Source organism: Dysgonomonas hofstadii (genome assembly GCF_014196915.1).
Taxonomy (GTDB): domain Bacteria; phylum Bacteroidota; class Bacteroidia; order Bacteroidales; family Dysgonomonadaceae; genus Dysgonomonas; species Dysgonomonas hofstadii.
This window is the reverse complement of record NZ_JACIEP010000022.1, coordinates 1-57,671: the sequence shown is the minus strand read 5'-3', so window position 1 is coordinate 57,671 and position 57,671 is coordinate 1. Positions and strand designations below refer to the sequence as shown.

Here is a 57,671-nt window from a genome sequence, read left to right as displayed (position 1 = left end):
AATTGGTGGCTTCTTTATCTGCCACTTCCTAAAATAGCCAATGCTGGTTTCTATATTTTCACCATTGCAGTGGGATATATATTGCTATTGATGGCGGGTACATGGATGAGCCGCTTACTCAAAAACAACCTAATGGACGATCCATTCAATAATGAGAACGAATCGTTTATGCAGGAAACCAAGTTGATGGTAAACGATTATTCGATAAACCTGCCTACAAAGTTCTGGTACAAAAAGAAGCAATGGAAGGGTTGGATAAACGTAGTAAACCCGTTTCGTGCAGCTATTGTATTGGGTACTCCGGGTTCGGGTAAATCCTATGCCGTTGTAAATCAATTTATCAAACAGCAAATTGAAAAAGGTTATACAGGCTACATTTACGATTTCAAGTTTCCAGACCTTTCGACTATTGCCTATAACCACTTGTTAAACAATAGAGAAGGTTATGAGAAAGTACCGACTTTCTATGTGATAAACTTTGACGATCCGAGTCGTTCACATAGGTGCAACCCGATTAACCCTTCCTTCATGGATGACATCTCGGATGCCTATGAGAGTGCATACACGATAATGTTAAATTTGAATCGAACGTGGGTGCAAAAACAAGGTGACTTCTTTGTAGAATCTCCGATTATTCTTTTCGCAGCTATTATCTGGTATTTACGCATTTATAAGGATGGTAAATACTGTACTTTTCCTCATGCCATAGAATTTTTGAACAAGAGCTATGAAAATATTTTTCCAATTCTAACTTCATATCCAGACCTCGAAAACTACCTTTCTCCCTTTATGGATGCATGGAAATCTGGTGCGGCTGACCAGTTGCAGGGGCAGATAGCAAGTGCTAAAATACCACTTTCCCGTATGATTAGCCCACAATTATATTGGGTAATGTCGGGAGATGAATTTACATTAGATATCAACAATCCGGATGACCCTAAAATATTGGCTGTCGGTAACAATCCTGACCGACAAAATATCTACGGAGCAGCACTCGGATTGTATAACAGTCGTATTGTGAAACTAATAAATAAGAAAGGACAGCTCAAAAGTAGTGTTATCATTGACGAGTTGCCGACTATTTATTTCAAAGGGTTGGATAATTTGATAGCTACTGCCCGAAGCAACAAAGTTGCCGTGTTGCTTGGTTTTCAAGATTTTTCGCAGCTAAAGCGTGATTATGGAGACAAAGAGGCTACCGTAGTGATGAATACGGTAGGTAATATATTTTCGGGGCAGGTAGTCGGGGACACGGCAAAAACCTTGTCTGACCGTTTTGGTAAAGTATTGCAGAAGCGCCAGTCTATGACCATTAACCGCAACGATAAATCGACTTCCATTTCTACACAAATGGATAGCTTGATACCACCGTCCAAAATATCCAATCTTACACAGGGTATGTTTGTAGGTGCGATAGCTGATAATTTCGACGAGCGGATAGAGCAAAAAATTTTCCACTGTGAAATCGTAGTCGATAATGAGCGGGTAGCTGCCGAGACGAAGGCATACAAGAAGATACCTGTTATCACCAACTTTGTGGATGAAAATGGCGTAGATCGTATGAAGGAAATGATTAAGGAGAACTATGACCGCATCAAAGCCGAAGCCAAACAGATTGTAGTCGATGAACTACAACGAATAAAGGAAGATCCGGATCTTTGCTATTTGTTGCCGAAAGAAGAATAGAACCATAAGCACTAAATATAAAAACCGAATAATCTATAAACGTTATTCGGTTTTTATATTATTAGGCCGGAAGTTCTTACTTCGCAGCCTCGATAGATACTTTACGAAATTCTTTCAAAGCTTTTTCTATTGCTAAAGATGTTTTTCTTGCACGAGTTCCTGCCGCTTTGTTGCCGTTTTCTACTTGTTGAGAGGCATCTTTTTGGAAATCTGCAATTAGGGAGTTAATGTTTTCTACTAAATTTTTCATTGTTTTTTATTTTTTGATTCGCGGCAAAGATAATAATTATCATAAATCATCTTTGTTCTCTTTTTCTAAATCTGCTACTACCTGCTTTAAAATAGAATCAAATACATTGTTTAGTTCATCATTCAGAATTAACGAGTCTCCATTCCCGAATGCTATATTTTTACAAATATCTTTCAATATCTGCTGTTTGCCCTTTTCATTAGGTAGTTTTCCATTACGATAAGATATCCAATCCCAGATATCATCTTCAATCATAGACATGATATCTCCTTGAGCAAATTCGTCGAACTCAGAGTAGCTCAACTTACTCTGTCCCCAATCTCCAAAAAGGTCATTCTCTTCATCGTCACCATCCGACTGACTTCTACTCATCCCCAAAATCATTTGAGCAAATTCGGCAGCTTCAGGATATTTCTTGTTTTTAGACATTTTTTCAAGAAATTCCCAATCTTGTCTGGAGCGGGGATATTTCCCGGCAATCCGATCTATTTGATTTATGTGTTGCAGTTCATTTTTACGTTCCTGTGGCAAAGATGAACATTCCTTACAGATATGTTTTGCATGACCTTTCCCACTAAAAGCCTCATTTGGTTTAGATGCTCCACATATCCGACAATAGTGTCCTCGCTTTTTCTTTTTAGCCATAATGATATTCTAAAAATAACAATCACAAAGATACAGTTCTTTCCCTATTCAGATAATGAAACAGGTCGATAAATAAGAACCTTTCTAAAACCATCTATAGACAACCCCAGACACAAGCTGCCACCATTTTAAAACCTTGCAATCAGTCCATTAGTAAGATGTATTTTCGCTTTGCATTAATAGTAATGCAGAATAAAAACATCATTTATTATGGATCAAAACAAAGTAAAATCTGAAGAGCCGAAAGTCTTATTAACGCAAGGCGAAGATGGCAAACTCAAAGTCATCACAGGGGAGCAGGACGGTAAACTCAAAACCGTTGAACCCACTAAAGCGAATGCCGACCAGTTTTTGAAGGTTGATACCAACAGTAACTTTCTGGAAAATTTCTTCAAGAAGATGTCGGCACAGTTCAATCACCCATCGCACACAGGTGTTTATGCAGTCGGGATGTCAGCCGTAGATAAAATTGCTGCTTTTCTTGACAAACTTATCCGTATCGACCACACGGATAAAGCTCTCGATCCGTATCGCCTTAAATTTGATGGTAAGGTAAAGATACATATTGAGCTAACAGGTCAGTTTCAACCTCTAGATCTTAATAAACTCAATTGGAAAGAGACTGAGAAGTTGGGACTTTCAGGTGACAAATTACAGGATGCCCTTAAAGCGATGGTTTACGGACATAAATCTCCCGGATTGGTCGATATCAAACCAACTGTTGATGGCAATGAGTTTCCGATGCAGGCTCGTTTATCATTAGAACCACAGGCGGATGGCAGTATCAAGTTGGTAACCCATCCCAAGCAAGAACAGCCCGATTTTGACAAACCATTTATGGGAATAACCTTTTCGGAGCAAGATAAAGAGCAACTCCAAAAGACAGGGCACGGAGCACGAGTCTATGAACTTGAACCCGTAGGCAGAGGTGAGAAGATCCCCTCGCTTGTATCTCTCGACAAAATGACGAATCGACTCGAAGCCGTACCTCTCTCCGAAATCAATATCCCTCAAACCTTAAAAAATGCTACACTCTCTCCCGAACAGCAACAAGGATTGAAAGAAGGTAAAGCCGTATGGGTTGAGGGCATGGATAAAAAAGTAAAGCCGGGAGAAGAACCACAGAAGATAGATCGTTTTGTACAGTTCAATGCTGTCAATAAAAACTTCGACTTCAAGTTCAGCGACGAACAACGGCAACAGCATAAGGAACAGCGACAGGCTAAACAGAGTGAAGGACAAGCACAGGAAAAGCCATTACCCAAAGCCCGTAAAGTTGATGAGGTATGGATTTATTCTAAGCAAGGTGGCGTACAACTCAGTAAAGAAGAATTTACCAAGCTGTGTAACAAAGAACCAATCTTTGTTGAGGGCATGCAATCCCGTCCCAAACAACAACAAGCTGATGCCTCAGGTGCACAGAAAGTAGAAGCTACCGATCAGAAAGGACAGAAGTATAATGCATGGGTATGGGTTGACGAAAACAGAGATAAAGTTCGTCATACCTCTAAGCATCCCGATCAGGTACGAGCCATCGAAGCCAAGCAAGCTGCTAAGGATTCTCAGAAAGTGACTCCTGTTGCCGAAAGTAAGACACAAGTGGCTGTCAATAATGAGGGCAAGACCAACGAGGCAACCAAATATTCCAAAGAGCCGCTAAAGCAAGGTCAGATACAGCCCACCGCCAAGCAAGTCGAAAAGAAGGAGCAGCAACAGGAACAAAAACAATCTCCTGCTGCTCCAAAGAAAAGCAAAGGGCGAAAAATGTAGAAATATAAAATAATAAAAGGGTCTGCGACCCCAACCACTAAAAAATCAATGTTACAATGAAAATAATAATAGCAGAAAAACCTTCTGTGGCTAAAAGTATAGCAGCCATAGTCGGAGCAAACAATAAAAGAGAAGGCTATATAGAAGGTAACGGATATGCCGTTACATGGGCATTCGGACATTTGGTAGGACTCGCCATGCCAGAACATTATGGTATCACAGGATTTCAGAAAGAGAACCTGCCGATACTTCCCCAAGAATTTAAACTCTTGCCCCGACAAGTCAAAGAGGGTAAAGAATACAAAAACGATCCCAGTGTGATGAAGCAACTAAAGGTTATCCGCGAGTTATTCCATCGTGGAGAATCTATAATTGTGGCAACCGATGCCGGACGAGAAGGGGAACTCATATTCCGCTATATATACGAATATATAGGATGCACCCTTCCGTTTGAAAGACTTTGGATCAGTTCGCTAACAGACCGAGCTATCAAAGACGGCTTTAAAACGCTTCGCCCCGGAGCAGATTATGACAATTTGTATGCTTCTGCCAAAGCCCGCAGTACCGCTGATTGGCTCGTAGGGATCAATAGCAGTCAGGCTCTTTCTATCTCGGCAGGATACGGTGTTTGGTCACTTGGCAGGGTACAAACCCCGACACTGGCGATTATTTGTAGTCGTTATCTGGAAAATAAAGACTTCAAGCCACAGACCTATTTTCGTTTGAAATTACAAACAGAAAAAGAAGCTACTACTTTTACCGTTCATTCGGTAGATAAATTCGACACCCGAACCCATGCTGAAGAAGTTACGGCAAAGGTAAAAGCCGCAGGAGCTATACAGGTTACCGCCGTAGAACGCAAGGAGGTTAAGCAGGAACCACCCTTGCTGTACGACCTTACCACACTTCAGAAAGAAGCCAACAGCAAGCACGGTTTTTCGGCAGATAAGACGCTGACGATAGCACAAAGTCTGTATGAGACGAAGAAAATCTCCTATCCACGAACCGGTAGCCGTTATATTTCCGAGGATGTGCTGGAGGAAATACCGCACCTAATAGCAACACTTCGTTCGCACTCGCTTTTTAGGCCTTATATTGATAGCCGATTTGACACCAAACTCAATACCCGTTCGGTCAATGATGCCAAAGTGGCCGACCACCATGCACTGATTATCACAGAAGAATCGGCTACCAATCTATCTAAAGACGAACAACTCATCTATGACATGGTTGCCGGACGTATGCTCGAAGCCTTTGGCGAAACTTGCATCAAAGAGAACACCTCCGTATCACTTGATGTCGATGGCGTACACTTTTCCTGCAAAGGGAGCGTTACACTCGTCCCCGGCTGGAGGGCGGTATTTGATGGGAATGACGAGCCAAACGACGGAGAAGATGAGAACTCAACTCTCCCTGTTTTGGTCGAGGGAGACAATCTTCCGATTCATGATTGCGAGATTCAAGAGAAGCAAACCAAGCCGAAACCATTGCATACGGAAGCTAGTTTACTTAGTTCGATGGAATCCGCAGGCAAAGAGGTGGAAGATGAACAACAGCGTGAAGCAATGAAGGAGTGCGGTATCGGAACACCTGCCACCCGTGCATCTATTATCGAAACACTATTTTCCCGTGAGTACATCGTCCGAGAGAAAAAATCTCTTGTTCCGACCAATAAAGGATTGATAGTCTATCTGGCGGTCAAAGACAAGAAGATAGTCGATGTAGCGATGACAGGACAATGGGAGCAAGCCTTAAACAAAATAGCATCGGGCAATATGGATGCTGCGACGTTCCACAGAGGGATAGAGGTCTATACTTCACAAATCACCACAGAACTACTATCTACAGTTATTGAGCATACGGATAATCGCAATACCTGCCCTTGTCCCAAATGTAAAAATGGGCAAGTAGTATTTTATCAGAAGGTAGCCAAATGCAAAGATGAAAATTGTGGATTGACTGTATTTAGAACCATTGCTAAAAAAGAATTGACGGATGGACAGTTAACCGATCTTCTGATGAATGGGAAGACTGCTCTAATCAAAGGTTTCGTTAGTTCTAAGACCGGAAGCACCTTTGATGCCATCGTAAAATTTGATGCAGATTATAAAACTGTATTTGAGTTCTCGCCACGCAAAGGTGACGGCAAGAAGAAACGATCTTAAGTAAAGTTATAGATCCAATTTCATATTGTAATTGTAATAACAGCCCTTCTTCAGTTGAATTTCACCTTCATCTAATTTTTGGAATCCTAAGCGATTATAAAAAGTGACGTTTTCCGGAAGTTGGGTTGTTAAACCAACAATATGGCATATCCGATTTATAGATCTCAATTGTTGTAAGCAATCGTCAATCATATAAGAACCAATTCCATATCCTTGATAGTTAGCTTTTATAGCAACCATCGACAAATAATAATATTCATTGGTTCCGATAGCATTTGTTAGAAGCTGTTTATTGAGAGAATCCATCTTAAGCATCGTGCGTAAAGCAGCGAATCCAAAATTCATAATAAATCGGGGTAATCCGATCTTGAAATAATCACGAAATTCAGATTTTACTCCATTGGGAGGTAATAAGCTAAATACTCCTATTATTTCCCTTGAATTTTTCATTCTAACGACTTTTGTCACAGATTGTCTTTTGTTTATCAGGTATAGATTGGTTTTGAATAACCAGAACAATCCGTCTCGCAATCTATCCTTATTTACAAAGATTGAAGTATAGGCCAGATTCGATTCAAAAGCATCTACTAAAATAGCAGCGACCTCTTCATATTCAGATTCTTTCAATTTATCTATTCGGACATCAGGTAAGGACATGACAATTGCTTATTGATATTACGGTTCAATTAATCAGACAAATTTAAATATAAGTGATTGGATACACAATGAGACCAAGAAAGAAGCGACCATTGAAATAATAATTTCACTATATTTGCCACTGAAAGGTCTTTGTTCTACGATTCGGAATAGTCGTTTAACATTGATTTTTTAGTGGTGGCATCCAGAGCTAAGCTCCGGATGCCTTTTTCTTTCCCAAACTATAAGCTAAAGAAAGTGCTTTGTGGTATATCATTAGGTCTAAGCCTATTGGTATATCTACTCTCATAAAAGCAATAACAAAAGGGTCTTCGACCCCACTAAAAATCAATGATATGACAACAAAACCAAAGACGACAGTCACAGATCTGTCTTATTTCCGACTATCCCTATTATCCTACCTACGTGATACACACCCCGACAAAGCCATTGACCATGAATTTATTGCTGTACGTGGCGATGCCGCAGCAGAAATGTATAGCCAAGCTATAAAAGAAGGTCATACCCACGACGAAGCAGAAGTAATCTCTTCACAAGTCCTCTATGAAGACTTGCATTTCTCCACCTACCGAACCCTTGTAACTATCCTCTGGGATGAATTTTCAGAAGAAGTAAACCCTTCACAAGCCGAAGGCATAGCAATGGAGCTAGTATCCCGCCTTGCGGATACGATTCAGAAATACACCTTGTCTGATGATTTTGCCGATACACCAGAGTACAATCAGTTTTACACGGAACTGACAGGCGAAATACAAATCCTGCTCGAAAATGGCTTATAATAAGAAAGCCCATCTTCGGGACAATATCGAGGCAATAAGCATTGCTTTTGCTCTTGATAAAGAGAAAAGGCAGGCTACCGATGATGAAAAAATAAAATTGGCAGCCTATTCCGGTTTCGGAGGGATAAAAGCCGTGTTGAATCCCGCCGCCAAACAAGAAGATATACAATATTGGAAAGCCTCGGAGCATGATTTGTTCCCTCTGGTAACCGAATTGCACCAAGTGTTACGGAATGGAGCGAAAGATGATGCTGAATACAAACGCTATGTAAGCTCCCTTAAAAATTCGGTGCTGACCGCTTTCTATACCCCCAAGCCCGTTATTGATGCTTTGGCACTCGCTCTGAATAACAGTGGTATCAAACCTCAACGTTTTCTTGAACCGAGTGCTGGAGCCGGAGCGTTTATATCCTCGTTCAAAGAAACTGTTCCTGATGCAAAAGTAACAGCTTTTGAAAAAGACCTGCTGACAGGTAAGATTCTCTCGCACCTTCACCCACAAGATAACATACGGATTGAAGGCTATGAGAAGATGGAAGGACGATACTCACAGCATTATGATGTAATTGCTTCCAACATTCCTTTCGGGGATGTTGCTGTATTTGATCCTTTGCTCTACAAACATGAGATACCCGCAGTAAGTCAATCGACAAAGGCAATCCATAATTATTTTTTCACCAAAAGTGTGATGGCTGCCCGTGAGGGAGGATTGATAGCTTTTATTACTTCGCAAGGAGTTCTTAATTCGGAGCAGAACAAACCGATCCGTGAACATCTGATGAATAGTTGCAATGTTGTTTCCGCCATCCGATTACCCAATAACCTGTTTACAGAGGAAGCAGGAACAGAAGTCGGCAGCGATCTGATTATCCTGCAACGTAAGAATACAACTATTTTACCGAGCCAACGACAACAGGATTTTATCGAATCCCGTAAACTATCCAACGGCATATCCGTAAACAATTTGTTCAAAGACTTCGATAGGGTGATACAGACCGATGTAAAAGTCGGTACAGATCCTTATGGAAAACCTGCAATGGAATTTACTCATTCGGGAGGAACGGAAGCTATTGCCGCCACATTGTATCGGATGCTGAATGAAGATTTTACTCAACATTTAGATGTACAGCATTATCAAAGCCATGCACAGAGTACATCAGAACAATTGCAATCACAGGTAGCTCCCACTGTGGAAATGAGGCAGACACCCAATTTAGATGAAACTCGTTTTTCCGATGACCTTAATCCATTTTGGCAAGAAGTAGAGGATTTTCTGACACAGCCGACAGTACAACAATCCGAAACAACAAAACAAATCCAAGAACCAAAAAGCATACAGGAAATATCTGTTTCGGATATGGTGAAATTAAGTCATAAATCGGCTTATGAACCTATTGAAGAAGATTTAGTCCTTTTCCATCCTTTTGGTGAAGCCAGAAACCGCAAAGCATGGGCAGAACTCTCCGAGCAGGGGAGAAAAGCAGTTGTAGAGCCACGCATTGACCAGCCAAAAGAAGAAACGAAAGCTGTACCAACAACAGAAGAAAAAGATACAATTATCAGGGATAAAGCCAGCGGATTGTTTGTAAATACGAATACCGGAGAAGTTATAGAACAAAGGGAAGTACCGCCACCTGATATGCAGCAACAGCCGATTGTTACCTTGTACGACTTGTTTGGTTTTTCAGCCGAAGAACGTTCACAGATTAAACAGCCTAAGCGTTCCCGTCGCCGTATGCCTATACCACAACCTAAAGCCAGCCAGCAAAAGGGAGTACAACCTAAAAGTCCAGCAACAAGTACACCAACTGAAACACCCGAACAACGTGCAGAACGTTTAGACAAGGAAAAGGCGGAACGATTGAAACCTATTCCGATGCCAATACCCGAAAATGGATTGCCAAAACATTATAAGGATGGTTCATTGGTGAGTGATGCGGATAACCGTATCGGTTACCTGCGGGATATGGACGGACACCAACCTATGTTTCATCCTTTGGATTTATCACCGAATCAACAAAAACGGGCATCGCTATATATTGAGATACGCGATACTTACAACCATCTGTACAATAACGAAGCCGATACACTGAAAGAAAATCCCGCATTACGGCAGATGCTCAATCGCTTGTATGATGATTTTACACAAAAATTCGGAAATCTGAACGATGCAAAGAATCTCGACCTCATCAAGATGGATGCCGCAGGAAGGGAAATACTTTCGCTAGAACGTTACCGAGAGGGTAAAGCAATTAAGGCAGATATCTTTGAACGTCCCGTAGCCTTTAATCCCGATGAGATTTCTAAAGTAGATAACGCATACGAAGCTCTTGTATCCAGTCTCAATAAATACGGAGCGGTCAATTTGGATTATATGGTTTCTCTAACGACGAATACACAAGAGGGAATACTTGATGAACTGAAAGGTAAGATCTATTTCAATCCTCTTGTGGGAGGCTATGAAGTAGCGGACAAATTTATATCGGGCAATGTTATCTCTAAAGCAGATGAGGTGCAGAATTTTATTGACCGCAATCCAGACCACGAAGCTGCCAAAGAATCCCTGACCGTTTTACAGGAAGCCATACCCAAGCCGATAGCCTTCGACGATTTGGATTTCAACTTTGGTGAACGCTGGATACCTTCGGGCATCTATGCTGCTTTTGCTTCACACCTCTTTGAAACGGACGTCAATATACATTATGCACAGAGCCGAGATGAGTTTAGTATAAATTCTAACACTAAAAATGCCAAGATTAGCGATCAGTATGCTGTCAAAAGCGAAAGCCGCACCTTTGACGGTATTGCCCTGATGCGTCATGCTTTGCACGACACCACTCCCGATATGACAAAAACGGTCAGAGTCGATGGCAAGGAGACGAAAGTACGCGACGGAGAAGCGATACAGCTTGCCAATACCAAGATAGATGAGATGCGTAACGGCTTTTCGGAATGGCTCAGAGAACAAACACCCGAATTTAAAGACAGACTTGCCGATATGTATAACCGCACGTTCAACTGTTTTGTACGTCCCGAATATGATGGATCACACCAGACTTTTCCCGGACTCGACCTGAAAGGTTTAGGTATTCCCGATTTATACAAGAGCCAGAAAGATGCCATCTGGATGCTTAAACTGAATGGTGGTGGCATAATCGACCATGAGGTGGGCGGCGGTAAAACACTGATTATGTGTTGTGGTGCAATGGAGATGAAGCGACTCGGATTAGTGAATAAACCGCTTATTACAGGGCTGAAAGCCAATGTTCACGAAATCGCCCAAACCTTTTGTACGGCATACCCTGATGCCAAGGTACTCTATCCGGGCAAGGAGGATTTTACACCGCAGAACCGCAATCGTATTTTCAACGAAATGAAAAACAACAATTGGGATGCGGTGATTTTAACACATGAACAGTTCGGTATGATACCACAATCTCCGGAGATACAGCGGGACATCTTACAAGCTGAACTCGACAGTGTGGAGGAAAATCTCGAAGTGCTGCGTTCACAGGGTAAGGAGGTATCAAGAGGGATGCTGAAAGGTTGTGAGAAACGCAAAAGCAATCTTGAAGCTAAATTGGAAGGGGTAGCCCACCAGATCGAAAATCGCAAGGATAATATGTCAGATTTTCGGATGATCGGCATAGACCATTTGTTCGTAGATGAATCTCACAAATTTAAAAATCTGACTTTTACTACCCGCCATGACCGTGTGGCAGGCTTGGGAAATACCGAAGGTTCACAACGGGCACTCAATATGCTTTTTGCCCTGCGTACCATACAAGAACGTACAGGCAAGGACTTAGGAGCTACTTATTCGTCGGGAACAACGATCTCTAATTCATTGACCGAACTGTATCTGTTATTCAAATATTTGCGTCCCAAAGAACTGGAAAGACAGGGTATCAATACCTTTGATGCTTGGGCAGCTATCTTTGCCAAGAAAACCAAAGATTACGAGTTTTCGGTTACCAATCAGATTGTACAGAAAGAACGTTTCCGTTATTTTATCAAAGTGCCGGAACTGGCTTCTTTCTATTCCGAAATAACCGACTATCGCACTGCACAGGATATTGGCATAGATCGTCCCGAAAAAAACGAGATTTTACACAATATACCACCCACACCCGACCAGCAGGAGTTTATCGGTAAGCTGATGGAGTTTGCCAAAACAGGCGATGCCACTTTGTTGGGACGTACACCACTATCGGAACGGGAAGAAAAAGCAAAAATGCTGATAGCGACTGATTATGCACGTAAAATGTCACTTGATATGCGGATGATAGACCCCGATAAGTATGGCGACCATATAGACAACAAAGCCAGCCATTGTGCCGCTTCGATAGCGGACTATTACCAAAAATACAATGCCCAGAAAGGGACACAGTTTGTATTCTCGGATTTGGGAACCTATAAGCCGGGGCAATGGAGCCCATACACCGAGATTAAACGCAAATTGGTGGAGGACTACGGTATCCCTGCATCCGAAGTGAGATTTATTCAGGAAGCTACCAGCGAGAGGGCACGAAAAGCGATGATTAAGGATATGAACGAGGGTAAAATCCGTGTTATGTTCGGTTCTACCGAGATGTTAGGAACAGGCGTGAACGCTCAAAAACGGGCGGTAGCTATTCATCATTTGGACGCACCTTGGGTGCGACACGAAGTCGCGTAAATGATTGTTTGAAGTTCTGCCAAAGAGTTGGAGAACGCTTAAACCTGCTGTTCCGTCAGCAGTAGCCTACAACCAGATGCACCAAATAGTGATATAATGTATCAAGCTGGTTGGACAATGTACTCCTCCCGAAAGGGGCAGACAGAAGCGTGAGTGGAAATCAATGGCTGTTAGTATCATACAGTCGGGAGGCTAGGCTGAGTAGTATGGTTAGCATAAGCGAACTGTTGTGTAAACATCGTAAAGTCGTAAGGGAGCGTAAGATACTATTTCAAGCTCCACCCAAAATGGGATGCAGCCAGTTAATCCCCTCCATGGTGGGATTACACGGATATAAGGGCTGTCGGTGGATGAGACGGGACCTAACCTACTCGTAAGTCATTGTACGTGGAACGTGGTAAGCCTGTATTTCTCCTGTCATAATGACAGGTAAGCGAGCCGTAAGGTAAGCCGAATGGAATGCAGGTATAAGATTGCAGAAAAAGCGAATGCTTCCCTTGTAATGAGGGAGATACGGTTTGAGCCCTGCTTATGGATTGAGTGGGACGACATTATCCGACACGAAAGTGGGCAAACTTCTGCGTTAGGTAATTCTTTACAATTAACTTTTAGAACTTTTGAAAGAGGAAAAGCAAATGAACGACATTAAAACATCGTGTGCACCTGCTGATAATCAGCAATCATCTTGGGACAGTCTTGACTGGCCCAGATGTGAGCTGGCTATAAAGAAGCTTCAAGCACGAATTGTAAAGGCTCAAAAAGAGGGTAGATATGGCAGGGTGAAAGCTTTGCAATGGACGCTTACTCACTCGTTCTACGCCAAAGCGTTGGCGGTAAGAAGAGTAACTTCGAATAGCGGCAGTAAAACCGCAGGGGTTGACCTTGTAACATGGGAAGACTCTCAAACAAAGTTTCAGGCAATTGGAACGCTCAAAAGACGTGGCTACCAGCCACAACCTCTAAGACGGATTCATATTAAGAAAAGCAATGGTAAACTTCGACCGTTGGGAATACCGACAATGAGAGACCGAGCCATGCAAGCCCTTTACCTGATGGCGTTAGAGCCTGTGGCAGAAACTACGGCTGATACCCGTTCGTACGGATTCCGGAAGGAACGCTGTACGATGGATGCTGTCGGGCAATGCCATAATGTACTACGCAAAGGATATTCTCCCGAATGGATTCTGGAGGGAGATATTAAAGGATGCTTCGACCATATCAGTCATGAATGGCTGCTGAACAATATCCCTATGGATAAAGTGATGCTTCGTAAGTGGCTGGGATGTGGCTTTGTCTTTAATAAACAGTTATTTCCGACAGAAGAAGGGACACCGCAAGGCGGTATCATATCGCCAACTTTGGCGAATATGGCTCTGGATGGACTACAGAAGATTCTCTCTGACAGGTATAAACGAAAAACAATCAAAGGCGAACGTTATTCACCAATGGTGAATCTGATTCGTTATGCTGATGACTTTATTATCACGTCAGAAAACAGAGAGGTATTGGAAACGGAAATCAAACCATTGGTTGCTGAATTTCTCGCTGAAAGAGGATTAACCCTGTCGGAGGAGAAAACGATGATAACCAATATCAACGATGGCTTCGATTTTCTCGGATTCAATATCAGGAAGTTCAAGAATCAAATATTGACAAAACCATCCAAGCCTGCACAAAAACGTTTTCTCGCAAAAGTCAGAACGACCATCAAGAGTAACAAGGCGTGCAAGCAGGAGTCACTGATACGGCTATTGAATCCGATGATAACAGGTTGGGGCAACTATTACCGACACGGGGCTACCAGAGATGCGTTCCACTGGGCTGACCATCAAATGTTCAACGCATTATGGCAATGGGCTAAACGCAGGCACTCAAAAAAGGGTAAACGCTGGATAGCCGACAAATATTGGCATGTTGCAAAAGGAAACGGATGGCACTTCACATCATACTTTAAGAAGCCAAATGGAAAGCAGGATAGTCTGACATTGAAAAATCTGTCGAATATCCATTTTATCCAATATACACAAATTAAAGGGGATGCTAATCCTTTTGACCCTGAGTATGATAAATACTTCGACCAAAGGGAAACCCAAAAAATGCTTGTTACGCTGAAAGGGAGGAATTCCTTGCTTTACCTATGGAAAAAGCAAGACAGGAAATGCCCTCTATGCGGTATGCCGATTGACCGTGTTTCGCCGTGGAATGTAACTGAAAAGGTTGTAAATGGCAAGATACAGAGGTCTTTGGTGCACGATAAATGTTACAAACAATTTAGAAAACAACAAAATTAGAAGTTATGAGCCGGTTTCAATATACAAATAGAAACTTAGAATTGCTTGAGCCGTATGAGTGGAAACGCTCACGTACGGTTCTTAGGGGGGAAAGCGGCAGTAATGTCGCTGACCTACCCGATCGGCCAAGCGATCTGGAGCAGCGCGACGGAAGGGCAATACGAAAGGGCAACGAAATAGCCAAACTATATGCTGATAATAAGGTAGATGTAAAGATTTATGCTGTTGAAAAATCATTGGATGCCTATAAATTTGGATTACTTCACAACAAGCAGTTATTTATCAAACAGCTTAAAAATAACAATTTGGGTACTCGTACCATTGACGAGGGCAGTATGGATGAAAAAAGCGGCATGAATTTCTCTGAATATGTAGCTATCCTTTCGGGAAACACCGAATTATTGGAGAAAGCTAGAATAGAAAAGAAGATCGCTGCTTTGGATAGTGAAAAGCAGGCTTTCGTTCGGGGCAAATCTTCGAGCCGCTACAAATTAGAGAACATCATGCAGACCGTAGAATCTAATAAGGGTTATATTGATCGCATCTCTAAAGATGTGGAAGCGTTCAATAGTCGAGTGCAGGTTGCTCCTGATGGCTCGCGGCTGAATCCTATAAATTTGGATGGGTTTCAAGCCACAGACCCAATTGCCATTGGGAAGAAGTTGAACCAAATTTCGGATAGGGCACGCACACATGGGGCACACGAGAAAATCGGTTCGCTATATGGTTTTGATTTGTTGGTAAAATCCGAAACTACGAACAAAGATGGTTTTGATCTGATACAAAACCGATTTTTTATACGTGGCGAGGGACAGATACTTTATAACTACAATTACGGGAGTTTGGCGGCCGACCCCAAAACTGCTTCACTGAATTTCTTAAATGCACTCGACAGTATGCCCAAACTTTTGGAGAAGTACCAAGCAGACACCGATAAACGGATGCAGGATGTACCCGTTCTCAGGCAAGTAGTCGAAAGCGTGTGGTCGAAAGAGAATGATCTAAAGGACTTGAAAACGGAGCTCACAGCTTTGGAGCGTAAGATAGAGTTATCATTGAAGCCCATCGAGCAAAGTGAGGGACAAGAAAATGTTTCTGAAAAAGATCAGGTTCAATCTCAAAATAACCCAAAATCAACAGTAATTCAAGATGCCCCTTTGCCAAATACTTTGCAAGGAGTGAAAGAAGCTATGGGAGACAGGTTCGTGATTGCATCGGTGGGTAGTAGTCCGCTACCAAAAGAAGAAAAAAAAGGCATGAAGCTCTAAATGAAGATGACCGTAGAAGAATAATTCTGCGGTCATCTTATATTTATTCTTTTTCTACCATATCCTCATCTATATTGTCTCTAAAATGATCACGAATAAATTTCTCTACGTTTTTCTCTGTGTAAAATATCTTGTGATGGATGGTTATATAGGTCAGTTCCCCAGCCGAACGGTAACGCTGTAATGTCCGTTTGCTTACGTTCAGCATTTGGCACAGGTCTTGATTGTCTAAAAGCCGTTCGCCGTTCAGTACGTTATGTCGTCCGCTCATTATATCCATAAATTTATCCAATCGGTCGAAACGTCCCATAAATTGTTCGAACCACGCCTGCATAAAATCTTTTAGGTTGTTATCGTCGTTCATCTACTTGCTTGTTTTAATTTCTTCTGCAAGTTTAGCGGAAACGAAAACAATAAAAGTGGTATCTACCACCGCAGATACCACCATTTAGTTTGTAACATATTGATTATTAAACTTAGTGTTTTACTTATAGAATTTGTCTACTTCATTCTTATAAACGGCAAGCAGTCGCTCTAACATAGAGGAAGGATTTTTTTTACGTTCCATTGTGCGAGTTTTGCGGCTGTAAATATTTTTTGGAATCTTGACATTGAAAATAAGCTTCAGGCCTTGTATGATTTCAGAAAAACTGATTAGTTTACCGGATGCTTTACGAATCAGTTTAATATTATAAATCGCTATTGCCAGTTCTATTAGATCTGTGATTGTCCCTCCCCAGATATAATAGCCGGAGGAAGAAGGCTCTGTTGTGTTATTTGTATCGGAAGAAACAGGTTTTGGATTATACTCTATCCATTGCAAAGCAGCATTAAGGAAGGATAAACTATGGGCTATGCAACTTAGAATTGGAGCATTTTTTTTCCCGCCCCCTTATCGCTTAATGATATCTGGAATCCTTCCAATTCTAAGCGGGTATAATGTATTGTAAAATAAGCAGGAATACTTTCTTTCTCTGAGGTACAAAGAGTCGTGACTTTATGTACGAAGTCTTCATACGCTGATTCAATATCATATTTGCCAAGATTGAATGTTCCATCCATTTTCTTCAGCAGGCATAATAACTGTGTGTTTATTAATCTTTTCATATCACTCTTTTTTTTAGATTATTATTAAAAGCAAACAGGTGGCAATACCATATTTACTCAGCTTTCTGTTTCTTATTCGACGATAGCTTTCTTTCTCTGAAAATTATAAGTGCTATATCATGCTATAAACCTGCTTATTTTTTAGGCTAACCGTTTTCAATCACTATCATATAGACTTATTATGTCCAAAGTTTTATAAAGAGATAATAGCATAAATAATCATATGTAACAGCTATTATCTTGTATACTTTATAAAATATTGGCCTATGAATAATTTTAGAGTATTTTGTATATCCCAAGGAAGTTCGATATTTATCTCATATTCTACATTATTTAATGTTCCTCTGATACTTAAGACGTATTACACCATTCGGGTAAGCTTGTTGTGATGATAACTCCCAATAGTTTTCTTTCGCATTTCCCATGGACAAGGGAAAACCATGCCCCAGAGTTACCGGAATTATTATAAGGGTAAATTCATCTATCAATTCCTGTTCTGAAAATTCGGCAATTAATTCATGATCTCCTGCAAGCCAGATATCACCGCCCCCATAGGAAATGATCTCCTGTACCTGGTTCATATAGGATCTGGATGATTTCCTGTTATCAAGGATAATACGGATATCCCTTTTCGGTGGGGCTTCAAAAAAATGCCTGGATATAACATAGCAAGGAAGATTTTCGTATTTCCAACGATAATTATAACATTGAATCATCGTATAATGGCGATGACTGAAAAGAACACAATCAATTGTTCGAAGAAAATCTTTGAATCCATAATCATATTGCTTTATGTACTTTTCCGAGAAATCTATATCCCCGTTTACTTGAGCTATATAGCCATCAAGAGATATGACTGCATACATCTTTATCTTACTCATATTTTAGGTCTCTCTATTTTAATAATGTGTGTCATCAATAATATTCTCTAGATAATATGTAATTCCCTATTTGTCGTATTGATTGGAATAAGAGAAATTCTTGACTCTATATAGATATAATATTTAACTTCCCAAATTTCATTTGACTGGTCAAGCCAGATCCTCTGAGACAAGTGTCAGCCTGTTAAGAAAAGGTCATTAGCACATCTCTTTTTATCGTTTATTTATAGGAGCGGCTCGGCTCCACATTTCTTTCAATACCAATATGATATTCCTTTTCTTTTGTCCAATACGTTATATAATCAATACTATATCTTACCCCGGAGTGATGGGTCCGGACTTTAATTTCATGGTCTCCGCATAAATCCTGCTGTTTCTGTAAATCTGTTATTAATTCGCTTATTTTCATGTTTTTATTTTTAGAAAAAGATAAGTCTTAAATATTTGCAGACTGATAACGTCCGATAGAAATAGAATCGATAAGATCGTATCCGTTGAGAAAAAGTCCATGATCAATTCCTGATATTATCTATATTTTTTCTCTCAGCTATATATATTAGTATCTACGCAATTTCACATCCGGATTCTTGGCCATTTTTCCTGTCAGCATCCAGTATAATATCTGTCTGTCCTTCTTAAAGCGATAGAAGCCCAATGTGCAGAAACTGTCAAATGAAGGAGTATCAGTTCCCCTGGAGATCTCATAATCCACAGCAAAAGTAATCCGGGATAAAATATTGTCTATATAAAAACATCCACCTCCGGGTTCTTTATTTAATCCTTCGAGATAGGCTAGAACCTCTCTCTCTACTTTGTCGGATACTTCAGGTTCGAAAAGTGTAAAACATGTCAGTATATCTTTCTCCAGTCGATATATACAATAAATATCCCCAAAAGGGGAATCACTTAATCCGTAAACTAAACCTTCCTGAGGGTTATAAGTCCCTTTAATTATCTGGTTCTGTAAGTTTCTTATTATCCGCTTAGCGTATCGTTCCATGTATTAGATATGTTTAATTTTTATATTGTATACTCCTTTATATATCCTTTACTTATATGTACATTCAATTTCCTGTGCAGGTAGAAAACAAAGAAGAAATAAATAGAATAATGAGGATATCTATACTTATTATTGTCAATATGCCTGCAATTTTTACCCAATCGTATCTTTTGAAAAACCTTTTAATCATTTAAGTTATTTTTTCATTATTTCTTCTTATTCCATTCTCTTAAACACTTTACTCTAAGATCATATATTACAAACATATGGTTAGAAATTATTCATTACACCTTATGTTCATTTTATCGGTATAATTTATAAACCGCGCGAAATATCACATCTCACGCGGATCATCCTTAACACAAACTTTACATAACTACCTATCTCAATCGGTAGCATATTTTAATTTTATTTGACTGTTTTTTCTTAAAAAAACCGCGCGAAATATCGCATCTCACACGGTTCACAAACTTTACAAAACTACACTACTGCCAATACTAATCGGCAGCATTTTTATTTTCTATCTTAATAAAACACGGTCTGTTTTGTTGATAGAATTGTTCTCTCCAAGAACTTTCACTATGTAAATCCCTTGTCTAATTGATGGGCTACCAGAAAACTCAGTAATTCCGTTTTTTCGAACTTGTTTTTTCATAACAAGTTTACCCATCAAATCGTAAACTATAGCTGTACAATCTTCCTCGCTTTGATTATTTATCGTTATAATATTATTTCTTACGTAAATATTTATTAAGGAAGATTCTGTCTTGTCCTCAATAATACCTGAAGTAGATGCCATTATTTTGAATCGATCAGATTTTGAAGTATTAAATCCTGCGATTACATATTCCGCATCGTTTACAACAGGATAATTTCGTCCGGTAAATAAATCTCTAAGGAAAAGATTACGGGATTCAACTTCAGGGGATACCGACAGACTGATTGAATAATTTGTCATAGCTTCGGATCTGATACTGATTACAGTTCCATTCATATCTGGAACTGTGGCTATCTGATAGTCAGACTGGTCACTTCCCGGAATATATGCTTGAATAAGTTCCCCTTCTTTTATCTTGTAACCGTCCCAGCCGTTATCAAATCCTGTAGTTGTATTATGATTCTCGAAAAGCCACACTCTATCAGCCGATTCATTACTAATCACATCTACTATAACATGTGGTAACTCTGATGATGAACTACTTCTGAGCTGTGCCGATTTCCATGGTTTTATTGTAGATTCATTCAAGTCATTTTTTACCAGTTGGTCATATTTAAGTGTAATATTACCAGGAGTTGTTACATCCAACATAAATGTATGCATGGATAATATCCTGTCCGGTATTCCAGCTTGTCCGGCAAGATTGAATGGAACAGCCTGATATTGTCCTGCCGCAATTCCGTCTGCACTTCCTCCGTTAAGCTTGCGCCATTGGTCTCGGGTTCCGATATTAAACAGATAAACGGTATTCGATTCTAGTTCCACACTTTCATGACTGATAGCCGCAGATGTTATGGGTATGGCTGCTGTAAATGAATTAGCAATGAGATTCATCCCCGAATAGTCTACATTAAGTGTCCGGGTAACACCCACAGTTGCATCACCGACATTGAGTATACCAGGAAAACGATATATATGAGTCGGCTCAGCGTTGGTATTATTTGTAATTTCATAACCTTTGAAAGCTTTTAAGCTTAGATCCGGAGTATATGGAGCCGGACGCCATTTATTGCTATAAATATAAGGCTCAACCCACTCGTTTATAGTTTCAACTTTCGGATCCAAGTAAGGAAAATCTGTGGATTGTACCGGAATACCAAAATATTGCCATTGTTTTTTATAAAATCCGCAAGTCGCGCATTCATAAGCTTTATTATAAAATTCGACAATGGCATTTACTGTTGTATTATTGGGAGGATTCGTGAATATTAACGTTCCCGTAGCCTTATCTGGATCTGATTTTATAACGATAGTACCCTTATTGGAATTGTCGTCTTTTACAGTACCATTGATAGTTAGCTGATTTTGAGTAGTGATAACTAAATCTACATTCGAATTATTAATCAGATCACCTATAATACGGTCTTTGTCTAGATATAAATCTCTTTGAGCCGGATTATTACTATTATTAACAGCAGTCGCAAATTCAATGTCTTCTCCAGTATCAGGCACTTTCTTAGCTGTCCAGTTATTGGCTATTGCCCAATTGGTACTTTCTGTTCCATGCCAATAATTACTGCAATATTGGTCCACAATAATTATAAACTCCCAGTAACAGGTTATATACATTCCTGGAGGAATAGCATAATAAATAGAAGATTCACCAAAAGTTCCTACAGGGAAACCTGTCGCTGAAGTATATTGTATAGCATCGTCAGTGGGAGTTACAATACCAGTTGCGACATCTTTATTGACTTTACTATAAAATTTTGAGCCTTTGGGAAAATTGGGTGAAACATCTGTAAAGGGAATAGTTCCCCCAGCAGACAACCCACAATATTTAAACTTTCTGCGAGTATAATAATCAGGATCTTCTCCCTCCGGGACCGTACAACTTGTAGCTAAGTAATCAGTTGCATCTATATTGAAGTTTACAGGTTCATATATAGGCTGTCCATCGCAGGATCCATCTTTTATAAATCCAGTAATAAATTTATTATTTGTAAATGATACTCCAGAGGTCACTCCTGTTCCAGTAGTAGTCCCATCTACAGAAACCGTTATACAAGATGCGTTGTTGAGAATAAAGCAATCATTCGTAACTTTCAATCGATAGGTTAACTTAGCTAATACTTCGTCTTTATCTACAGGCAAAGGAATATTACCTATATTCCATATAATGGAGCCGGTTCCTCCGAGAGCCGGATCATAGGTTACTGTCCCCGACATAGAAGGATTACCTTGCCAAAAATATTCAGCGTAAGAACTCATATAAGTGGTTGTGAATGGAACAGGTATAATAATCTTACCATTCTTTACTGCTTCTGTTCCCAAGTTCTTAAGAAATACAGTATATTCAATCTCATCGTTAGGATATACGGTTGTCGATGATTCTCCCGGGACGTATGGAATATCATTTACAGATATCACATTATTCTCACTTTGTACTTCCGGTATATAAGCATCCACTGCCATAGCAATACAGAAAATAATATATGTATCTTGTGTAGAGTTATACTCAAAACGAGTGGAAGTCTGATTATTACTCATCAAAGATTTATCATCATTATTGAGTGTAAACATAGAAATGTCTAATCCCGTGTTGTTTTTTAAATTAGGATTACGTGCATTTCCCCCTGTATATATTGATGAATTAAAGAAGTTATTTGTTGTATTGTCTCCATGGGAGAGATTGACCCAATTACTATTGGCTGCATTTCTTATCTTAAACTGGTCTCCAGAAATACCAACATCTCCTTCGCCAGCCATTAATCCTAATTTTACATCCACAGGACCCTGCTGAACAGTGTTAAAACCGGAAACCGGTAGTTCATATGTATAATTCCCTCCTGCGACATAAGCATGACCGTCAAAAAGAGTTACATCGCGCCATTTCATCTTGGAGTTTTCATAAACTACGACCAATCCCCAACCACCATAAAATCCGGTTCCACCTCCGTTACCTTCCTGTAAAGCAATATCAGCTACAAAATATTCACCTAATCCATTTGCCTTAACATAATCAGTTACCTCTGCATAAGCTGAATACATGTATCCGTCGTCTGCCATTGGATAATAGATATCGTTGGCGTTCGCTGTAACGGTCTGATAGCTTCCTCCGGCTTTTTTCAGTTTTACCTGTCGCTTATTCAATAATTTTGCACCGGATGTTACACTTGCTAGGTAATTGTTATTAATATTGTTATTTGTTCTACTTTTTCTCAATGAATTGAGAAAAATAGTCTGGCTGCCGGAACTTATGCCGTAAGGAGTATTAAAGGTAAAGGAATAGTTGTTACTAGACGTACTTGTCAAATCTCCAGAGAGTGCAGTTTCTGTTCCGTTACCGATCTGAACTGTTACTGAACCTTGATAGGAGTTTCCCGAGTTCCAGGAACGGAAGCGAAAAACAACTGTATTTCCTCCCCCGGAAGGAGTAAAAGTATAGATCGCAATACGACCATCTGATGTGCCTGAACCCTGAGATTCATCGGTGGCAGTGATAGACAAGAAATAGCCGTTAAAACTATCAGCATTAGATTGATCTTCAGTTGAACCTCCGATTGTAAACGCATTAGGGCTTGTACCATTATGTGCCCTGCCCGTCCAGTAGAGTCCTGCATATATAATATTAGAACAATTCGGATCTGCCACACCACCTTCTGTAGAAAAAGTAAGGGTGGCTGAAGATGAGTTTAAAGTATTAGGGTCACCATCTACATCTACATAGTCCATATTAGCATTATTACTGCCATTATCACTATAATTTCGTAACGTGAGATTCGTATTACCTATCATTGTAAAGTCTCCCTTGATATTATATACTTTTGTATCAGGACTGTAAGTTGATGTTCGCTGAGTGAATGGGACTCTCACCTGTGCCCCTATATCCTGGAAGGAAGAAGTTATCCCTATAAATAGAAATAATAGAATCCATTTCCAGCCCACTCTATTTTTATGATGATATAGTTTTTTCATATTCTTCATTTTTTCGTTTACTGAGGAATACATAATTGGTAGAAGACTTGTATATATTCTTCTGTTTCTACAGTATTATTAATCACTGCTTCCGAAACTTTAACGTTCAGACATTCCTCGTTTTCATTATCGTCGCAGACAGGATATTCATAAACAAAAAGGATATATTCTAATGAGGTGAAAGCTTCTAAGCGGGAACAGTCTATTTCCATCCGTTCATCATCAGTGGATTGCAAACGTATCTGAATAAGCTCTACTGAAGAGAACTCCTTTCTTTTACTATAAAGAGAGGATATGTCATTTGCATCCACATATAACACTAAAGGGGCGGAGTTGCCATACATCGCACACTTTCCATCTGTAAGATAAACATCTGGCTTTAGCCCTGTAATCAATGATCTCAATTTAATATCTGTAGTGCTTTTAAGTGGCTCTGCGGCATTTATTGTATTATGAATACTTGAGAGAAGGTCTGTAAAAAGAAAACAAGTAAGAACTAAAAATATTCTTAACTTGCATGTACTGTATGTACTTTTAAGTATCATGTCTATATCAAATTTCATATTCGTTTTGTTTATCACATTTATTGTGAATATTTAATTCTATAACTTCCGTCTAAATCTCCACATCGTACACATACCAGTTATTGCGCTCTATTTTTGCTGGCAGTTGCAATTTGTAGGTCTCGTCCCCAAATTCGGGTGGCGGCAGGAATCCCCCGTCAAAATAAGGCAAACTAAGATCTATGCTTGTTCCTGCATTATCCCGTTCGTTGAGGTAAGTTATCAGGGTTAGGTTTGTTACTTTCCCATTGCCATCAAGGGTATAGGATGTTATAGCATCGTTCCAGTTTATCCAAGCGAGTGAGCTGACCAGATTATCGGTTTTCAATATCTGTTTCAGTACATAGGTGTTCTTATCGAAATCGATAAGCCTGTATTTATATTGTGTAGTGCCTTCCCCAGACAGTGGTTTTCCCTGATGCTTTGCTGTCAAACTTATGTTGAGCTGTACTTTTGCAATAGCCCGAATCAGGGGAATACTGCTAAGCTGGTAATTCGAATTAAAATTGTGTGTCTTATTGCCCGACATCAAGATAGGAGTCGTTAGTGTCGTAGACCAAGGCGTGCTGTTTGACTGTAAAACCGATTGTAACCCTGTTACGGTAGAGACTCCATCAAGTGATGTTTTTATTCCGGTACAGTTGGCTACAACATATACATCTCTGCTACCAGCTTCTGCCTGTGTAAGGTTGAGTAATACTTTGTTATCTGTATTGTTCCATGAACCGCCGGAAAAACTAGCCGATGGTATGTAATAAGATTTAAATGTCTGTGCCCCTGATGTAGGAAATAAAAACACATACAGGTTATCAATTGTCTGTTCAGTGGCAGAGCCATTGTCAGTAGCTGCTTTCAGACTCCCTTTAACGAAACTGTTTATTTGAAAAGAGAGTATTATTTTTTCATTATCCGTACTGCCTGCCACAGGGTTGTCATCACCTGAACAACCGGTGAACAGCAGACTTAAGAAGCCTATTATGTATATATATATTTTCATATTCTTTTATTTACTGAATGTCTTCACCAGAATCCCATTGTAATATACTTCCAGATAATTCCCGGATTGAGGAATATTTGTCAGTGTATAATCCTCTTTGTCAGTAGGGCTTGTCTTTATAAATTCTTTAGTCAATGCAGCGTCTGAGAAAGTACATCCGTTTATAGCTTTCAGCGTAACATGATGCGGATCACAAACTTCTATCGTATTACTGATCATTACATTCCCGTCATTGTCAACGTTCACATTATACCCGTAACCCATGTAAGTTGCACTTTTTTTAACTGTCCATGGATCGATGGTATAAATGATTTCTATCGTTTGCAATTTTTTGATAACATAGTAGTAATGCCTGTTTCTGTAGATGTTATAGTCGGGCTTATCCGTATTTTGACCGGTGGCAAAGGCCAGATAATCCGTGTCGGTGATGGTGCGGTCGTCTGTAATGACAGGTATGTCGTAGAATTTTCCGTCAAGGGTTTCAATCCTGAAGTAGTTGACCGGTTTATGATCTGATACTGACCAGACAGGATTTGTATTCATCATCATGGCTTCCGGCATATAGTACAGATATGAATTACCCACTTTTTTTAACAGCTTATCTTCATAATACCCTATAGTTGCAGGATACATATCAGGTATGAGCCCGAACTGACGATATGCATTTTTATAATAAATGTTCTTGACACCGGAACCTATAGATGCCCCCTCTATTACGACTTCGAGTTTGGCGACAGCACGGATTAACTTCACCCGGTTTTCTTCTGTCCCGTTCACAACAGGTCGGAAAGGCTTCGGCTGGTAGATGTTTCCGCCTTCACTTACTGTTTGGTTCAGATATGTTCTGGACATCGGAAAGCCCTTACTTTCTGCGGCTGAAAGATACAGGTCTGTTTCCATATCGCGGAAAGCAGACATGTAACTGTCCATCAATGACTTTGTGGCTATCATCTTCAATGCTGCCATCGGCATATTGGCCACAAAATAAAAATCACGTTGTCCTGTGGTCAACTTTAAGGTAAAGGTTTTTTCCTTATCTGTAAAGGGTATTGCTTCATCGAAATATTCAGAGATCTTTTCTCCGGTCGATGAATCGAAGACCAGCAAGGCCAGATCGTGTACGCGATCTTCATAATCTGCTGCATCTTCATTGATTGTTTCCGTATCGGCTGCCTGCACCCTGGTTACAGATAAGTATACCTCCTGTCCTTTGGTTGTCTTGTCTGTTTCATCCTGATTTTCATAGATAAAAGAGTCACAAGCCACAAGCAGAACCGGCAGACAGAGTAAGAGTATATATCGTATTTTTAATATCATAATCGTTTGGATTATTCAAGCCCGGCAGGCTTAAATTTATAAATCAGTGCTATAGCTATGAACAAGCCAGTTGTTCACATAAATGGCGCAACTGAAGTGAGTCCAGCACTCGGCACAATAATCCTTGATCAGGAATTTGATTGTAAAGTCATTTTCACAGTCGAGGTTTACACCCTTGTCTACAGCCCTTAACAGGATGCTGGCAATCAGGTCACCGTCAAAGACGGTTTCTTCCTTATCGTTTCCTGTATAGGTAATATTCAGTTTGTTGCTGTAGCCGGTAGTAAGGTCCAGCATGGCATAATTCCATTCACCTGTATTTCCTTCCAGTTTGGTCTCTATCGACGGATAGGTCAGTACCGGAGTATTCATAGGCATCGTACCGTTTATACGTACCGTACCATTGGCTGAAGAAACATCCACATTGAGTTTTGTAGGATCATATTCTTTCATGGTTACCTTATCAAACTCAATAATAATTTTGATCCTGTTGGTTAGCTCTTTTAAATTTATAGCAGTATGTTTATATAACGAGCCGTATTCTTCCGGATTGGGTAAAAAAACGACTGGGCTTTCACCATGCCATATATGTTCTGTAGAAGTAAGAGTGGTCGCTATATTATTTGTTGAGTTAATAGTCATCATCACATCCTCTTTTGTGGTTACCCCGGGAGAAAATGTGTTCTTGTTGAATTTATCATTTATCCCTGCCCATGCTATAAAGGAATAGTTCCCATTGGAGACTGGTACAAGCACTTCAAAGTCACGGCTCAGGTTTACGTTTTGCTGTTGTATTGTAGTTGAAAGTTTGCCTTCCTGGTCGAATGCAAATACGGTAAGTGAGGACACGTTCCCGATAAACAGGGAATCGTCCGCACATGGGGTCTTGGAGTAGAATTTTACATAAACACCCTGAGGGCAATCTTTCAGGTCATCGTAGATAAGGGAATCGCAACCCCAGAAAAGAGCCCCTGTCGCGAACAATACCATTATTATCCAGATTCGTAAATTCTTCATCCCTTGTACTTTTTATTAATTTAATGTTTGATTTGAATAATCGGTAGGGAAATACGGCTCCCTACCGAAGTTATTGTTTTTTATTTTTGAGGATTAAATCCCCGGAGATACAGAATACGAGTGAAGCGTCCAAGGAAGAACTTTCACATCCACGCTCATCCACGTTTCAGGAGTAGTTAACGGATCAGTCGGTTTAATCGGATTCTCCGGTTCTTCGTATCCCGGCACACTTGGTTTCGGATCCGGATTTAGAGGTAGGTTCGTTCCCGGATTAGAAGGGTCTTCAGAACCTTTAGGATTATTCGGATCTTCAGGAAATAACGGGTTCCAGTTTGTTCCCAGATTTCTGAATCCTGTAATGTGGATATGGTATACGTTATTTCTTATAACCGGAGAATTATACCATGCCGGAACTTCATCTGGATTTACCCATGCATAATACAGAACTTTACCTTTTACGTATCTGGCGACTTTTTGATTTGCGGCACCGCCTTTAGCTGTATTCTGTGCATTTTCCGCGGTAGTATAAAACTTACCGTTTTCACCCACGAAGAAGTCGTTATTTGGAGTATACGTTTCACCGTCTGCAAATGCTGCAGCCGCAGGTGTGAATTTAGCACGGATAAGCACATAGGCTGTATTCCCTTTTTTATAGCTGGAAGTAGCACCTGCAGCATAAGCGTGTGTGTTTGGCAGGATAAATTTACCTGACAGTTCGGCATTCAACTCTGCAGTTACTTGTCCGTAAGGATCGGTTGCATAGTCAGTCATTGTTTTAACGGCAGTTCCTCCGAACTGGTTAGCAGAGTCATAGTTTTCAAACAAACCCGAATAATCGTATCTAGAAGAGCTACCTGTAATATCGGTTCCCCAAAAGTCAGCATCTGAAACGGGAACCCATGAATAGCTAGGTGTAACCCAATCTGCTTTGCGTTGGATAAACAATGAACTTTCACCTTGTGCCAGTACCCAGTTGATATCGGATATTACACCCAGGGGTGAACCTCCCGCTGAAGGCACGGTGTAGCTCAAAGCCTGAGTCGAAACCATAACCCGGGCGACAGCTCTTTCCACTTCCAGGCTAACACGGTTTTTAGGTGAGGTTGTAGCCAACGTTTCGGTATCTGTTACATTGGCTTCCACATTTATTGTTTTAGGCTCAACATTGGTCATGACGATTGTTTCATCTGTCGTCCCATTTTTGACTGCTAGTTTATCCGCAGAAGTATTGGTAAATGTTTGGGCACCCGAGTTAGCCAGATACAACGCCGCCTGGGTGTAAGCATTTTCAAACTCAGCCACCGGCGTTTTAGCCAACGCATTTACTACTTCTGTTGTTCCGTTTACCAGAACATATACTTTCTTGGCTCCGGCTGTAGTCTTAATTGCAGCATTTTGTGTTTTAGGAACCAGTGTTATGTCACTACCGTTTATGATTTTTTCATAATCTTTCCCTGAGCCACTGGCACCGACTTCAAGTGATTTTGAGGTAACCGATGATCCGTCTATGAGATAAACAGCTACAGTTTTTATATCGTCTTTTCCAGCCCATTCCCCGATATTGTTGTAATCTTCAGGCAGAGCTTTTGTTGCCCTCAACCCTGAATTCTGGGACATCTTCAAGGTAACACTCACATTCGTGTTACCTTCTTTTTCTCCGCCCGATGATATATCATCGTCATTGCTACATGCTGTCAATCCCAAACTTAATGCGATTGCAGCAGTTAAAAATAATTTGGTTACTTTCATTTTTTTATCGATTAAAAATTAAAAATCTATTTTTGTTTGTTTTGTGAATAATGCGGTTTATCAGTATTGTATATTATTTTTATTTGAGGATTCTATTAATAATTTCCAGATTGGCACTTGCATCTTTATCTCCGTTATCTGCTGATTTATTGAAATACCCTAAAGCTTTTTCCATATCACCTTTTAATATATAAGCCACACCAAGATTATTCCACACAGTCGGTTTCTCTTCTATTCTTTTTAGCCGTTCAATGGCTGTGTCATAATTTTTGCTTTCAATATCTGCGGCTGCGGAATTAATAATAGCAATTTCGCTCTCAGGGTATAATCTGACTGCGATATCAAAGACGTCACGAAACTCTTTGCTGTTCGATGGGTAACTTTCTGCCACCAGGTACATTTCGTTTAGGCTGAGAAGTTTTGGATTTTTCTTTATCACTTCTCTGGCTTCTTCCACATTAAAGGCACGTACCACGTAGGCTACTGTATATTCTGTACGTCTCAATAGAGGATAATAATTATTAAGCAGTGTTTTGTAGGTATCTCCGTTTGAAAGTTTCAACAGTTCAATATCCCGCACATCGGGATTCTGAACCTTGTCAATTATATTCAGAATATTTTGTTTGTCTGCCAGGAATGAAACAGAAATGGCTTTACGCAGACCTTCCCAGTCTTCTCCTTTGCCTTCAACCGTAAATTTGTCGTGCGAGACACCAAATTTGGAGACCAGGTAATGAGCAAAGGAATTAGCCCTGTTTTGCGCCAGTATGCGGTTATGTTCAAAGCTGCCTTCGGGAGAGGCATATCCGGCAATGGTGAATTCGGTTATTTCAAGATCTTGGTTATCTCTTATATCCCCAATAACCCTGTCTACTTCATCAAATTGAACTCTATTATTCCTGTAATCCCTTAACAGTTCATAGCGATCAACATGATAGTTGAAAGTCGCCGTGTGACGGTCACTGCGTGCTTTCACAGGTTCCACTTCCGGGATGATAAATGTCAATTTGTAAGATGCCGGATCTCGCTTTGGCAAAATATTTTGAACGATTAATTGCCTGTCTGACTCATCATAACAGTTAGCGCATCCGGATACAGCTTTTTGAACTGTAAGCGAGGCATTATCCATCCATTGTCTATAAGCCACGGATGTATTATAATTTACTGACTGGGATGTGTTGTTTTTACGTTTTAAGATGGTCTGTGGTTCTGTTTCAAAAGGGAGTTGATCACCGTTTCCCAGAATCTGTTTACGGTTAATAATTTTATTACGCAGAGTTCCGGTTATAACTACTGGTGCAAGTGATAATATCTCTCCATTAGGTTCATTTGATTTAAGAACAGGAGTTAAAATAACCATTTCATTTCGTTTAACGATCATCCCATCCAAATCAAAAATCATCGAAATAGATATATGATTACTTTCCTTACTGATATGCTCGGAAGAAACCTTAAAATCTCCTGATTGTATCATCTGGGAACGAAGAGGTATTATAAAGCCTAAGAAGATTACGATCAGTATTGCTTTCATTATATTATTGTTCATTGTGTCCTATTTTATTATGTAAATAAATGAGAGTTCAGCTTTTGTCACACCCCAATAATTATAATTACCTTCATCCTGCTTAGTTCCGCAATCTTTGCATGGGTATTCATTATAATGAATGCGGGCATATCCCGCTCCGATATTGAACTCGAAGTTCCAACGATTACTCAACACCCATTGATAGCCATAACTAAGGCCTCCACCATAGAGATAACCTTCATAGCGTTTATCTTTAAAGACATCCAGTCTACCGATAGGAATATCCCACCCTCCTACATTAAATTGTGCACCATGTGCGTGCACTCCAAGAAAATGTCCGTTAAAGGTTTCACAGAACCACCAACGATATTCCGGTTGGACGAGCCAATGCTTGAACCTCTTATTATCTGAGAATTCAAAAGGATTGAAACCTCCGCTGATTTCAAGTGTACTCTTTTTGCCCAAAGCAAACTCCATCCCCAAATTAGGTGTTGTAGTAGCCCAATAAGCCAGATTAGTCTTTATTGCAACCTCTTGGCTCCGAGCTTGCTGGTTACAAAAAATAAAGATTAAAATGACGACGTAGACCTTGTTTAATTGATTGCTGAAATTCATCTTTAAGTTCAATTGTTAAAGTGTTTTACAGCAAGAAGTCTCTTTCTTTGTGGGAAAGAGTTTTCCAACTGTGTCTTAAATATTTGCAGCAAAGATAATTATATTTTTTTAAGATTCAATAATTATTGTCGATATTTATTAAATATCAATTATTTCTATATTGGATTGTAGTATATGAAACTATATTTTGATCATAGCTTACATTTTTCCACACTCAATTTTGCCTGACAATAAGGTAATAAAATAATATAACACATTCTTAGACAAATTTATAAGTTTTATATTCTCTGAATGTAAAACTTCACTATAAACAGAATACACAATTAAGATTAAGAAGTCTCTTTCCCACAAAGAAAGAGTCTTATGGGACTACCGAAGTGCAAAAGTCTTTTTGATATTTTCCTTTTCTTTTCTTATCCAATCGAACAAAACGATTCAACATATCATTTACTTCCCGATCTACTTTTGTCGTTGAAATAGACGATAAATATATTTGTGTTGTTCTTATTGATGTATGCCCCATGCATTGGCTAATAATCTCAACCGATTTTCCGGCTTCCAGCATTAATGTGGCCCAACTATGCCGCATAACATAAGTAGTTAATTTACCCGGGAGATGAAGCATTTGACCAATAATTAAAGCATGCCGATTGATTCGTCTTAATGCCGATTTCTCACATAATACAGTTTTATTATTTTTTTCTCTAAGAAAAGGAAAGATATACAAATTATTGTTTTTTTTATATCGTAACATAATTTCTTGTGCCTCTTTTGGAACAGTCAAACGAATAGACTGTCCGGTTTTACTTCGGCGGTATTCAATTTGCCAGAAATCGTTAATCATATCCCAGCTGAGGTTATATATGTCATGAAAGACCATCCCCCGGCAATATAGACTCACTAATAATATATCTAAGGATTCTCTTTGACTATCGGTTAGAGATGAACCTAATTCCGGATTTAGCAGTTTCGACAACATTTTTACGGAAAGTGCTCTTTTAGGCGTTAATCCTTTCTTCACATACAATCCAATAAATGGATTTATAATATTAAGATCGGCATATTCTTTGGTCTTAATTGTAGCGTTAAATAAGGAGCGGAGTCCTCTAAAATAGAAATCTACAGTTTGGGGTTTATCCGGATGTCTTTCATGTAGCCATTCAATATATGATTCAACCCACCCTTTGTTTAGCTCATCTAGAGAAAAAGATTCGCTTTGTTTCCCAAGATACAGATTTAATTTATTAATAAAGCTCACATAGTTCGCAACCGTGTGATATCGACCACTCAGCTTTTTCATTTCGAGGGTTTTCCGAAAAGCTATTAACACCGAATTCTTATTTAAAAGAATTTTCTTTTTTTTCATATAAATAATATTTTACAATTTTAGACATACAAAGATTAGCAATTATCGTATTCTCTAAAACAAACATTTAACTCAAATTATATCGTAGGATATATATAAGTAATGCCTTATTGAATCAAAAAGAAAGTGATAATATATTTGTAGTGATCTCAGAATAGATAAATATCCTTACTTATCATAAGATTAGGTCATATATGAAAGAAGCATCTTTAACTTATAGAAAAAATAATGAGGTAACTATTGATAATTACTAATTAGGATTTATGGGATAGAATAAAATAACTAAGGATAGACATTTGTTTATAAATGGCAGACAGTCATATTCTAAATATACATTCAAATTATAATTTTCAAAGCTATATAGGAGACACTCCGAAGTAATTAAAGAGGAATACGGAATCTTAAAATAAACAAAATAAACAAACATTGTTGCTTCGTCTTTGTTTTACTTTCTATTTGTACAAGTTTTCGAGTTGATGTATAAAAGTATTATCACATATTTGGCTCTATTGCCATTGGCAATCCTCATAAGCCTTTCTTGCCCACTTAAACAGGAAGTTAGATTATTATTGGACATTCCGGTGAATACATCTGCTCAAACTGACAATTACAAATCTTCCAAAGTATGCCTAGCTGTATTAACTAAGGATAAAGAATCGCAAAAAAGAAAACAATATTTTAATATTAAAGTTCAATTTTTACGAAAAGATTCAGATAGTCCCTCTTCTGATTCAAACACTTCAGTCATTTCCCACATTGGCTATTTCAACCTTAGTAGATACAAAGAGGTTCCTATTTTTCTCCTCTTTCGAAAGTTAATTATTTAAATCCCGAAAATATGTTTTAAAATTACCAATAAAATGAAATTTATTTTATTGGGTTTCTCATTTATTCGAGTATTTAACAATTAAACAACTTTCTTATGCAAAAGAATCATAAAGAATTATCTCAACTATATAGTCTTTCAGGGACTTTCACGCTAGCACTACGATTGGTTGTCGGGTGGACTTACTTCTCTGCTTTTTGGCGACGATTGATTCTTGAAAACAAGTTAAATCCCGACGTTTCGGGATATATCGGAGAAAAATTTAACCACTTCCTGCCAAATGCTCTAGGAATAAAACCTATGATAGAATATCTAGTATCTAATCCCGATACTCTTTGGTGGGCGATGGTTATCTTTACTATTATAGAAGCAATTGTCGGACTGTTCATTATGCTCGGGCTAATGACCCGGCTAATGAGCGTTGGAGTATTGGCTTTAGCAACAGGTATTTTACTTGGCTCGGGTTGGTTGGGAACAACATGTCTGGATGAGTGGCAAATCGGAATATTGGGTATATCCACAGGATTTGCACTGTTTTTCACTGGTGGAGGGAAATATTCAATTGATAATTGTTTACTCAAAAAGATGCCGGAGTCTAGACTAAAGTTGTTTTCTTGGATTGGATCTGGGTCCCTTCCTTTAAATATGAAAACAATACAACGAATAGCAATTTCGGGAACAATCGTTATATTCTTTATGACCTTGTTCACAAACCAATATTTTCATAATGGAGTATGGGGGAATCTTCACAACAAGTCGGTTAAACCCATTGTAGAGATATCAGATGCTAGCTTGACAAACAAGGGATTATCCTTTACGATATTCAGGGTAGAAGGAGCAGATGTATACGGTTCTTTCCTGATTGGCATTGAACTGAAGGATAAAGAGGGTAATATTGTTATTAATAAAAGTGGATCAGAATTATCGATGTTTCCCGAGACGAACATCAGCAATTATTACGTTGCAAAAGTTACTCCGGGAAAACACAGTTTGGTAATACCTTTAGGTAGCAAAGCCGTATTGACTATAGATGATGAGCGTCTTCATGCCTTAGAAAAGGGTGAATACAAACTGACCCTTACTGATATTAGCGGAATAACATGGTCTCAACTAATTATTTACTGATAAAAAGTGTTAGTCTGCTTATCGGCAGACTAACACTTTCTTTGCATCCTTGTATCAGTGATGTTCACACTGATGGCCTTCCTCATGATGATTACACCCCTCTCCCGAATCAGTCACTTTACCGTCTAAGAAGTCATTGATTAGCCCTGTTACATTTCCGGAACATCCACGATATACTTTTATCCCATGTTTTGTTAGGATATTTAATGCGCCTGTTCCCATATTACCGGCAAGCATAATTGTTACATCCTTGTCTTGTAGGACCGAGGCGATATTACTTTTGCAGCCACATCCCTGAGGAGAAGCTAACGTCTCGGTACTTTCTATATTTTTATTCTCTCCGATGGTAAATATAGAATAGGATTCACAATGTCCGAAATGATTATCAACAGCATTCGCTCTTGTTGGTATTGCAATTTTCATAACTTTTGATTTTTTAATTGATTGATAATTTCACTTACTATTTTTGTTCTCTGTGGAATGATTATCTGGATGTTTTTTTCTCTTAATAAAACAGTCGTTATAGTACCAAAACGACCTGATAGGACAGTATCAACATTTAGTTCAAGTAAGAAATTTATAGTTTTTATTCCCGCATTCTGTTTTCCCGCCCCTGCTATATTCTCGATAAATATCACCTCTTCTGTATCCGCATTATACAAACAGAAGCATTGGCTTCGTCCAAAGTTTTCCGAAACCGGCTGATCCAAATCGTCTTTTTTATCTGTTGAAATCGCAATAATCATTTACTCAAATTTATTTAATGTAATCTCTTTACTCTTGCAAAGGGGACAGCTCTTTCCACCTATATTTTTTAGAGTAAATATAATTTCGCATTTATCACACGTGTACCATTCTGCAATCAAGCTATCTCCTCCCTCATAAGTAATCGGTAAGCCTTCAATGAATGCCCGTGCAATTTTAGATCGAACACTTTCATAAATACGGGTAAATGTAGGGCGTGAGATATTCATTAATTCTGCCGCTTCTGCTTGAGTCAAATGTTCATAGTCACATAACTTGAGAGCCTCGTATTCTTCAATATTTATCATGACTTTACTACGTTTTTCGTTAAGTACTCCGAATGGCTTGAATCCTCCAAAACAAGGAGCCATCTGGACTAGTCTCTTTTTCTTTATTCGAGCCATAAATATTATTTGATTGCGGTTTTAAAACATTCAAAGATAATATTATTATGAACATATGTTCGTAATAATGCAATAAATAATATTTTACTATATTTTCCTGTGGAAATTTGTTTCTTTGGAAAATATTATTTTCCTTTGCTGTATATTTCCAATGGAAAATAAAATAAACGATAATAAAGAACATGATAAAAATGAAAAGAGCGATAATTATTACATTAAGTGTGATTTGGCTTGGCTTCTCTATCCAGGCGCAAAATTCACCATACATCACCGTTGATAAAGCTGTAGAAATAGCAGTGAAAAATAACAGTAATGTGAAAATGTCCGATTTAGATGGCAAAGTAGCGAATGCAAATTATCATCAAACAGATGCCGTATTCCTTCCTCAAATTACGGTAGGGTATACTGCTTTAAGTACCAATAATCCATTGAATGCATTTGGCTTTTTGCTACAACAAGAATCTGTTACAGCTATGGATTTCGATCCTGCCAAGCTAAACAATCCGGGAGCCAGCCAAAATTACAGTACGCAGGTAGAGGCTAAGCTACCATTGCTGAATATGGACATGATTTATGCACGGAAAGGGGCAAAAGCTAACGAAGAAGTCTATAGACATAAGGTCGAACGAACTAAAGAATATATTGAGTTTGAAGTGCGAAAAGCATATACTCAATTACAAATGTCGTATCAGGCTCGAAACATTCTTCAAAAATCATTAGATGATGTGAAACAAATACATCAATCAGTTTCCAATTTTTATAATCAAGGATTAGTTCAAAAATCGGATGTGTTGAATGCTCAGGTACAGGTGAATACGATTGAGGCAGCCCTGGCAAAAGCTGAAAGTAATATACATAATGCTTCCGACGGGCTACGGCTTTTGATGGGACAGGATGCTAACGATGAAGTGTATACAACAGATTCCTTGTCCCAACAGATGAGCCTGTATCAAGCCGCTGAACTTTCATCTTTTCGTTCCGATATAATGGCGTTAAACAAGGCTGTGAATGCAACTGATATGATGGTAAAATCGTCACAAATGGCATTCCTGCCACGTATCAATGCTTTCGGTTCGTATGGACTGAATGATTCTAAAGCCTTCAAATTCCGTAATGATTCTTATTTGGTAGGTATAAATCTAAGCTGGACAATATTTTCCGGCAATCAGAATCGGAGTAAGATGAAGTCTGCACAATTTCAACGTGATAAAATGCAAGAAGAGCTCAATCTGCACATCAAAAAAGAAGAACTGGAGCTAAATAAAACTAAGCGAGATCTGACCGATTTGCAAATAGAGATAAACAAGCAAAATACAAGTGTAGGGCAAGCCGACGAAGCCTTACGTATTCTAACCAATCGCCATCATGAAGGTTTAGCCAGCACCACTGACCTGTTGATGGCTCAAGCGCAACTTTCGCAACAGAAACTCCTGCTATCACAGTCCATCATGTCATATAATATCACAGAGGCATACCTCAATTTTTTATCAAAGACGAAATAATAAACAAAACCTATAAATAGATATGAAAACTTTAAGAAATGTATTTTTAGTAATAGTAGGTATCTCGGCTTTCTATTCCTGCTCTTCATCCAACAAGCCCGAGGATAAAGATAGAACCATAGTGAAAGTCGAAGTTTACACTCCAACTCAGTCATCTAACGAAGGCTTTTATCTTAGTGGTGAGGTCACAGCCAAGCAAACGGCCAATATCAGCACTCGTATGATGGGTTATATAACCAAAATATATGTGAAACCAGGCGACAAAGTAGCGTCAGGGCAACTCCTCGTATCTATTAGCAGCGATGATATTCTGGCAAAAAAAGCACAGGTACAGGCTATGATTACCGAAGCTGAAGCCGCGTCAAAGAATGCGCAGCGTGATTATGAGCGTTTCAAAACACTGCGCAGCCAAAACAGTGTATCAGACAAGGAACTCGAAGATGTGTCTTTGCAAAACACATCGATGAATGCGAAAGTGCAGATGGCTCGCCAGCAGATGAACGAAATAAATGCAATGCTTTCCTACACCAATATACGCGCACCATTCTCGGGAGTGGTAACACAAAAAATGCTGGACGAAGGCAGTATGGCAAACCCGGGAATGCCTATTCTGACGATTGAGCAGAGTGGCGAATTACAAATCGTAGCATCCATTCCCGAAAACTATATACCGTATGTCAAAATAGGAGATGTTGTCAAAATAGAGTTGAAATCATTAGGCACAACTATTGATGGAAAAGTATCGGAGCTTAGTCCGTCGGCATTCCGTACAGGGGGACAATATTCGATGAAGTTAGCTATCGACGCAAAAGATAAAACTAATATCCGCTCCGGCATGTATGTCAATATTTTGATACCGAATAAAACAGGAGAGGATATCTCTTCTAAAATTATGTTGGATAAAAACTCAATTGTTTATCGTGACCAACTGACAGGAGTATATGTAATAGACGATCAGAATCAAGCTAATCTTCGCTGGATACGTTTAGGTAAGACAATCGGCAATCAGGTAGAAGTACTTTCCGGCTTGAGCCAAAATGACAGAATTGTATCTAAAGCCGAAGGCAAATTATATAACGGAGTAAAAGTATCTGTAAATAAGTAAAATTATGGAAAACGGAATTTCAGGAAAAATAGCCGGAGCGTTTATCAAGTCAAAATTGAGTATCCTGCTCATGTTTGCCTTTATGCTCTTAGGACTGTTCAGCATATATTTCATTCCGCGCGAAGAAGAGCCTCAAATAGAAGTCCCTATGGCGGATATTATGATTGGTTATCCCGGGGCAACACCTCAGGAAGTAGAATCGGGAGTAATACAACCTATCGAAAAGATCATTTCGAATATCAAAGGGGTAGAGCATGTATATTCTACCTCTATGAATGGTATGGGTATGCTTACTGTACAATTCTTTGTGGGTGAAGATGTCGAGCGTTCGTTGGTTAAGCTCTACAATGAGATGATGAAGAATATGGATCGTATGCCACAAGGCGCAACTATGCCTTTGGTGAAATCGCGAGCCATAGACGATGTTCCTGCATTAGCTTTCACTCTTTGGAGTGATAAGATGGGCGATTATCAGATACGTCAGGTAGCAGAAGTGGTTGGCAACGAAATAAAGAAAATACCGGATGTAGCACAAGTCAATGTTGTAGGAGGACAGAGCCGTCAGGTAAAGGTCATGCTCGATAAGGATAAAATGGCACAGAGTAAACTAGACTTTGGAGCTATAACCCAAACTCTACAAGCGAACAATGCCCAAATGCAAAGCGGAAATATCGTAACAGGCGATATGGTTTATTCAGTGCAAACAGGCAATTTTTTTACCAATGTGGAAGAAGTGAAAAATCTGATTGTCGGAACAAATGATAATCAACCGGTCTATCTGTATCAAATCGCAGAAGTAGAAGACGGCCCCGAAGTCCCTAAACAATATGTTTCGTTTGGATATGGTGCTGCGTCGGGCGATAAAAAAGCGGATATGCCCGATGACTATTCTGCCGTAACTATTTCCATTGCTAAGAAAAAAGGTGCAGACGCCATGAAGCTGGCAGAGGTAGTGATCAACAAAGTAGAGCATCTGAAAAAAGATGTTATCACTAATGATATACATGTTGACGTTACCCGTAACTACGGAGAAACGGCATCACATAAAGTATCCGAATTGCTTTTTCACTTGTCTATTGCCATTGTGGTAGTAACCCTGTTTGTGATGTTGGCAATGGGCTGGCGTGGCGGATTGGTAGTATTTCTTTCCGTGCCTGTAACGTTTGCCCTGACTCTTTTTGCTTATTACTTCTTGGGATATACACTCAATCGTATTACACTGTTTGCTTTGGTGTTTGTTACAGGTATTGTTGTGGATGACTCCATTGTGATTGCGGAAAATATGCACCGTCACTTCAAGATGAAGAAACTACCACCGTTACAAGCTGCGCTATATGCTATCAATGAGGTAGGGAATCCGACTATCTTGGCAACGCTGACTGTTATCGCTGCCGTACTGCCCATGGCATTCGTATCGGGAATGATGGGTCCATATATGAGTCCGATGCCTATAGGTGCATCCATAGCCATGATTTTCTCTTTACTGGTAGCTCTGACATTGACTCCATATTTCGGCTATTTATTCTTAAGACATAAAGATAAAAAAGGAGAAGAACACGAAAGTGAAGAAAAAGAAACAGATTTGCACGAAACGAAAATATACAAATTATATGCTAAAATAGTAACACCGTTTTTGGAAAGCAGAAAACGCCGCTGGACATTTATGATTGGCTTAACTGTCGTTTTACTAGGATCGTTTGTGTTGTTTTATACAAAATCTGTTCCGGTAAAAATGTTGCCTTTCGACAATAAGAATGAATTTCAAGTAGTGATAGATATGCCGGAGGGAACGACATTGGAACGTACTGCCGCCGTAGCTAAAGAATTAGCTGTGTATATCAGTCGGAATGATAAGGTAACGAATTATCAAACTTATGTGGGAACATCCGCTCCTATCAGCTTTAACGGGTTGGTTCGCCATTATGATATGCGCATGGGTGATAATGTGGCCGATATACAAGTCAACCTTGTTGATAAAGGAGAACGTAGTGAACAGAGTCATGATATAGCTACATCAGTGCGTGCCGATTTGCAAGCTATCGGTAAAAAATACAATGCCAATGTAAAAGTGGTGGAAGTTCCTCCGGGTCCTCCTGTCATGTCTACCATTGCAGCCGAAGTATATGGCCCTGACTATGAACAACAAATAGCTGTAGCCAAACAGGTGAAAGATCTGTTGGCGCAAACTGACAATGTAGTCGATGTGGATTGGTCGGTAGAAGATGCTCAGACCGAATATAAATTTGAGGTGGATAAAGACAAAGCGATGAAATTGGGCATTCCGAATGCGCAAGTGGTTCAGAATATGAGAGCGGCTTTGTCGGGTATGTCCGTGGGTGTGTTGCATCAACCTGCGTCTGTCAATCAAGTTGGTATTATCCTTCAATTGCCTGAAAAAGAGAAATCTACTATTGAAGATGTATTAAGCCTAAAAGTGGTGAGTCAACAAGGAATGGCTATTCCTGTAGGCGATTTAGTGAAGGTTACAAAAGGAGAAAAAGAAAAGAGTATTCATCGCAAAGATCAGAAGCGTGTAGTGTATATATTAACCGAAGTTGCAGGAAGTTTGGAAAGTCCGATATATCCTATTACGGAAGTGTCTGATAGATTATCGCAGGTAAAACTTCCCGAAGGATATACTTTGTCGGAAGAATATAGTGAGCAACCAAAATATGAAGACAACTTTTCCTTAAAGTGGGATGGCGAATGGCAGATAACATATGAGGTATTCCGTGATTTGGGGCTGGCTTTTCTATTTGTACTGATCATTATCTATGTGCTGATTGTGGCTTGGTTTCAAAACTTTATTACACCCTTGGTACAATTGGCAGCTATACCGTTATCCTTGATTGGTATCATATTCGGGCATTGGATTATGGGAGCTTACTTTAGTGCTCCGTCAATGATTGGGTTTATAGCTCTTGCCGGAATCATGGTGCGAAATTCGGTATTACTTATCGACTTTATCGACATACGGCTCAAAGACGGCATCCCGTTGAAACAGGCTGTTATCGAAGCAGGGGCTGTACGTACAACGCCTATAGTTTTGACAGCAGGAGGTGTAGTTCTGGGGGCTATTGTAATTCTGTTCGATCCTATATTTCAAGGTCTGGCAATCTCGCTGATGGGAGGAACAATAACCTCTACCGTACTTACATTGATTGTAGTACCACTACTGTATTATAAAATGTTGAAAAGAAAGTAAAATGATTATGAAGCTATTAGTTGTATTAAGTATAAAAGAGTATCAGGAGCAGGTAGCAAGCCTACTCCAAGATGCCGGAGTGAAACGATTCAGTGTGACCAATATCACTGGCTATAAAAAGAAAGAGGAAAATTTGGGCTGGTTTGCGGCTAATGCGAGCAATGCTAAAACAAACTCTATAATGCTTTTCAGCTTTGTGACAAAAGAAATTGCTGATAATGCTATTACAGAGATTGACAGTTGTAATATTGAAACGAATAATCCTTTTCCTGTACATGCTTTTGTCCTTGATGTAGAAAACTTCTCTAAATTGATTTGATTATGAAACGTGAATATATTATCCGTATAGTAGCAGGCACAATGGTTCTGATTGGTATTTCGTTGGCTTATTTTGTTTCCATCGGATGGCTGTTGTTGCCTGCATTTGTGGGAGTGAATCTGATACAGTCTTCATTTACTAAATTTTGTCCGTTGGAAATCCTGCTCGATAAATTAAACATTAAACGGTGAATTGATTAATAAGTTTCTGAGAGAGCAAAACCGAATTCTGAAATCGTCTTTTGCTCTCTTTTTTAGATATGAAAACAATATTTTATATAATAATCGTATTGTTTATCCTCATTATACACATACCCAGGGTCTACTCACAAGAAAATACGATCTTACAGGTAGATAGTATTTCACTTCGGAATAACTATCTGAATGAGATGCAGTCAATAAATGTATTGAAACATAGACCGATTGAAGTTTCAGAAGACCTTGTAAGGTCTGTACTAGACAAGCAGGCTCCTTTTGCGGTGTATAAGGATAATTATATGGTAACGGGAATCCCTTTAAACAAATCGGTAACCCGTAAAACAGCGGATGCATTCTTCCAGTTTAGTATTCGCCACAGAGTTACCAGAAGCGTCTTGCCATTCAATTCGTTTTTGTACATTATTTATTCTCAAAAGTCATTCTGGGATATTTATGACAAATCGAGCCCTTTCCGCGATACGAATTACAATCCCGGAATAGGAGTCGGACGCTACATTATCAAAAACAACAAACTGAAAGGAGCGGTAATGGTTTCTCTGGAACATGAATCGAATGGAAAAGCAGGAGAAGATTCTCGTAGTTGGAACTATCTGAATCTGTCAGCCAAATATTTCTATAATATGCGCTTATCGGCTAAAGCTCAAGTGTATCTACCTTATGTGGATGGAGGTAATAATAAAGATTTGTTACGTTATAAAGGTTATGGTATCTTTTCGGTTAATTATATTGATAGTAAAAATTTATGGTGGTTCAGTCTTAATATAATCCCACGGGATCAGTTTATAAACCCTAATTTACACACATCTTTATCATTTAGAGTATCGAAAAATTCAAATCAATACTTAACTTTGGATTATTATGCCGGTTATGGAGAAGGGTTGCTGAATTACAAAAAATATACAAATCAGGTAAGAATAGGATTTACGATAAAACCGGATTTCTTCAGTGCATATTAACAAAAAATGAATGACTATGAATAATAAATGGGACGAAAGTTACAATATGGAAGAATACCGCTATGGAGAAGCTCCAAATCTATTCTTCAAGCAAATCATCGATACGCTTCCAACAGGAAAAATTCTTCTTCCGGCTGATGGAGAGGGACGGAATGGTGTATATGCAACAACAAGGGGATGGAGTGTAGACGCTTTCGACCAAAGCCAGCAAGCTAAAGAAAAAGCCTTGCGTTTGGCTCAAAAGAATAGCGTGAATATTTCATTCAAAGTGATTGATTTCGAAGATATCTCTGAAAATTATATTGTCGACTCCTATGATGTAATTGCTCTTACCTATGTTCACCTACCGGAACAATTAAAAGAGAAATATCACAGGTCGTTATTGCCTTTGTTGAAAACCGGAGGGCATATTATTATTGAAGGATTCGGTAAAGAACATGTAAAACATCAGCAACAAAACCCATTAGCCGGAGGTCCGCCATATGTGGATATGATGTATTCGAAGCAAGAAATTCTCTCTATCTTTGATTCGATGGAGATCGATCTTTTAGAAGAAAAAGAAATAAGACTGGCAGAAGGTATAGGACATAATGGTAAAGCTTCTGTTATACGCTTTGTAGGCAAAAAGATATAAAAAAACAAAGGCACAGGTTCTCATTACCTGTGCCTCTATTGTATAACTTATAAAAAACTCTACTGAGTCAATTTTCAAGGTTTAATAAAATTGATATATCTCCGTTCCTCCGAGAATAGTAAAGCAGTCTTTATCAATGCCAGATGGGAATACGCCTGAGGGAAATTCCCCATCATACGCTTGGTTTCGAAATCCAGATCCTCACTAAATAATCCCAGATGATTAGAATACGTCAGTAGCTGATCAAATATTTTCCGGGCTTCGCCTTTCTCTCCAATCATAAACAATGCACGAGTTAGCCAAAAAGTACAGATAGTAAAAGCAGAAGAGGGCAAACCAAAGTCATCATCAACTTTATATCGATACATCAATCCATTATGATATAATTCATCTTTTATACGCTTTACCGTTTTTATATAGCGATCATTACCTGCATCTATAAAACCATACTGTTCCATCAAAAGCAATGATGAATCCATATGCGTATTATCATAAGCTTGAGTAAAACTTTGAATCTGATCGTTCCAGCCATTGAGCATCACATCTTCTTTTATAGCCATCGCTTCTTTTTGCCATGCTGATACATAATCGGCCTGATTTAAAAGTTTAGCTATCTCTATTGCTCTGTCAAGAGCTACCCAACACATTACCTTCGAGAAGACAAAATGCTTTTCGATGTTACGGAACTCCCATATACTCTGATCAGGATTTCGCCAAACAATATAAACCGTTCTGATGATCGATTTAACAACTTCCCACATTTCTTCCAACTCGCCCAATGTCCCAGGAAAACGGAAATAATAGCTATGTATAACATCCATCAAATAGCCGAAAGTGTCATTTTGTTTTTGGAAATATGCGGCATTACCGATTCTTACCGGTTGGGAATTTTCATATCCTGCCAAATGAGGTAATATCTCTTCTTTTAACGTACGGCTACCATCTATTCCATACATAATTTGTAAAGAATCTGATTTAGATTTCAATATATCCTTTACAAAGGACATAAACCGTTTCGCTGTCGAATGATGTCCAAGCTCTATGAGCGTTTCTATAGACATAGATGCATCACGAATCCAACAAAATCGATAATCCCAGTTGCGGACTTCACCTATTGTCTCCGGAATACTGGTGGTCAGAGCTGCCATAATAGCTCCAGATGACTCATAACACATCAATTTAAGAGCTAACAAACTGCGACAGATATAGTCATTATATTCTACAAATTTTCGGGAACGATTATTCCAGTTCAACCAGTAAATTTTTGTACGCTGATATTCTAGATAAGCACGGTCGATATCTATATTTGCTAATTTCTGACTATACGACAATAACATGTATTGATCCTGCTCCAGAATAATTTCTTCTTGATTTAATATGGAATCAAAGTCAATACTTGAATATAAATAGATGTTATCAGTCCCATCTGCTAAAGAAAATGTTCTTATAAAGTCGGTAAACTTTTTATGTATGACTGAATCTCTAGCGTAATTCATTACAGGAGTATAATTTATCCTGAAACGCGGTTTACCTTCAATAAGCCTTACATAACGATAGATCTCGGAAGGTATATAATACTCGTCTTCACGAGTCTTATATCTTGGCATAAAATCAAGTACTTCAAATACACCCTCATCAGAAGCAAAGCGAGTACCAAGTATATTTGTTTCTTTAAAGTAATTTTGTGTAATACGATAGCCATCAGAAACAATGAATGAAAAACTCCCACCTTTATCATTATCTAACAATTTAGAAAATACAGATGGAGAATCGAATACCGGAAAACAAAGCCAATCGATGCTTCCCTCTTTTGATATTAAAGCAGCCGTTTTACAATTTCCAACTACACCGTAATCTAGATTATCCATAAGCAATCAAATTATTTTATTAGTTTTTTCAAAAAATCAATGTTTAAATCTTGTTTTGGAATATTATACCGCGCTGCATTTGATGGGTCTCCTACTTTTATAGTAATAGCGGTATCCGGCAATGCCATAAACATTTCTTCATCAGTTGTATCATCTCCTATAGCCATCACAAAATCGTATTCACTTTGATTCATTAGCCTTAAAGCTTCTGAGCCTTTATTAAATTCACCTGACTTAATTTCTACAATCTTATTTCCCTTCATTATCTGCAAGTTCTGTCTCGACGTTGGATTTATCAAGGCATTTATCAGTTGTGTTACACGTAGGTCTGCTAGCCAGACATCAACATCCCTGTAATGAAAGACCAAGGCTGTCTCTTTTATTTCCAGTTTCGAACGTGGAGTCTTTTTAACTGTATGTTTAATTATGTCTATTATCTCTTGATCCCATTCAATTTTCTGCACTTTACTTTTCCATATACCATGTTCTTTATAAAACATACCATGTTCGGCAGCCATGTCCAAAGGTAAATGTCCTAACCAATCTTCAAGTGTCTGTTTATCCCTACCACTACTTATTATCATTTTATTATGGCTATCGGCACACATTTTTTCTAAAAGATCAAGAACGTCAATCGTTGGTGATGCTTTCATCGGATTGCGGTGAAACGAAACCAATGTGCCATCATAGTCTAAAATAATCAGACGTTTTTCTGCTTTTTGATATGCATCTTTTATTTCATTGAAGTTTTTTTGTACAATTATTTTCTTTTGTAATTCTTTATTTTTCTTTTTTACTAAGACCAATTCATCTATAAAATCTTTGGCCCATTGTCCAACATGTTGAGAAGAAATAATCTCTTGCATATTTGAGATAGTTGCTTTTTGTTCCTCTTCTGGCATTTCCAGTGCTTGAAGAAGAGCATTTTCTATTTCTTTTATATTAGTTGGATTCACTATCAGTGCATCAGATAGCTCAATAGATGCTCCGGCCATTTCACTTAAAATGAGCACTCCTTTCCCATCTCGTTTTGTTGCAATATACTCTTTTGCAACAAGATTCATTCCATCCCTAAAAGGGTTAACTAAACAGATATCCGATATATGATATAAAGCGGCGATCTCTTCGAAGACGAATGACCTATAAAAATAATTGATTGGTTGCCATCCTGCTGTCGCATACTTACCATTGATAGCTCCCACCTTCTGGTCTATATCTTCTTTCAGTTTTGCATAAATATCAACATTGTCTCTTGATGGAGCGACAATCATAATGAGGCTAACCTTTCCTCTGTATTGGGGTTGGTTCGCCAGAAAGTCTTCAAAACACCTTAAACGCATAAGAATACCTTTACTATAGTCGAGCCTATCTACAGATAATATAAGCTTGCTGTTACCAAACTCACCTCGTAGTTTATCAGCTTGCTTCTTTATATCCGGATTTAGTAAAGCATTGTGATACATATCATAGTTTATTCCCATTGGAAAAGCATCCACATCTACGATTCTGTCATCTAAATGAATTTCATCGAGGTTACAATCTAATTTCAGTACCCGGTAAACAGCACTAATGAAATGTCTCATATATCCATGCGTATGGAAAGCAACAAGATCGGCACCTAACAGACCGTTTAAAATATCACTTCTTTCGGGCAAGCACCTAAATAATTCATAAGAAGGAAATGGTATATGATGGAAATAACCAATACTGACTCCAGGTATTCGGTCTCTTATCATTCGAGGTAAAAGCATCAATTGATAGTCCTGAATCCAAACAATATCACTAGGTTCTATTATTTGCATTGCTTTTTCACAGAATAAAGCATTCACCTCCTTATATACAGACCAGTAGTCATTATTGTACCTTACATTGCTAAAAAAATAATGAGAAAGCGGCCAAATTACACTGTTACTGTATCCTTCATAATAATTTTCTATTTGTGAAGGGGTAAGATTTACCGAATGAAAGTTTAGATCAGCCAGTTGTTTGTCTATTTTTTCTTGTTCACGCAGATCATCAAGATACATTCCAGTCCAACCGATCCAATGTGTTTCCATATTTGTCTCTAATGAGTTCAGTCCGGTTGAAAGACCACCTGAGCTAGGAACGACCTTGTACTCATTTTCCTCTTCCACTACTTTCAGTGGTAATCTATTAGATATAATAATCAACTTCATAAAATAATTTTTGTATCGGGCAGGGCAGTCCGATTATTAAAAATGGAATAATTCGCTTGAACACAGAAGGATGTAGTGAACCTATAGAAACTTTATTATCCTCAGATTAATTATCATATGAAGCCCAAAAGAGTAACCTAAATTCCTTTAAGAAAACTGAATTATATATTGGCTATATTTCGGATCAACTCCGCTTAAATAAGGTATCTACCGAATAAGTAGATTTTAAAGAAGAAAAAACAATATTGTTTTCAATGTATTCAAGACTTTTACAAAGATAATAAAATTTGCCTAACCTATGAAATTACACGGAAATTAGATCTTTTATCCAAAATCTAACTTACTAATACGTAGTGGTTCTTGTTGCGTATTTGCAACTTGTTTTATAGTAGAAAAAAGAGAGAACAAATCGTCAATAGATAAAAATTTTATCTTTTTATAATAGATTCTAGTGTTTGAGGTATATCAAACTCAGCACATTTTATCGATTCAAGTTTCTTCTTGCCCAGATCAGTCAAAGCAAAATACATCTGGCGCTTATCCTCCTTACCTACAATACGTCTGATAAGCCCTTTCTTTTCGACCGATTTTATCACTTTCGATGTATTCGAATTGCTCAATCCCAATACACTAGCCAATTCATTGGATGAATATTTCTGAGCATTCAGCGAACATAGCAGCATCCCTTCGTTCAGTCCAAGATCATATAATTGCTGAAAGTTTAACTCAAAGTCATAAATAGCCCGATACACATCCCTGATCTGGCATAATGTTCTTACTTGCGAATTATTTGTATTGTCTGCCATTTTAGTCTAAATTTATATTTACTGTTACTCTTTTAATAAAAGATTATCAATAGCCTCCTTCAGTTGCTGTTTTGGTAATGCTCCTGCACCCATTTGAGGTTGTCCGGTCATCGGAACAAACAGTAAAGAAGGTATGCTTCTTATCCCAAACGCAGACGCTAGTTCAGGTTCAGTTTCCGTATTTATCTTATAAATATATATACGACCTCCGTATTCTGCGGCCAATTCATCCAGCACCGGAGCTATAGCTTTACAAGGGCCACACCAATCAGCATAGAAATCAATCAATGCCGATTTATCCCCTAAATATTTCCATTCAGTAGGATTTGTTTCAAAATTAGCAACTTTTGACAAGAATTCTGCTTTTGTTAAATGTATTGTTGTCATTTTATCTTCTTTTTTAATTGTTTCTTTTGTTTGACTTTTTGTCTCAGCTGTGTTATTACAAGAAATAAGCAATAATGCCACAAGTGGAAGTAGTATTGTATACTTCATTTTTAATCCGGTTTATATTTTTTTATCTGATCTCCATAAATATTTTCTTTGTACTTATTGTCTGTATAGCACCCTGCGGAGCCACAACAGGAAATATTCATAATTGCCTGAAAAAGTAGCAATCCACCTAAAACTAAAAACATATAATCCTTCGTAGATATTGAATAGATAGCTATCAACACTCCCAACAATAAACGAATTATCCGGGCTGCATCCCATTTCTTTAATATGCGTTTCATTCTGTTACTCATTAAAATTAAACCAGCTTCCGCCATTATATACTTTCTGAAAACCTTTATTCTTTAAGAGAGTCACCGCACTGCGACTACGCATACCACTGGCACATATAGCAATAATCGGTTTATCTTTTTTTAGTTTCGATAAATTACTATTCAAACTATCCAGAGGAATATTGACTGAGTTTGTTGCTGCTCCCTGTTTATATTCTTCTTTTGTTCGGACATCCAGAAGTATAGCTCCATTCTCTAAGAGAACTTTAAAATCAGCTTTGTCCTCCAATCCGAGTAATCTGCTAAGAAATCCCGCCATATTATTTATTTTATTTTTGTTTTTTTTATTTCTTTTAAAAATTCCTCCGAATAAGCCTCCCAATAAAACTCCGTATAGAGTACTGATTGTAGGTGATGACGTTATGGGACAAGTACCGGTACTACATCCAATATACCTCCAATACATATATCCACCTATTGCTCCGATAAGTGCTCCTAAGAGATATGTCCAATTGTTTTTTATTATTTGCATATTTAATTGCGTTTATATTTCTTACAAAGATAATATATTATTTCCATTAGAATATAGTTCCATAAGAAATAATGTATTTAAAACTCTAATTTTGTTTAAATACGGAGTGATGGCTGAATTTTTCTATTATAAAGAGTATTCTGCTATTGCTGTTGCATAGGTTGTATAACCTCCTGACAGATTTAGAACATTAGAAAATCCATATTGTGCTAATATCCGCGAAGCAATATACCCGCGTAAGCCGACAGCACAATAGATTAAAACGTCCTTCTCTTTTGGTATTTCTTTAATCCGGGAACGCAGTTCATCCAGGGGGATGTTCATCGCACCCTTGATATATCCTTCGCTGCATTCTTCTGAAGTACGGACATCTAACAGGGTCGTTTTGGCGAGATTTATTTTTCCAATATCCCGCCATTGGGCTACTTTCATCTTTCCTTTAAGAATATTATCAGCTACAAAACCAGCCATATTGACAGGGTCTTTAGCCGATGAATAAGGCGGGGCATATGCATGCTCAATATCCATCAGATCGTAAATTGTACCTCCTTTTTTTATAACCTCAGAAAACAACTCAATTCTTTTGTCGGCTCCTTCTTTTCCTACAACCTGAGCTCCCAAAAGCTTTCCATTCAAGGGGGAGAAATTAACCTTTACTGACAATTGAGATGCTCCGGGATAGTATCCCGCGTGTGAACTTCCATGAGTAAAAGATGATATATGCTCAATACACTCCCTGTTCAGCACTTTGGATGAAAGTCCTGTCGCCGCAACGGTTAGGTCAAACACCTTAGCTATAGATGTGCCGATAGTTCCCGGGTAGATATATTTGTTATCCTCCAGTATGTTATCTGCAACAATACGGGCTTGTTTATTGGCCGGACCCGCCAAAGGAATCAACATCTGTTTAGTTATTACCGGATTCAGTACTTCCACGGCATCACCCAAGGCATAGATATTGTTATCACTCGTCTGCATATAACTATTAACTTTAATCCCTCCTGTCGTTCCAAGTTCCAGCCCTGCATCTTTTACAATCTTAATATCGGGACGAACACCAATACTGAAAATAACCATATCGGAGATAAGTTCTCTACCGCTTTCCAATACTATTCTAACGCCGTTTTCTTCTTCGAGGAAAGAAGTCACTCCTTCTTTCAGATAAAGCTCTACTCCTTTCTGCCTAAGTTGCTGATGAACTATTGCGGCCATGGAAAAATCAATTGGAGCCATAACCTGATCCGCCTTCTCCACTAACTGTACTTCAAGTCCTGCATTATGTAAATTTTCTACCATTTCCAGTCCGATAAATCCTCCGCCGATGACAACTGCTTTTTGGGGTTTATGAGTTATAAGAAAGTTTTTGATTTTATCGGTATCAGGTACATTACGGAGTGTAAATATCTTTCTGCTATCGATGCCTTTGATTGGAGGTTTCACCGGTTCTGATCCGGTAGATAGAATAAGTTTGTCATAAGATTCAGTATATTCTTTATTTGTGATAAGGTTTTGTATGGTTATACTTTTATTTTCCCTATTGATACAGATTACTTTCTGCAATACCCTGATGTCTATCTTGAATCGCTTAGAAAATCCATCTACAGTTTGGACGAAAAGATTATCTCTGTCCGCTATTGTACCTCCGATATAATATGGTAATCCACAATTGGCATAAGAAATATATTCGCCTCTTTCAAATAAAATAATTTCAGCCTGTTCATCCATTCTCCTTAAACGGGCTGCAACAGATGCTCCCCCGGCAACTCCTCCTACAATTAATATTTTCATATATTTATTTTTTTAATAAAATGGTTTATAAGATCTGTCTGAAATTTTGGTTAGTCCATAAACTTAGCCAATGACTTAATAAGTTCTCTATATTCACCTTCAGATCTCTGTATTTCTTTCTTTTTCTCCAGTCCCTTTTCCGTTAATGAAAAAAGCATCTGCCTTTTATCGGCTTGTCCCATTGTCCTTATAATATATTCCTGCTGCTCTAAGCTACTCAGAATTTTAGATGTCCGGGAGTTCGATACGTCAAGCTGGCCGGACAGATAACCCGCACAGGAGCTTCTTGTTTCGGGCAAAGAATATATAATAATAGCTTCATTTAATGTGATGCCATTGTTTTCTAAAAACACTTTTTCGAGTCTATAAAGTATTTTCTGTATATTCTTTATTTTTGTAATTATGCACATATATTATAATTCCACTGGAAATAATAAACAAAGGAAATAAATATTTTAAGATTAGCAAACTTTCTTTCATGAAATGTTTGATCATATACGTTTTGTGAAAAATAGAAATTTACAACATCGGTTATACCATTCTATTAGTTCGTCTATATAGACTACTAATAGACACTACTCAAATACCAGAGGATAGAAGTTCGGGAGCTTATCTAATCAGAGTAATTTCTATGATTATGACGAAGTATACACCCTTTATTTCTAAAACAGTTATTTAGACAGCCGGGGGAGATTTATTTCAGATAAGATAAATGGAGTAAAACTAATGCATCAAAAGAAATAGCACGTTCTGATATTTGGCATTTCTACAATATAATTTAACACAGGTAGAGGAATAATTTAAAAGACCCTTGATTATTCCATTAAAATATTTCTACAAGTTCGGTCTTGATCAATCAATTAATTCTGTCAAAATAGACCCTAATTTCTTTTTCATTTAATCTTTTCATTAGCCAATTCTTTATTTTCTCCTGATCGTTCTTTGGAAGAATGCGTTTAGATGTGATCATAAATACACCAGTTTTCGCTCTATGCAAAGTATCATTCTGGGTATAGATATATGATTGGGCATACGAACAACTCTCTATATGAGGGTATAAAGGAGTCAACTCAGACAGTAATTGTTTGCCTATAAGATATTGGCTTTGTATACTGTCTATTTTTTGTTTATAATCAGCAATTTCTACATTTAAGCGGACTATTTGTTGCCGGGACCTCTCTTCTTCAGACTGAGCTTTTAGTCTATCCTTAGCTATATCATTATCTATGGCCAACCCTTGTTCTATTGTTATTTTCGCATCATCTAAAGAGAATAAGCTTGCCTGACCGATAATTGCATCTTTGTCTTCTTCTGTCAACGAAGATCCGCCGTATACCAAATTAATTTCTTTCCTGTTTGCAGCAACCTCATTGTTTAATAAATAATTCCCTTTGTATATTCCTACATAACGTGTATATTTTTCGGCATTTACTCTGAATTTCTCATTCTGGGACATCCGGTAACCCAAATATATACTGGGCAATATGATTATAATAAGAACGATTGATAAGCCCTGATTGATACGATTCTTTCTTGTCTCACTTATGTTGGTATCTCTGATCGGAAACTTCAACATTTGAGAAATTAAAACCGAAGCATAAGCAATACAAACAGTGTTGATGGTAAACAGATAGAATGCTCCATAGAAAAAAGAAAATTGGAGCGTAGCTAAACCGTAGCCGGCTGTACAGAGAGGTGGCATCAAGGCCGTAGCAATAGCAACACCGGGAATAACATTTCCTTTCTGCTTACTGCTGATTGCTATAATACCCGCAAATCCACCAAATAGAGCAATTAAAACATCATAAATCGTCGGACTGGTTCGGGCTAAAAGCTCTGAATGGGCTGTATGAACGGGGGTTATCGAAAAATAAACAGTGGATGCTATAAGGCTGGCCAGCACCGCAAAACCAAAGTTTTTTAATGACTGACGAAGCAATCCAAAATCATGAATAGCAATACTGTAACCCATTCCATTGATTGGCCCCATCAGTGGAGAAATAAGCATGGCTCCTATTATCACAGCGGTTGAATTGGTATTAAGCCCTACGGATGCTATGATTATCGCGCAAACTAATATCCATATATTCGTCCCCTTGAACGAAATCCCCTGTGTTATCGAATTATGGATTTCTTCAAAGTCTTCGGTTTGCTTTTGCAGACTAACGTAAGTGACTACTTTTCGTATGAAGTTATACATGCTATATATTATTAGTATTCAGACTATACACCTGATTTGAATAACCATGGAAAAGATACTTCTTTTTTATCAATTATATATTTACCAATCACACTTTTTCTATTTATGATTTTTGTTCTTGCTTATAAACTGTTTAATATCTTTGTTAGATCCATAAACAACCAAGATATCATTTTTTTCTAACATGGTATCGGGTGTTGGTATACCTTGAACGTCGGCAACAACTCTGGTTTTCCCTATTATGCTCTTCTTTTCTACATTTTTGATAACAGTCAACACGAGCATATTATATTCCTTACGAAAACCGATTTCTTCGATTGTCTTTCCAACAAGAATATCCGGCACTACAATCTCTACCATGCTGTAATTCTCATTTAACTCAAAAGAATCTACCATTCCCCGAAGCGTTAGTTTCTTGGCCCATCTTTCTGCGGTTTCTTCTTCCGGCCGGACAATCTCATGTACGCCGATTGCCTGTAAAACATTTTCTTGCAGAGGATTAAGAGATCTTCCTATAAGCCGTTTTACATTCAGGTTTTTAAACATGGCTGTCGCCATTATATTAGCACCTTGATCTTCTCCTATACAGACAATGACCACATCTGTATTCTTCAAGGGTAATGTTTCTACTGCAGCAGCATCTGTTACATTCAAACATGCAACATGTGTTATTTTATCTTTCAGTTCATTTACCCGTTGCATCTTTGTATCTACTCCGATTACCTCATTGCCCTGTGATGCTAACTTCTCAGCAAGTGAAGAACCGAATACACCGAGTCCGACAATAATATATTTCATTCTTTCTTCTTTTTAATTAATCAGTATCTCCTCCGATGGATAAGTATAATTAGACATCCTCACTTGCTTAAAGAAAGCAATAAGCAGCGTGAGTGTTGTTACACGTCCTATAAACATCAGTATTATCAGCACCAGTTTACTGGCAGAACTTAAACCGGGAGTTATCCCCAGACTCAGCCCGACTGTACTATAGGCCGAAACCGATTCAAATATAATATCTAATAGCCGCAAGCCTTCATCAAAATAGGAAATAAGTAATGAACCTATCCCCAAAACAACAACAGAAAGTGTCATCACCGCAAAAGCTCGTCTTATGGATGTTTCTGATACCTCCCGACTATACACCTCAATATTCTTTCGCCCTTTGGCCAAACTGATAAAGTTCAGAACGGCTATTGCAAATGTACTGGTTTTTATACCTCCTCCCGTAGAGGCAGGAGAAGCTCCGATCCACATCAAGATGATTATAATAATGAGTGACGATAGATGTAACTGATTAAAATCAACTGAATTGAACCCTGCTGTACGGGGCGTTGTCGCTGTAAATAGTGCTGTGACGAATTTCCCGATTCCCTGATGAGAAGCCAGTATATTATTATACTCGTTGATAAAAATAAGGATGGTTCCGATAACAATTAAAGAGATAGTTGTAACCAGATTTATCTTACTTCCCAGTTTCATCACCCAAGGCTTGTAAACGTCTTTTTTATGATTGAAAATCTGTAAGAATGTTCTTCTGATTAAATGTTTCAGGTATTTCAACAAATTGATTACAATCGGGAATCCTAATCCTCCGAGAACAAAAAGGAATATCAGGCTCAATTGGAATCTGTAGTTATCCACATATCCGTTTTCCATGATACCATGGGGCAATGTGGAAAAGCCTGCATTACAAAAAGCGGATATGGAATGAAATACTGAAAAATAAATCCGATCACTCAGACCAGGCATCAAAGCAGAACTTAAACTAGTAAAAATAAAGAAAGCCCCGACAGCTTCAATACCAACTGTTATAATTAATATCCGCTTTAAGGTCTTAAAAATTTCATCAATCTTCTCTATGTTAGAGATATTGCCCATCGTTAATTGATCCTCATAAGACGAGCCTCCCTTAAAGAAGTAGCTGAAATAACTGGCAAAAGTCAATATACCTAAACCGCCGGCCTGAATCATGACCATGATGACTGTTTGTCCGAACAGTGTAAAATCTTTACTTGTATCCAGTGCTACCAGACCTGTTACACAAACTGCACTCGTTGTTGTAAAAAGAGCATCTATCAGGCTGATGCTCCCGGTTGTGGATACCGGTAATAACAGTAAAATTGTCCCGATAAGAATCAGTCCTAAAAAACTGAGAACAAATAAGCGAGCCGGGTTTAATCCTATATATTTTATTCGGGATAACATTATTTATGCTTTACGGAACGGCTTAATGTGATATATCCTAATACTCCGCCAATGATAGAAGCTGCAAAAATACCAATCTTGGCTTGTACCATATATTCGGGATGAGTGAATGCCAAAGAAGTGATAAATAGCGACATGGTAAAACCAATAGATGCCAGCAAACCTAAACCAAACAGATTACGGACATTCATCCCTTGAGGGAATGGTGCGACTTTCAGCTTTATCAACAAAAGAGTAAAGCCAACCACACCTAACACTTTGCCCAATAGTAGGCCTAGAGCTACGCCTAAAGCTATATTCGTACTGAATAGTTGCTCAACATCAATATTGAGTGAAACCCCGGCATTGGCCAGAGCAAATATCGGTATGATAACAAATGTCACTAAAGGATGCATTCGATGTTCTAAGCGTTGCAATGGCGGAATGGCTTTATTGGTATCTATTTTTATTTCTTCCAACAAATGCAACTGGTCATTTGTAAGCGTCGGTATTTCGTTTTTAGGATCGACCTCCCTGAATTTATTCAGATAGTTCTTTATCCGTTCCACAAATAGATTCTCTCTTATTTTCACATCCGCAGGAATCATAAAGGCGGCAATAACAGAAGCTATTGTAGCATGTACTCCTGATAAGAGAAAAGATGTCCACACTCCGAGAATACCAAATATGGCGTAGAACAAAATACTCCGCACACCCATTTTATTGCCAACGAACATAATAAGAGCAAAGCCAAAACCAATAGCAAGGCTCATAAATGAAATATCGGATGTATAGAAAAATGCAATAACCAAGACAGCCCCCAGATCATCAACAATAGCCAATGCTGTTAGAAACACTTTCAGTGATAGTGGTATTTTACTCCCTAACAGATACAAAACACCCAATGCGAAAGCAATATCGGTTGCCATCGGTATTCCCCATCCGTGATGAACTTCTCCTGATGGATTCAGGATAATATAGATAAGTGCGGGTACGAGCATACCGCCGATTGCTGCACCGATAGGCAAAAGGGCTTTACGCGGATTGGATAATTCTCCTCCTACAATCTCCCTTTTGAGTTCTAAGCCCACTACAAAGAAGAAAACAGCCATCAGCCCGTCATTGATCCAGTGATGAATGCTATATTCAAAGAATGGAATGCCATCAAATATAAATCCCAGTTTATGCTCCAATAAATGAAAATAGTCTTCCGACCATGGGGAATTAGCTAAGATCATAGCAATGATAACACTCAGCCCGAGGACTATACCTCCGGCCTTTTCCTGTAATATAAATTGTATAATATAATTGAAAAGTAGTCCACTTAGTAATTGAAAAGTATACCACTAAGTGCTCTCGGATGAGATTGATTAAAGATATTTATTCTTCAT

At 38.5% G+C, this 57,671-nt stretch carries 46 protein-coding genes and 3 pseudogenes (1 of these 49 running past the window's edge); 15 read left to right on the top strand and 34 right to left on the bottom strand.

All coding sequences use genetic code 11. From position 1 onward, the window contains the following. Positions 1-1,686: the 3' portion of a conjugal transfer protein MobC gene (mobC, locus tag GGR21_RS19440; RefSeq protein ID WP_183308912.1), read on the top strand. It extends 324 nt beyond the left edge of the window; 1,686 of the gene's 2,010 nt are visible here — the last part of the coding sequence; its start codon lies beyond the left edge, outside the window; its stop codon occupies positions 1,684-1,686. A 76-nt stretch (positions 1,687-1,762) separates the two neighbouring features. Here the strand turns inward: mobC and GGR21_RS19435 are convergent, their stop codons facing one another. Both GGR21_RS19435 and GGR21_RS19430 read right to left on the bottom strand, forming a co-directional pair. Next, the gene (locus tag GGR21_RS19435; protein ID WP_183308911.1) at positions 1,763-1,936 is read right to left on the bottom strand and encodes a histone H1; all 174 of its coding nucleotides are present in this window, start codon (positions 1,934-1,936) and stop codon (positions 1,763-1,765) included. A 39-nt stretch (positions 1,937-1,975) separates the two neighbouring features. Continuing rightward, positions 1,976-2,581, bottom strand: coding sequence for a hypothetical protein (locus GGR21_RS19430; RefSeq protein ID WP_183308910.1), 606 nt, complete (start codon positions 2,579-2,581; stop codon positions 1,976-1,978). 210 nt (positions 2,582-2,791) lie between these two features. Between GGR21_RS19430 and GGR21_RS19425 the strand changes: the two genes are divergently transcribed. Beyond that, positions 2,792-4,351, top strand: a complete 1,560-nt coding sequence (locus GGR21_RS19425; RefSeq protein ID WP_183308909.1) for a DUF3945 domain-containing protein — start codon at positions 2,792-2,794, stop codon at positions 4,349-4,351. Positions 4,352-4,407: 56 nt separating this feature from the next. Continuing rightward, on the top strand, positions 4,408-6,516 hold the full coding sequence (locus tag GGR21_RS19420) for a type IA DNA topoisomerase (protein ID WP_183308908.1): 2,109 nt from the start codon (positions 4,408-4,410) through the stop codon (positions 6,514-6,516). Between the two features lie 6 nt (positions 6,517-6,522). On the opposite strand, the gene GGR21_RS19415 is transcribed toward GGR21_RS19420, so the two are convergent. Then, complete coding sequence (locus GGR21_RS19415; RefSeq protein WP_183308907.1) at positions 6,523-7,173, bottom strand: GNAT family N-acetyltransferase; 651 nt, start codon at positions 7,171-7,173, stop codon at positions 6,523-6,525. Between the two features lie 335 nt (positions 7,174-7,508). Between GGR21_RS19415 and GGR21_RS19410 the strand changes: the two genes are divergently transcribed. From GGR21_RS19410 to GGR21_RS19395, 4 genes and pseudogenes are all read left to right on the top strand, one after another. Further along, positions 7,509-7,952, top strand: coding sequence for a DUF1896 family protein (locus GGR21_RS19410; protein WP_183308919.1), 444 nt, complete (start codon positions 7,509-7,511; stop codon positions 7,950-7,952). Continuing rightward, positions 7,942-12,630, top strand: a complete 4,689-nt coding sequence (locus GGR21_RS19405; protein WP_449390413.1) for an N-6 DNA methylase — start codon at positions 7,942-7,944, stop codon at positions 12,628-12,630. Before GGR21_RS19410 ends, GGR21_RS19405 begins: the two co-directional genes overlap by 11 nt. A 635-nt stretch (positions 12,631-13,265) precedes the next feature. After that, positions 13,266-14,921: a group II intron reverse transcriptase/maturase gene (gene ltrA / locus GGR21_RS19400; protein WP_183308906.1), complete on the top strand. Its 1,656-nt coding sequence runs from the start codon at positions 13,266-13,268 to the stop codon at positions 14,919-14,921. 110 nt (positions 14,922-15,031) lie between these two features. Beyond that, positions 15,032-16,189 (top strand): annotated as a pseudogene (locus tag GGR21_RS19395) (DNA methylase); the annotation flags it as partial. 43 nt (positions 16,190-16,232) lie between these two features. Here GGR21_RS19395 and GGR21_RS19390 read toward each other — a convergent pair. From GGR21_RS19390 to GGR21_RS19320, 15 genes are all read right to left on the bottom strand, one after another. Then, positions 16,233-16,553, bottom strand: coding sequence for a helix-turn-helix domain-containing protein (locus GGR21_RS19390; protein ID WP_006844212.1), 321 nt, complete (start codon positions 16,551-16,553; stop codon positions 16,233-16,235). 120 nt (positions 16,554-16,673) lie between these two features. Continuing rightward, positions 16,674-17,012 carry an RteC domain-containing protein gene (locus tag GGR21_RS19385; RefSeq protein WP_006844213.1) on the bottom strand — a complete coding sequence of 113 codons (339 nt, stop codon included), beginning with the start codon at positions 17,010-17,012 and terminating at the stop codon, positions 16,674-16,676. 38 nt (positions 17,013-17,050) lie between these two features. Next, entirely contained in the window at positions 17,051-17,296 is a 246-nt protein-coding gene (locus GGR21_RS19380) for a hypothetical protein (protein ID WP_183308905.1), read from the bottom strand. Between the two features lie 329 nt (positions 17,297-17,625). Continuing rightward, complete coding sequence (locus GGR21_RS19375; protein WP_006844214.1) at positions 17,626-18,177, bottom strand: dihydrofolate reductase family protein; 552 nt, start codon at positions 18,175-18,177, stop codon at positions 17,626-17,628. 220 nt (positions 18,178-18,397) lie between these two features. Next, positions 18,398-18,586 carry a hypothetical protein gene (locus tag GGR21_RS19370; protein ID WP_006844215.1) on the bottom strand — a complete coding sequence of 63 codons (189 nt, stop codon included), beginning with the start codon at positions 18,584-18,586 and terminating at the stop codon, positions 18,398-18,400. Between the two features lie 147 nt (positions 18,587-18,733). After that, entirely contained in the window at positions 18,734-19,177 is a 444-nt protein-coding gene (locus GGR21_RS19365) for a hypothetical protein (RefSeq protein WP_026625771.1), read from the bottom strand. Between the two features lie 520 nt (positions 19,178-19,697). Next, positions 19,698-23,813, bottom strand: coding sequence for a T9SS type A sorting domain-containing protein (locus GGR21_RS19360; protein WP_246348129.1), 4,116 nt, complete (start codon positions 23,811-23,813; stop codon positions 19,698-19,700). Between the two features lie 17 nt (positions 23,814-23,830). Beyond that, on the bottom strand, positions 23,831-24,376 hold the full coding sequence (locus GGR21_RS19355) for a hypothetical protein (RefSeq protein WP_183308904.1): 546 nt from the start codon (positions 24,374-24,376) through the stop codon (positions 23,831-23,833). A gap of 52 nt (positions 24,377-24,428) precedes the next feature. Next, on the bottom strand, positions 24,429-25,373 hold the full coding sequence (locus GGR21_RS19350; RefSeq protein WP_183308903.1) for a fimbrial protein: 945 nt from the start codon (positions 25,371-25,373) through the stop codon (positions 24,429-24,431). A 6-nt stretch (positions 25,374-25,379) separates the two neighbouring features. Next, on the bottom strand, positions 25,380-26,690 hold the full coding sequence (locus GGR21_RS19345; protein ID WP_183308902.1) for a fimbrial protein: 1,311 nt from the start codon (positions 26,688-26,690) through the stop codon (positions 25,380-25,382). 36 nt (positions 26,691-26,726) lie between these two features. Next, entirely contained in the window at positions 26,727-27,707 is a 981-nt protein-coding gene (locus GGR21_RS19340) for a FimB/Mfa2 family fimbrial subunit (RefSeq protein ID WP_026625775.1), read from the bottom strand. Between the two features lie 93 nt (positions 27,708-27,800). Continuing rightward, positions 27,801-29,456 carry an Mfa1 family fimbria major subunit gene (locus GGR21_RS19335; RefSeq protein WP_026625776.1) on the bottom strand — a complete coding sequence of 552 codons (1,656 nt, stop codon included), beginning with the start codon at positions 29,454-29,456 and terminating at the stop codon, positions 27,801-27,803. Between the two features lie 79 nt (positions 29,457-29,535). Next, positions 29,536-31,002, bottom strand: a complete 1,467-nt coding sequence (locus GGR21_RS19330; protein WP_183308901.1) for an OmpA family protein — start codon at positions 31,000-31,002, stop codon at positions 29,536-29,538. Between the two features lie 6 nt (positions 31,003-31,008). Then, positions 31,009-31,596 (bottom strand): DUF3575 domain-containing protein, encoded by a 588-nt coding sequence (locus GGR21_RS19325; RefSeq protein ID WP_026625778.1) that lies wholly within the window; start codon positions 31,594-31,596, stop codon positions 31,009-31,011. Between the two features lie 361 nt (positions 31,597-31,957). Next, entirely contained in the window at positions 31,958-32,962 is a 1,005-nt protein-coding gene (locus GGR21_RS19320) for a tyrosine-type recombinase/integrase (RefSeq protein WP_026625779.1), read from the bottom strand. A 922-nt stretch (positions 32,963-33,884) separates the two neighbouring features. On the opposite strand from GGR21_RS19320, the gene GGR21_RS19315 reads away from it, so the two are divergent. Beyond that, positions 33,885-34,913 (top strand): TQO small subunit DoxD, encoded by a 1,029-nt coding sequence (locus GGR21_RS19315; protein WP_026625781.1) that lies wholly within the window; start codon positions 33,885-33,887, stop codon positions 34,911-34,913. A 54-nt stretch (positions 34,914-34,967) separates the two neighbouring features. On the opposite strand, the gene GGR21_RS19310 is transcribed toward GGR21_RS19315, so the two are convergent. From GGR21_RS19310 to GGR21_RS19300, 3 genes are read right to left on the bottom strand one after another with little or no spacing between them, the layout of a single operon-like run. Further along, on the bottom strand, positions 34,968-35,336 hold the full coding sequence (locus GGR21_RS19310) for a NifB/NifX family molybdenum-iron cluster-binding protein (RefSeq protein WP_026625782.1): 369 nt from the start codon (positions 35,334-35,336) through the stop codon (positions 34,968-34,970). Next, positions 35,333-35,659: a NifB/NifX family molybdenum-iron cluster-binding protein gene (locus GGR21_RS19305; RefSeq protein WP_026625783.1), complete on the bottom strand. Its 327-nt coding sequence runs from the start codon at positions 35,657-35,659 to the stop codon at positions 35,333-35,335. The genes GGR21_RS19310 and GGR21_RS19305 overlap by 4 nt, the downstream gene beginning before the upstream one ends. After that, positions 35,660-36,061 (bottom strand): DUF134 domain-containing protein, encoded by a 402-nt coding sequence (locus GGR21_RS19300; RefSeq protein WP_026625784.1) that lies wholly within the window; start codon positions 36,059-36,061, stop codon positions 35,660-35,662. Positions 36,062-36,252: 191 nt separating this feature from the next. On the opposite strand from GGR21_RS19300, the gene GGR21_RS19295 reads away from it, so the two are divergent. The 7 genes from GGR21_RS19295 (at position 36,253) to GGR21_RS19265 (ending at position 44,000) form a co-directional block, all read left to right on the top strand. Beyond that, positions 36,253-37,563, top strand: coding sequence for a TolC family protein (locus GGR21_RS19295; RefSeq protein WP_026625785.1), 1,311 nt, complete (start codon positions 36,253-36,255; stop codon positions 37,561-37,563). A 22-nt stretch (positions 37,564-37,585) separates the two neighbouring features. Continuing rightward, complete coding sequence (locus tag GGR21_RS19290; protein ID WP_183308900.1) at positions 37,586-38,668, top strand: efflux RND transporter periplasmic adaptor subunit; 1,083 nt, start codon at positions 37,586-37,588, stop codon at positions 38,666-38,668. Positions 38,669-38,672: 4 nt separating this feature from the next. Further along, a complete protein-coding gene (locus GGR21_RS19285) occupies positions 38,673-41,873 on the top strand; it encodes an efflux RND transporter permease subunit (RefSeq protein WP_183308899.1) in 3,201 nt (1,066 codons plus the stop codon). Positions 41,874-41,880: 7 nt separating this feature from the next. Continuing rightward, the gene (locus tag GGR21_RS19280) at positions 41,881-42,192 is read left to right on the top strand and encodes a hypothetical protein (protein ID WP_026625787.1); all 312 of its coding nucleotides are present in this window, start codon (positions 41,881-41,883) and stop codon (positions 42,190-42,192) included. Between the two features lie 2 nt (positions 42,193-42,194). Next, positions 42,195-42,383, top strand: coding sequence for a YgaP family membrane protein (locus tag GGR21_RS19275; RefSeq protein WP_006798296.1), 189 nt, complete (start codon positions 42,195-42,197; stop codon positions 42,381-42,383). A 68-nt stretch (positions 42,384-42,451) separates the two neighbouring features. After that, positions 42,452-43,366, top strand: a complete 915-nt coding sequence (locus GGR21_RS19270; RefSeq protein WP_246348128.1) for a phospholipase A — start codon at positions 42,452-42,454, stop codon at positions 43,364-43,366. Positions 43,367-43,382: 16 nt separating this feature from the next. Continuing rightward, positions 43,383-44,000 (top strand): class I SAM-dependent methyltransferase, encoded by a 618-nt coding sequence (locus GGR21_RS19265; RefSeq protein ID WP_183308898.1) that lies wholly within the window; start codon positions 43,383-43,385, stop codon positions 43,998-44,000. 74 nt (positions 44,001-44,074) lie between these two features. On the opposite strand, the gene GGR21_RS19260 is transcribed toward GGR21_RS19265, so the two are convergent. The 13 genes and pseudogenes from GGR21_RS19260 to nhaA all read right to left on the bottom strand — a co-directional run bounded on the left by GGR21_RS19260 (position 44,075) and on the right by nhaA (position 57,584). Next, a complete protein-coding gene (locus tag GGR21_RS19260; RefSeq protein ID WP_183308897.1) occupies positions 44,075-45,868 on the bottom strand; it encodes a glycoside hydrolase family 15 protein in 1,794 nt (597 codons plus the stop codon). Positions 45,869-45,879: 11 nt separating this feature from the next. Then, the gene (locus GGR21_RS19255; RefSeq protein WP_183308896.1) at positions 45,880-48,045 is read right to left on the bottom strand and encodes a bifunctional alpha,alpha-trehalose-phosphate synthase (UDP-forming)/trehalose-phosphatase; all 2,166 of its coding nucleotides are present in this window, start codon (positions 48,043-48,045) and stop codon (positions 45,880-45,882) included. Between the two features lie 428 nt (positions 48,046-48,473). After that, complete coding sequence (locus tag GGR21_RS19250; protein ID WP_006800614.1) at positions 48,474-48,851, bottom strand: winged helix DNA-binding protein; 378 nt, start codon at positions 48,849-48,851, stop codon at positions 48,474-48,476. Positions 48,852-48,875: 24 nt separating this feature from the next. After that, positions 48,876-49,346, bottom strand: a complete 471-nt coding sequence (gene trxA, locus GGR21_RS19245) for a thioredoxin (RefSeq protein ID WP_183308895.1) — start codon at positions 49,344-49,346, stop codon at positions 48,876-48,878. A 2-nt stretch (positions 49,347-49,348) separates the two neighbouring features. Continuing rightward, positions 49,349-49,585, bottom strand: coding sequence for a hypothetical protein (locus GGR21_RS19240; protein ID WP_026625791.1), 237 nt, complete (start codon positions 49,583-49,585; stop codon positions 49,349-49,351). A 4-nt stretch (positions 49,586-49,589) separates the two neighbouring features. Then, a complete protein-coding gene (locus GGR21_RS19235) occupies positions 49,590-49,937 on the bottom strand; it encodes a rhodanese-like domain-containing protein (protein WP_349630702.1) in 348 nt (115 codons plus the stop codon). After that, positions 49,911-50,108, bottom strand: a pseudogene (locus GGR21_RS19230) (DUF6132 family protein); the annotation flags it as partial. The gene GGR21_RS19235 and the pseudogene GGR21_RS19230, both read right to left, overlap by 27 nt. Before the next feature lie 138 nt (positions 50,109-50,246). After that, positions 50,247-51,896: pseudogene (locus tag GGR21_RS19225) on the bottom strand (CoA-disulfide reductase); the annotation flags it as partial. 50 nt (positions 51,897-51,946) lie between these two features. After that, complete coding sequence (locus tag GGR21_RS19220) at positions 51,947-52,306, bottom strand: MarR family winged helix-turn-helix transcriptional regulator (protein WP_183308893.1); 360 nt, start codon at positions 52,304-52,306, stop codon at positions 51,947-51,949. A gap of 446 nt (positions 52,307-52,752) precedes the next feature. Continuing rightward, positions 52,753-54,096, bottom strand: coding sequence for a TIGR00341 family protein (locus GGR21_RS19215; protein WP_026625793.1), 1,344 nt, complete (start codon positions 54,094-54,096; stop codon positions 52,753-52,755). A 99-nt stretch (positions 54,097-54,195) separates the two neighbouring features. Then, positions 54,196-54,894, bottom strand: a complete 699-nt coding sequence (locus GGR21_RS19210) for a potassium channel family protein (protein WP_026625794.1) — start codon at positions 54,892-54,894, stop codon at positions 54,196-54,198. A gap of 12 nt (positions 54,895-54,906) precedes the next feature. Further along, positions 54,907-56,301: a TrkH family potassium uptake protein gene (locus GGR21_RS19205; protein WP_108821998.1), complete on the bottom strand. Its 1,395-nt coding sequence runs from the start codon at positions 56,299-56,301 to the stop codon at positions 54,907-54,909. Continuing rightward, the gene (nhaA, locus tag GGR21_RS19200) at positions 56,301-57,584 is read right to left on the bottom strand and encodes a Na+/H+ antiporter NhaA (protein ID WP_183308916.1); all 1,284 of its coding nucleotides are present in this window, start codon (positions 57,582-57,584) and stop codon (positions 56,301-56,303) included. The genes GGR21_RS19205 and nhaA overlap by 1 nt, the downstream gene beginning before the upstream one ends. Positions 57,585-57,671: the final 87 nt, after the last annotated feature.

Bases quoted from the DNA above. Each gene is read 5' to 3' on its own strand.
- GGR21_RS19435 (WP_183308911.1), bottom strand. From the start codon at position 1,936: ATGAAAAATTTAGTAGAAAACATTAACTCCCTAATTGCAGATTTCCAA.
- GGR21_RS19430 (WP_183308910.1), bottom strand. From the start codon at position 2,581: ATGGCTAAAAAGAAAAAGCGAGGACACTATTGTCGGATATGTGGAGCA.
- GGR21_RS19425 (WP_183308909.1), top strand. From the start codon at position 2,792: ATGGATCAAAACAAAGTAAAATCTGAAGAGCCGAAAGTCTTATTAACG.
- GGR21_RS19420 (WP_183308908.1), top strand. From the start codon at position 4,408: ATGAAAATAATAATAGCAGAAAAACCTTCTGTGGCTAAAAGTATAGCA.
- GGR21_RS19415 (WP_183308907.1), bottom strand. From the start codon at position 7,173: ATGTCCTTACCTGATGTCCGAATAGATAAATTGAAAGAATCTGAATAT.
- GGR21_RS19410 (WP_183308919.1), top strand. From the start codon at position 7,509: ATGACAACAAAACCAAAGACGACAGTCACAGATCTGTCTTATTTCCGA.
- GGR21_RS19405 (WP_449390413.1), top strand. From the start codon at position 7,942: ATGGCTTATAATAAGAAAGCCCATCTTCGGGACAATATCGAGGCAATA.
- ltrA (WP_183308906.1), top strand. From the start codon at position 13,266: ATGAACGACATTAAAACATCGTGTGCACCTGCTGATAATCAGCAATCA.
- GGR21_RS19390 (WP_006844212.1), bottom strand. From the start codon at position 16,553: ATGAACGACGATAACAACCTAAAAGATTTTATGCAGGCGTGGTTCGAA.
- GGR21_RS19380 (WP_183308905.1), bottom strand. From the start codon at position 17,296: ATGAAAAGATTAATAAACACACAGTTATTATGCCTGCTGAAGAAAATG.
- GGR21_RS19375 (WP_006844214.1), bottom strand. From the start codon at position 18,177: ATGAGTAAGATAAAGATGTATGCAGTCATATCTCTTGATGGCTATATA.
- GGR21_RS19370 (WP_006844215.1), bottom strand. From the start codon at position 18,586: ATGAAAATAAGCGAATTAATAACAGATTTACAGAAACAGCAGGATTTA.
- GGR21_RS19365 (WP_026625771.1), bottom strand. From the start codon at position 19,177: ATGGAACGATACGCTAAGCGGATAATAAGAAACTTACAGAACCAGATA.
- GGR21_RS19360 (WP_246348129.1), bottom strand. From the start codon at position 23,813: ATGAAAAAACTATATCATCATAAAAATAGAGTGGGCTGGAAATGGATT.
- GGR21_RS19355 (WP_183308904.1), bottom strand. From the start codon at position 24,376: ATGAAATTTGATATAGACATGATACTTAAAAGTACATACAGTACATGC.
- GGR21_RS19350 (WP_183308903.1), bottom strand. From the start codon at position 25,373: ATGAAAATATATATATACATAATAGGCTTCTTAAGTCTGCTGTTCACC.
- GGR21_RS19345 (WP_183308902.1), bottom strand. From the start codon at position 26,690: ATGATATTAAAAATACGATATATACTCTTACTCTGTCTGCCGGTTCTG.
- GGR21_RS19340 (WP_026625775.1), bottom strand. From the start codon at position 27,707: ATGAAGAATTTACGAATCTGGATAATAATGGTATTGTTCGCGACAGGG.
- GGR21_RS19335 (WP_026625776.1), bottom strand. From the start codon at position 29,456: ATGAAAGTAACCAAATTATTTTTAACTGCTGCAATCGCATTAAGTTTG.
- GGR21_RS19330 (WP_183308901.1), bottom strand. From the start codon at position 31,002: ATGAACAATAATATAATGAAAGCAATACTGATCGTAATCTTCTTAGGC.
- GGR21_RS19325 (WP_026625778.1), bottom strand. From the start codon at position 31,596: ATGAATTTCAGCAATCAATTAAACAAGGTCTACGTCGTCATTTTAATC.
- GGR21_RS19320 (WP_026625779.1), bottom strand. From the start codon at position 32,962: ATGAAAAAAAAGAAAATTCTTTTAAATAAGAATTCGGTGTTAATAGCT.
- GGR21_RS19315 (WP_026625781.1), top strand. From the start codon at position 33,885: ATGCAAAAGAATCATAAAGAATTATCTCAACTATATAGTCTTTCAGGG.
- GGR21_RS19310 (WP_026625782.1), bottom strand. From the start codon at position 35,336: ATGAAAATTGCAATACCAACAAGAGCGAATGCTGTTGATAATCATTTC.
- GGR21_RS19305 (WP_026625783.1), bottom strand. From the start codon at position 35,659: ATGATTATTGCGATTTCAACAGATAAAAAAGACGATTTGGATCAGCCG.
- GGR21_RS19300 (WP_026625784.1), bottom strand. From the start codon at position 36,061: ATGGCTCGAATAAAGAAAAAGAGACTAGTCCAGATGGCTCCTTGTTTT.
- GGR21_RS19295 (WP_026625785.1), top strand. From the start codon at position 36,253: ATGAAAAGAGCGATAATTATTACATTAAGTGTGATTTGGCTTGGCTTC.
- GGR21_RS19290 (WP_183308900.1), top strand. From the start codon at position 37,586: ATGAAAACTTTAAGAAATGTATTTTTAGTAATAGTAGGTATCTCGGCT.
- GGR21_RS19285 (WP_183308899.1), top strand. From the start codon at position 38,673: ATGGAAAACGGAATTTCAGGAAAAATAGCCGGAGCGTTTATCAAGTCA.
- GGR21_RS19280 (WP_026625787.1), top strand. From the start codon at position 41,881: ATGAAGCTATTAGTTGTATTAAGTATAAAAGAGTATCAGGAGCAGGTA.
- GGR21_RS19275 (WP_006798296.1), top strand. From the start codon at position 42,195: ATGAAACGTGAATATATTATCCGTATAGTAGCAGGCACAATGGTTCTG.
- GGR21_RS19270 (WP_246348128.1), top strand. From the start codon at position 42,452: ATGAAAACAATATTTTATATAATAATCGTATTGTTTATCCTCATTATA.
- GGR21_RS19265 (WP_183308898.1), top strand. From the start codon at position 43,383: ATGAATAATAAATGGGACGAAAGTTACAATATGGAAGAATACCGCTAT.
- GGR21_RS19260 (WP_183308897.1), bottom strand. From the start codon at position 45,868: ATGGATAATCTAGATTACGGTGTAGTTGGAAATTGTAAAACGGCTGCT.
- GGR21_RS19255 (WP_183308896.1), bottom strand. From the start codon at position 48,045: ATGAAGTTGATTATTATATCTAATAGATTACCACTGAAAGTAGTGGAA.
- GGR21_RS19250 (WP_006800614.1), bottom strand. From the start codon at position 48,851: ATGGCAGACAATACAAATAATTCGCAAGTAAGAACATTATGCCAGATC.
- trxA (WP_183308895.1), bottom strand. From the start codon at position 49,346: ATGAAGTATACAATACTACTTCCACTTGTGGCATTATTGCTTATTTCT.
- GGR21_RS19240 (WP_026625791.1), bottom strand. From the start codon at position 49,585: ATGAAACGCATATTAAAGAAATGGGATGCAGCCCGGATAATTCGTTTA.
- GGR21_RS19220 (WP_183308893.1), bottom strand. From the start codon at position 52,306: ATGTGCATAATTACAAAAATAAAGAATATACAGAAAATACTTTATAGA.
- GGR21_RS19215 (WP_026625793.1), bottom strand. From the start codon at position 54,096: ATGTATAACTTCATACGAAAAGTAGTCACTTACGTTAGTCTGCAAAAG.
- GGR21_RS19210 (WP_026625794.1), bottom strand. From the start codon at position 54,894: ATGAAATATATTATTGTCGGACTCGGTGTATTCGGTTCTTCACTTGCT.
- GGR21_RS19205 (WP_108821998.1), bottom strand. From the start codon at position 56,301: ATGTTATCCCGAATAAAATATATAGGATTAAACCCGGCTCGCTTATTT.